Annotated in this window: 50 protein-coding genes and 3 pseudogenes (1 of these 53 only partly in view); 19 read left to right on the top strand and 34 right to left on the bottom strand. The window is 64.8% G+C overall.

From position 1 onward, the window contains the following. Window positions 1–164: 164 nt before the first annotated feature. From OKW38_RS18305 to OKW38_RS18295, 3 genes are all read left to right on the top strand, one after another. The gene (locus OKW38_RS18305; RefSeq protein WP_429335581.1) at window positions 165–389 is read left to right on the top strand and encodes a cysteine-rich CWC family protein; all 225 of its coding nucleotides are present in this window, start codon (window positions 165–167) and stop codon (window positions 387–389) included. A 335-nt stretch (window positions 390–724) separates the two neighbouring features. Then, the gene (locus OKW38_RS18300) at window positions 725–2,035 is read left to right on the top strand and encodes an ATP-binding protein (protein WP_429335582.1); all 1,311 of its coding nucleotides are present in this window, start codon (window positions 725–727) and stop codon (window positions 2,033–2,035) included. After that, the gene (locus OKW38_RS18295) at window positions 2,032–2,574 is read left to right on the top strand and encodes a response regulator transcription factor (RefSeq protein WP_429362585.1); all 543 of its coding nucleotides are present in this window, start codon (window positions 2,032–2,034) and stop codon (window positions 2,572–2,574) included. Before OKW38_RS18300 ends, OKW38_RS18295 begins: the two co-directional genes overlap by 4 nt. A 133-nt stretch (window positions 2,575–2,707) precedes the next feature. Here the strand turns inward: OKW38_RS18295 and hslU are convergent, their stop codons facing one another. The 9 genes from hslU to OKW38_RS18250 form a co-directional block, all read right to left on the bottom strand. Continuing rightward, window positions 2,708–4,054, bottom strand: a complete 1,347-nt coding sequence (gene hslU / locus OKW38_RS18290) for an ATP-dependent protease ATPase subunit HslU (protein WP_090802203.1) — start codon at window positions 4,052–4,054, stop codon at window positions 2,708–2,710. Between the two features lie 10 nt (window positions 4,055–4,064). Then, window positions 4,065–4,601 (bottom strand): ATP-dependent protease subunit HslV, encoded by a 537-nt coding sequence (gene hslV, locus OKW38_RS18285; protein ID WP_027199403.1) that lies wholly within the window; start codon window positions 4,599–4,601, stop codon window positions 4,065–4,067. A gap of 335 nt (window positions 4,602–4,936) precedes the next feature. Then, a complete protein-coding gene (gene dksA / locus OKW38_RS18280) occupies window positions 4,937–5,356 on the bottom strand; it encodes an RNA polymerase-binding protein DksA (RefSeq protein WP_090802202.1) in 420 nt (139 codons plus the stop codon). Between the two features lie 682 nt (window positions 5,357–6,038). Continuing rightward, the gene (locus tag OKW38_RS18275; RefSeq protein ID WP_429335583.1) at window positions 6,039–7,139 is read right to left on the bottom strand and encodes a CobW family GTP-binding protein; all 1,101 of its coding nucleotides are present in this window, start codon (window positions 7,137–7,139) and stop codon (window positions 6,039–6,041) included. A 230-nt stretch (window positions 7,140–7,369) separates the two neighbouring features. Continuing rightward, window positions 7,370–8,572, bottom strand: coding sequence for a class I SAM-dependent rRNA methyltransferase (locus OKW38_RS18270; protein WP_090802199.1), 1,203 nt, complete (start codon window positions 8,570–8,572; stop codon window positions 7,370–7,372). A 61-nt stretch (window positions 8,573–8,633) separates the two neighbouring features. Continuing rightward, the gene (gene xerC, locus OKW38_RS18265; protein WP_429362584.1) at window positions 8,634–9,557 is read right to left on the bottom strand and encodes a tyrosine recombinase XerC; all 924 of its coding nucleotides are present in this window, start codon (window positions 9,555–9,557) and stop codon (window positions 8,634–8,636) included. Between the two features lie 28 nt (window positions 9,558–9,585). After that, window positions 9,586–10,332 (bottom strand): DUF484 family protein, encoded by a 747-nt coding sequence (locus OKW38_RS18260; protein ID WP_184060885.1) that lies wholly within the window; start codon window positions 10,330–10,332, stop codon window positions 9,586–9,588. A 57-nt stretch (window positions 10,333–10,389) separates the two neighbouring features. Continuing rightward, on the bottom strand, window positions 10,390–11,325 hold the full coding sequence (gene dapF / locus OKW38_RS18255) for a diaminopimelate epimerase (protein ID WP_429362583.1): 936 nt from the start codon (window positions 11,323–11,325) through the stop codon (window positions 10,390–10,392). A 173-nt stretch (window positions 11,326–11,498) separates the two neighbouring features. Further along, the gene (locus OKW38_RS18250; RefSeq protein ID WP_429335586.1) at window positions 11,499–12,383 is read right to left on the bottom strand and encodes a lipid A biosynthesis lauroyl acyltransferase; all 885 of its coding nucleotides are present in this window, start codon (window positions 12,381–12,383) and stop codon (window positions 11,499–11,501) included. A gap of 285 nt (window positions 12,384–12,668) precedes the next feature. On the opposite strand from OKW38_RS18250, the gene metK reads away from it, so the two are divergent. Further along, window positions 12,669–13,859, top strand: coding sequence for a methionine adenosyltransferase (metK, locus tag OKW38_RS18245; RefSeq protein WP_187612088.1), 1,191 nt, complete (start codon window positions 12,669–12,671; stop codon window positions 13,857–13,859). 231 nt (window positions 13,860–14,090) lie between these two features. On the opposite strand, the gene OKW38_RS18240 is transcribed toward metK, so the two are convergent. Further along, window positions 14,091–14,459, bottom strand: a complete 369-nt coding sequence (locus OKW38_RS18240; protein ID WP_429335587.1) for a hypothetical protein — start codon at window positions 14,457–14,459, stop codon at window positions 14,091–14,093. 91 nt (window positions 14,460–14,550) lie between these two features. Here OKW38_RS18240 and OKW38_RS18235 point away from each other — a divergent pair, with 91 nt between their 5' ends. Continuing rightward, window positions 14,551–14,709: a hypothetical protein gene (locus OKW38_RS18235; protein WP_167368613.1), complete on the top strand. Its 159-nt coding sequence runs from the start codon at window positions 14,551–14,553 to the stop codon at window positions 14,707–14,709. 322 nt (window positions 14,710–15,031) lie between these two features. After that, window positions 15,032–15,793: a phytanoyl-CoA dioxygenase family protein gene (locus tag OKW38_RS18230; RefSeq protein ID WP_090802623.1), complete on the top strand. Its 762-nt coding sequence runs from the start codon at window positions 15,032–15,034 to the stop codon at window positions 15,791–15,793. A gap of 31 nt (window positions 15,794–15,824) precedes the next feature. On the opposite strand, the gene OKW38_RS18225 is transcribed toward OKW38_RS18230, so the two are convergent. Further along, window positions 15,825–16,031 carry a DUF3185 family protein gene (locus OKW38_RS18225; protein ID WP_429362581.1) on the bottom strand — a complete coding sequence of 69 codons (207 nt, stop codon included), beginning with the start codon at window positions 16,029–16,031 and terminating at the stop codon, window positions 15,825–15,827. A gap of 228 nt (window positions 16,032–16,259) precedes the next feature. On the opposite strand from OKW38_RS18225, the gene mgrA reads away from it, so the two are divergent. Then, the gene (gene mgrA, locus OKW38_RS18220) at window positions 16,260–17,303 is read left to right on the top strand and encodes an L-glyceraldehyde 3-phosphate reductase (protein WP_090802624.1); all 1,044 of its coding nucleotides are present in this window, start codon (window positions 16,260–16,262) and stop codon (window positions 17,301–17,303) included. A gap of 100 nt (window positions 17,304–17,403) precedes the next feature. On the opposite strand, the gene OKW38_RS18215 is transcribed toward mgrA, so the two are convergent. The 3 genes and pseudogenes from OKW38_RS18215 to OKW38_RS18205 all read right to left on the bottom strand — a co-directional run. After that, window positions 17,404–17,586, bottom strand: coding sequence for a hypothetical protein (locus OKW38_RS18215; protein ID WP_090805541.1), 183 nt, complete (start codon window positions 17,584–17,586; stop codon window positions 17,404–17,406). Between the two features lie 326 nt (window positions 17,587–17,912). Beyond that, complete coding sequence (locus OKW38_RS18210; protein ID WP_429362579.1) at window positions 17,913–19,103, bottom strand: MFS transporter; 1,191 nt, start codon at window positions 19,101–19,103, stop codon at window positions 17,913–17,915. Between the two features lie 282 nt (window positions 19,104–19,385). Then, a pseudogene (locus tag OKW38_RS18205) lies at window positions 19,386–20,730 on the bottom strand (efflux RND transporter permease subunit); the annotation flags it as partial. 418 nt (window positions 20,731–21,148) lie between these two features. On the opposite strand from OKW38_RS18205, the gene OKW38_RS18200 reads away from it, so the two are divergent. Beyond that, the gene (locus OKW38_RS18200) at window positions 21,149–21,361 is read left to right on the top strand and encodes a hypothetical protein (RefSeq protein ID WP_018419122.1); all 213 of its coding nucleotides are present in this window, start codon (window positions 21,149–21,151) and stop codon (window positions 21,359–21,361) included. 209 nt (window positions 21,362–21,570) lie between these two features. Further along, complete coding sequence (locus OKW38_RS18195; RefSeq protein ID WP_429362577.1) at window positions 21,571–22,617, top strand: serine/threonine protein kinase; 1,047 nt, start codon at window positions 21,571–21,573, stop codon at window positions 22,615–22,617. An 11-nt stretch (window positions 22,618–22,628) separates the two neighbouring features. Here OKW38_RS18195 and OKW38_RS18190 read toward each other — a convergent pair. The 12 genes and pseudogenes from OKW38_RS18190 to OKW38_RS18135 all read right to left on the bottom strand — a co-directional run bounded on the left by OKW38_RS18190 (window position 22,629) and on the right by OKW38_RS18135 (window position 37,093). Next, a pseudogene (locus OKW38_RS18190) lies at window positions 22,629–24,528 on the bottom strand (DUF3857 domain-containing transglutaminase family protein). A gap of 9 nt (window positions 24,529–24,537) precedes the next feature. Then, the gene (locus OKW38_RS18185; protein ID WP_429362575.1) at window positions 24,538–25,560 is read right to left on the bottom strand and encodes an XdhC family protein; all 1,023 of its coding nucleotides are present in this window, start codon (window positions 25,558–25,560) and stop codon (window positions 24,538–24,540) included. Further along, window positions 25,533–26,141 (bottom strand): CoxG family protein, encoded by a 609-nt coding sequence (locus OKW38_RS18180; protein ID WP_429362573.1) that lies wholly within the window; start codon window positions 26,139–26,141, stop codon window positions 25,533–25,535. The genes OKW38_RS18185 and OKW38_RS18180 overlap by 28 nt, the downstream gene beginning before the upstream one ends. After that, on the bottom strand, window positions 26,132–27,397 hold the full coding sequence (locus OKW38_RS18175; protein ID WP_187612078.1) for a vWA domain-containing protein: 1,266 nt from the start codon (window positions 27,395–27,397) through the stop codon (window positions 26,132–26,134). Before OKW38_RS18175 ends, OKW38_RS18180 begins: the two co-directional genes overlap by 10 nt. A gap of 11 nt (window positions 27,398–27,408) precedes the next feature. Continuing rightward, the gene (locus OKW38_RS18170; protein WP_090802637.1) at window positions 27,409–28,290 is read right to left on the bottom strand and encodes an AAA family ATPase; all 882 of its coding nucleotides are present in this window, start codon (window positions 28,288–28,290) and stop codon (window positions 27,409–27,411) included. A gap of 168 nt (window positions 28,291–28,458) precedes the next feature. Then, a complete protein-coding gene (locus OKW38_RS18165) occupies window positions 28,459–29,256 on the bottom strand; it encodes an FAD binding domain-containing protein (RefSeq protein WP_429347269.1) in 798 nt (265 codons plus the stop codon). Between the two features lie 28 nt (window positions 29,257–29,284). Further along, window positions 29,285–31,666 (bottom strand): xanthine dehydrogenase family protein molybdopterin-binding subunit, encoded by a 2,382-nt coding sequence (locus tag OKW38_RS18160; RefSeq protein WP_429362571.1) that lies wholly within the window; start codon window positions 31,664–31,666, stop codon window positions 29,285–29,287. Window positions 31,667–31,676: 10 nt separating this feature from the next. Then, complete coding sequence (locus tag OKW38_RS18155; RefSeq protein WP_184025999.1) at window positions 31,677–32,198, bottom strand: (2Fe-2S)-binding protein; 522 nt, start codon at window positions 32,196–32,198, stop codon at window positions 31,677–31,679. A gap of 469 nt (window positions 32,199–32,667) precedes the next feature. After that, entirely contained in the window at window positions 32,668–34,059 is a 1,392-nt protein-coding gene (locus OKW38_RS18150; protein WP_429362569.1) for an amino acid permease, read from the bottom strand. A 300-nt stretch (window positions 34,060–34,359) separates the two neighbouring features. Further along, window positions 34,360–35,016, bottom strand: a complete 657-nt coding sequence (gene rqpR, locus OKW38_RS18145; RefSeq protein WP_090802643.1) for a response regulator transcription factor RqpR — start codon at window positions 35,014–35,016, stop codon at window positions 34,360–34,362. Window positions 35,017–35,026: 10 nt separating this feature from the next. Further along, window positions 35,027–35,914, bottom strand: a complete 888-nt coding sequence (locus OKW38_RS18140) for a sensor histidine kinase (RefSeq protein WP_090802645.1) — start codon at window positions 35,912–35,914, stop codon at window positions 35,027–35,029. Window positions 35,915–36,322: 408 nt separating this feature from the next. Then, window positions 36,323–37,093, bottom strand: coding sequence for a ferredoxin--NADP reductase (locus OKW38_RS18135; protein WP_429362567.1), 771 nt, complete (start codon window positions 37,091–37,093; stop codon window positions 36,323–36,325). A gap of 589 nt (window positions 37,094–37,682) precedes the next feature. Here OKW38_RS18135 and OKW38_RS18130 point away from each other — a divergent pair. Then, window positions 37,683–38,264, top strand: a pseudogene (locus OKW38_RS18130) (hypothetical protein); the annotation flags it as partial. Window positions 38,265–38,363: 99 nt separating this feature from the next. On the opposite strand, the gene OKW38_RS18125 reads toward OKW38_RS18130, so the two are convergent. Beyond that, window positions 38,364–39,416 (bottom strand): LacI family DNA-binding transcriptional regulator, encoded by a 1,053-nt coding sequence (locus OKW38_RS18125; protein WP_090802646.1) that lies wholly within the window; start codon window positions 39,414–39,416, stop codon window positions 38,364–38,366. Between the two features lie 340 nt (window positions 39,417–39,756). Between OKW38_RS18125 and OKW38_RS18120 the strand changes: the two genes are divergently transcribed. Then, window positions 39,757–40,761, top strand: coding sequence for an aldose 1-epimerase (locus OKW38_RS18120; protein ID WP_429362565.1), 1,005 nt, complete (start codon window positions 39,757–39,759; stop codon window positions 40,759–40,761). A 46-nt stretch (window positions 40,762–40,807) separates the two neighbouring features. Here the strand turns inward: OKW38_RS18120 and OKW38_RS18115 are convergent, their stop codons facing one another. Together OKW38_RS18115 and OKW38_RS18110 are read right to left on the bottom strand one after the other, a co-directional pair. Further along, the gene (locus OKW38_RS18115; RefSeq protein WP_184060845.1) at window positions 40,808–41,605 is read right to left on the bottom strand and encodes an endonuclease/exonuclease/phosphatase family protein; all 798 of its coding nucleotides are present in this window, start codon (window positions 41,603–41,605) and stop codon (window positions 40,808–40,810) included. Between the two features lie 54 nt (window positions 41,606–41,659). After that, window positions 41,660–42,220 (bottom strand): hypothetical protein, encoded by a 561-nt coding sequence (locus OKW38_RS18110; protein ID WP_429362563.1) that lies wholly within the window; start codon window positions 42,218–42,220, stop codon window positions 41,660–41,662. Window positions 42,221–42,490: 270 nt separating this feature from the next. Between OKW38_RS18110 and OKW38_RS18105 the strand changes: the two genes are divergently transcribed. From OKW38_RS18105 to OKW38_RS18095, 3 genes are all read left to right on the top strand, one after another. After that, the gene (locus OKW38_RS18105) at window positions 42,491–43,468 is read left to right on the top strand and encodes an AAA family ATPase (protein ID WP_187612068.1); all 978 of its coding nucleotides are present in this window, start codon (window positions 42,491–42,493) and stop codon (window positions 43,466–43,468) included. A gap of 356 nt (window positions 43,469–43,824) precedes the next feature. Continuing rightward, window positions 43,825–44,931: an NAD(P)/FAD-dependent oxidoreductase gene (locus OKW38_RS18100; RefSeq protein ID WP_090802654.1), complete on the top strand. Its 1,107-nt coding sequence runs from the start codon at window positions 43,825–43,827 to the stop codon at window positions 44,929–44,931. Between the two features lie 132 nt (window positions 44,932–45,063). After that, the gene (locus tag OKW38_RS18095) at window positions 45,064–45,375 is read left to right on the top strand and encodes a high-potential iron-sulfur protein (protein ID WP_090802655.1); all 312 of its coding nucleotides are present in this window, start codon (window positions 45,064–45,066) and stop codon (window positions 45,373–45,375) included. 65 nt (window positions 45,376–45,440) lie between these two features. Here OKW38_RS18095 and OKW38_RS18090 read toward each other — a convergent pair whose 3' ends face one another. Continuing rightward, on the bottom strand, window positions 45,441–46,997 hold the full coding sequence (locus OKW38_RS18090) for an amidase (RefSeq protein WP_429362561.1): 1,557 nt from the start codon (window positions 46,995–46,997) through the stop codon (window positions 45,441–45,443). A 242-nt stretch (window positions 46,998–47,239) separates the two neighbouring features. Then, a complete protein-coding gene (locus OKW38_RS18085) occupies window positions 47,240–47,938 on the bottom strand; it encodes a dienelactone hydrolase family protein (RefSeq protein WP_090805544.1) in 699 nt (232 codons plus the stop codon). A 321-nt stretch (window positions 47,939–48,259) separates the two neighbouring features. On the opposite strand from OKW38_RS18085, the gene OKW38_RS18080 reads away from it, so the two are divergent. Further along, entirely contained in the window at window positions 48,260–49,363 is a 1,104-nt protein-coding gene (locus OKW38_RS18080; RefSeq protein ID WP_429362559.1) for an NAD(P)H-dependent flavin oxidoreductase, read from the top strand. Between the two features lie 451 nt (window positions 49,364–49,814). Then, window positions 49,815–50,960: a branched-chain amino acid ABC transporter substrate-binding protein gene (locus tag OKW38_RS18075; RefSeq protein ID WP_090802659.1), complete on the top strand. Its 1,146-nt coding sequence runs from the start codon at window positions 49,815–49,817 to the stop codon at window positions 50,958–50,960. Between the two features lie 106 nt (window positions 50,961–51,066). Here the strand turns inward: OKW38_RS18075 and OKW38_RS18070 are convergent, their stop codons facing one another. Beyond that, the gene (locus OKW38_RS18070) at window positions 51,067–52,281 is read right to left on the bottom strand and encodes an MFS transporter (RefSeq protein ID WP_090802661.1); all 1,215 of its coding nucleotides are present in this window, start codon (window positions 52,279–52,281) and stop codon (window positions 51,067–51,069) included. Between the two features lie 249 nt (window positions 52,282–52,530). Between OKW38_RS18070 and OKW38_RS18065 the strand changes: the two genes are divergently transcribed. The 3 genes from OKW38_RS18065 to OKW38_RS18055 all read left to right on the top strand — a co-directional run bounded on the left by OKW38_RS18065 (window position 52,531) and on the right by OKW38_RS18055 (window position 55,467). Continuing rightward, window positions 52,531–53,193, top strand: coding sequence for a HugZ family protein (locus OKW38_RS18065; protein WP_090802662.1), 663 nt, complete (start codon window positions 52,531–52,533; stop codon window positions 53,191–53,193). A 401-nt stretch (window positions 53,194–53,594) separates the two neighbouring features. Next, window positions 53,595–53,897 carry an H-NS family nucleoid-associated regulatory protein gene (locus tag OKW38_RS18060; RefSeq protein WP_008921239.1) on the top strand — a complete coding sequence of 101 codons (303 nt, stop codon included), beginning with the start codon at window positions 53,595–53,597 and terminating at the stop codon, window positions 53,895–53,897. Window positions 53,898–54,183: 286 nt separating this feature from the next. Then, window positions 54,184–55,467 (top strand): cation diffusion facilitator family transporter, encoded by a 1,284-nt coding sequence (locus OKW38_RS18055; protein WP_090802664.1) that lies wholly within the window; start codon window positions 54,184–54,186, stop codon window positions 55,465–55,467. 63 nt (window positions 55,468–55,530) lie between these two features. Here OKW38_RS18055 and OKW38_RS18050 read toward each other — a convergent pair whose 3' ends face one another. Continuing rightward, complete coding sequence (locus OKW38_RS18050; protein WP_012431468.1) at window positions 55,531–55,989, bottom strand: Lrp/AsnC family transcriptional regulator; 459 nt, start codon at window positions 55,987–55,989, stop codon at window positions 55,531–55,533. Between the two features lie 90 nt (window positions 55,990–56,079). Then, on the bottom strand, window positions 56,080–56,638 hold the 3' portion of the coding sequence (locus OKW38_RS18045) for an exonuclease (protein WP_090802665.1). Its footprint extends 74 nt past the window's final position; 559 of the gene's 633 nt are visible here — the last part of the coding sequence; the start codon falls outside the window, past its right edge; it ends in the stop codon at window positions 56,080–56,082.

The following is a 56,638-nucleotide window of genomic DNA, read 5'->3' as shown; positions in this document are numbered from 1 at the left end:
AGGCTTGGCGTACCGCACCATGACGGGCCGCGGGGGTGTCGAACAGCAAGCGTAACGCACTTGCGTGACGGCTGTGCATTGGCCGAACGGACGACTGCACCTGAGCGTGTCAGTCATGGCATCATGGCTTGATCAATGTCCCCGGCCCTGAGCGCCGATCTGCGATGAAATCGTCTTCCCCCCGCTCCGAACGCAGCGCACGCTGTCCGCGCTGCGGCAATGCTTTCGACTGCGGCATGCAGACTGAGCCGTCCAACTGCTGGTGCCGCGCGCTGCCGCCGCTACCGGTCGAGCGGTTAAAGCCAGGCGGCCGGTGTCTGTGCCCGGAGTGTCTGGCCGCGGAGATTGCACAGGCGACATACGAGGCGAGTGAGCATGAGCGGCCGTGATGGTCGGATTCGCCCGGGGGCCGATCAGAAACCGCCGACGCGCGGCGATGCTGCGCCACCCGCGCCCGCAGATCGCGCACAATCGCTTCCAGCGCCGACTCCCATTCGCCGAACCGCGGCTGCCGATCCGCCGCGATCGCGTCGGCGTGCCGGCAGGCCATCCGCAGCGTGTAGCCGGCGCGGAATTATGCGACGGCGTTTCCCGGGTCGAGTGGGGCAATAATGGCGGGCGTCGTCGAGCGGGTGCAGTTTGGTCGCGGCGGCGAAGCAACGGGCTTCATCTGCCGCGGCGCCACTGGCTCGGGCCGCGGCGGCGTAACGGGTAGACTAGGGTCATGCACCGTATAACCAACACCGGCCGCGTCAATCTCGGTCATCTGTTCTGGCTGCGCAGCCTCGCGATCATCGGTCAGCTGCTGACGATCGCGTTCGTGCAGATCTTCATCGGCGCCAATCTGCCGTTGCCGGCGATGCTGCTCGTGATCGGGCTCGAAGTGCTGTTCAACGCGCTCACGTGGTGGCGCGTGTCGCAGCAGCGTCCCGAGTCCAACCTCGAGCTGTTCGGGCAGATCTGGGTCGATCTCGGGGCGTTGTCGGCGCTGCTGTTCCTGTCCGGCGGCACCACCAACCCGTTCGTGTCGCTGTACCTGCCATCGCTTGCGATCGCGGCGGCCGTGCTGCCGTGGTATCTGATGGCCTGGCTCGCGGCGTTCGCAGTCGCCTGCTACGCGATGCTCAGTTTCGATTCCGTGCCGCTCAATCTCGAGAATCCCGCCAACCTGTTCGACTACTACCGTGCGGGCATGTGGGTCAACTTCATGGTCAGCGTGGGGCTGATTGCGTGGTTCGTCGCGCGCATGTCCCGAGCGCTGCGGCTACGTGACGCAGCGCTTGGAGAAGCGCAGCAGCGCTTGCTCCACGACGAACGGGCGGTCGCGCTCGGCGTGCAGGCGGCCACCGTGGCCCACGAAATCGGCACCCCTCTGTCTACAATCGCGATGTTGTCCGAAGAATTGCGCGACGCGGCGCGGACCGACGCGGGACTCGCCCCCTACCGCGCCGATCTCGAGCTGCTCGAGCAGCAGATGATGCTGTGCACCTCGGCGCTCGCGCGGTTGCGCAGCCGCGCAACGACCACGACGAACCGCCAGCCGGTCGACGAATGGCTCGAATCATTTGCCGGGCAATGGCGCCTGCGCCATCCTCACGTGAAGTTCGAGCGGCTTGGCACACCGCCCGCCGATGTCAGTCTCAACGACACGGCGGCCGTCAGCCAGATACTGACGATCCTGCTCGACAACGCCGCGCGCGCGAGCCGCGATCACGTGACACTGTCCTGCGTGCTCGCGCCACGCGGCGACCAGATCGTGTTCGAAGTGTGTGACCACGGTCCGGGCATTCCGGCCGCGCTGCGCGGCTCGCTCGGCGCGATGCCGGTGGAGAGCACACAGGGCGGTCACGGCGTCGGCCTGTATCTGGCGTTTTCGGCGGCGGCGCGTCTGAAGGGATCGATCGAGCTGACCGACGCCAACGGCGGACGGCCGCGCGGCACGCGTGCGGTGCTGCGACTACCGCTCGCCGCGCGCAAGATTTCCGGAGCGAGCCCACATGGCGCCGCGCCATCCAACACGGAGAAACAGGCATGAGCGAGAAGAATTTTCTGGTGATCGACGACGACGAAGTGTTCTCCGGCATCCTCGCGCGCGGCTTGACGCGGCGCGGCTACGCGGTGACCGAAGCACACAACGCGGACGAGGCGATCCGGCTCGCGAATCAGCAGAAGTTCAGCGAGATCACCGTGGACCTGCATCTCGGCAACGACTCCGGCCTGACGCTCGTCGCGCCGTTACGCGATCTGCAGCCCGATGCGCGCATGCTCGTGCTGACCGGCTACGCGAGCATCGCCACCGCGGTGCAGGCGGTCAAGGACGGCGCCGACAACTATCTCGCAAAGCCCGCCAACGTCGAGACGATCCTGTCGGCGCTGCAAAGCGAGGCGAGCGCGTTGCAGGCCGAGGAGGCGATCGAGCATCCGCAGCCGCTGTCGGTGGCGCGGCTCGAATGGGAGCATATCCAGCGTGTGCTCGCAGAACACAACGGCAATATCTCGGCGACCGCGCGCGCGTTGAACATGCATCGGCGCACGTTGCAGCGCAAGTTGGCGAAGCGGCCGGTGAAGCAGTAGGCGGCGATCTTCTGCCGCGGCGTTGGCTGTTCGAGGCGCCGCCGCGGGAAGGGCGGCACCAAACAAAACGGGCTGCCTATGCGAAGGCAGCCCGTTTTTCATGCATCAGCGCTTCGCGCTGTCACCGCGCATGTCAAAGCACGTAGCGCGACAGATCCTCGTCTTCGGCGATTTCGTTCAACGCGCTATCGACATACGCCGCGTCGATCTGCACTGCATGGCCCGAATGATTGCCGGCCGAGAACGACACTTCTTCGAGCAGTTTTTCAATCACCGTATAAAGACGCCGCGCGCCGATGTTCTCGGTCTTCTCGTTGACCGAGTACGCGATCTCGGCGAGACGGCGGATGCCGTCGTCGGCGAATTCGAGGTGCACGTCTTCGGTCGCGAGCAGGGCCTGGTATTGCTTGACGAGGCTCGCGTCCGTCGACACGAGGATCGATTCGAAGTCGTTGACCGACAGCGAATCGAGCTCGACGCGAATCGGGAAGCGTCCCTGCAGCTCGGGAATCAGATCGCTCGGCTTCGCGAGATGAAACGCGCCGCTCGCGATGAACAGGATGTGATCGGTCTTCACCATGCCGTACTTGGTGTTGATCGTCGTGCCTTCGACGAGCGGCAGCAGATCGCGCTGCACGCCCTGACGGGACACTTCACCGCCGCCCGCTTCGTTGCGCGACGCGATCTTGTCGATTTCGTCGAGGAACACGATGCCGTTCTGCTCGACGTTCTGCACCGCCTTGCTCTTCACCTCTTCGTCGTTCAGCATCTTGCCGGCTTCTTCGTCGGTGAGCACCTTCAGCGCTTCCTTGACCTTCATCTTGCGGCGCATCTTCTTGCCGCCGCCGATATTGGCGAACATCGAGCGGATCTGCTCGGTCATGTCTTCCATGCCCGGCGGCCCCATGATGTCCATGCCGACCTGCGGCTGCTCGACGTCGAGCTCGATTTCCTTGTCGTCGAGCTGGCCTTCGCGCAGGCGCTTGCGGAACGTTTGACGCGTCGTGCTGCCTTCATCGGCGGTGTCGGTCGAGCTCGAGCTCGAACCGAAGCCGACCGGCCGTGCGGTTGGCAGCAGGATGTCGAGGATGCGGTCTTCGGCCAGATCGCCGGCCTTGGTCCGCACTTTGCGCATTTCGGTTTCGCGGGTCTGCTTGACCGAAATTTCGATCAGGTCGCGCACGATACTGTCGACGTCGCGGCCCACGTAGCCGACTTCGGTGAATTTGGTCGCTTCGATCTTGATGAACGGCGCGTCCGCGAGCTTCGCGAGACGCCGCGCGATTTCGGTCTTGCCGACGCCGGTCGGTCCGATCATCAGGATGTTCTTCGGCGTGATTTCCTGGCGCAGCGGTTCGTCGACCTGCTGACGGCGCCAGCGGTTGCGCAGCGCGACCGCCACGGCCTTCTTCGCGCGGCCTTGGCCGATGATGTGTTTGTCGAGTTCGGAGACGATCTCGGCGGGGGTCATGGTGCTCATCGATGGGTCCTTACTCGATCGTCTCAATGACGCGGTTATGGTTCGTGTAAATGCACATGTCGCCGGCGATTTCCAGCGACTTCTCCACGATGTCGCGCGGCGACAGCTCGGTGTTGTCGGCAAGCGCCTTCGCGGCCGCCTGCGCGTACGCACCGCCCGAGCCGATCGCACAGATGCCGCCTTCGGGATCGAGCACGTCGCCGTTGCCGGTGATGACGAGCGTGGTGCTCGCGTCCGCGGCGATCAGCATCGCCTCGAGACGACGCAGCATGCGGTCGGTGCGCCAGTCTTTCGCGAGCTCCACGGCCGCGCGCGTCAGATTGCCCTGATGTTTTTCCAGCTTCGCCTCGAAGCGGTCGAGCAGCGAGAAGGCATCCGCCGTGCCGCCGGCGAAGCCGACCAGCACCTTGCCGTTGTAGATGCGCCGGACCTTCTTCGCGCCGCCTTTCATGACGATGTTGCCGAGCGTGACCTGGCCGTCGCCGCCGAGCGCCACCTTGTTGCCGCGGCGCACGGAAACGATCGTCGTGCCGTGAAATTGCTCCATATGCGTTCCTCTTTGCAAAACGGGTAGAACGCGGCAGCGCTGTGCGCTACCGCATGAATCCAGTCAGCGGACGGCGCGCCGGGCGGCGCGCTCGTGAGCGCATGTCCGATCTATTTTAGGGCGCGCGCGGTCATATCAAGATCCGCCGGAAGGCATAGGACGAAAAACTGAAAATCCGCTTAGCCTGAGAAACGAGGCGGGAAGGGACGGCGGGGCGGGACGGATGGCGGAGCATGCGCGGATGTCGCGCAAAAAGAAAAGGCGCACGATTCACCGTGCGCCTCTCGACGAAGCAGCGTTTTCAGGGCGCCAAGCCGAAGCCGCGCCGCAGATAATCAGTCGCCGAACAGCTTCTGGCGCAGTTCGCGGCGCTCCTGGGCTTCGAGCGACAGCGTAGCCGTGGGCCGCGCGAGCAGACGCGGAATGCCGATCGGCTCGCCGGTTTCCTCGCACCAGCCATAGTCGCCCGCCTCGATTCGCGCGATCGATTGCTGCACCTTCTTCAGCAGCTTGCGTTCGCGGTCGCGCGTGCGCAGTTCGAGCGCATGCTCTTCCTCGATCGTGGCGCGATCGGCCGGGTCCGGCACGATGACCGTTTCGCGCAGGTTCTCGGTCGTCTGGCCGGCGTTGCGGAGAATGTCCGCCTGCAACTGTTCGAGCCTGTTCTTGAAGAAGGCGAGCTGATCCGCATTCATGTAATCCTTGTCGCTCATCTTCAGGATTTCGGCTTCGGTCAAGAGTCGTTTCGTCGTCATCTGGCTTACTTCTTCAATGTGAGGCAAAACTCATAGGGCCCGCACTTTCGTATTGCCCGCAAACGCGTCGCGCGGACGCGCAGCGCAGGGTGGCCACGAACGTTGGACTGTCGTGACGCCGAAGCGCCAGGCGCCCACGCACCGGGCGTTGCTAGCTACGCCGCTGCGGGGCCGAACTCCTCTGGAAACCGATTCACACATGCTCCTGAGGCATCGCTCGCCGACGAGCGCGTGCCTTTTCAGGCCGTGCCCGCCGGCGTTTTCGGCGTGTCTCCGGACAAGGTTTTCCGGCGCCGTTTCAGGCCCGTCGCGGGATACGCGCGACCGGGCAATTCGTTGTCATTCTCCAGTGGGCACGTATTGTAACTGAATCACAATACGGCACCGCAACTGCTGAAAGCCAGCCTGCGGCGCTGAGATATCCCGAAAATATAACGCGCAGAAAGCCAAAAAGCGATGGTCGTGCACGCTTTAATACAGCAGGGTTTTCACGCGTTTTTCATATGGCCTGGATTCGAAAGGCCTCGGCGTGGCGGCGTCGCAGTTTCAGCAGAGGATTCACGCCCGCGCAGTCGGCGGCGGGCATCTCACCGCACTAGAAGTAGCACGGCGCATGCCGCGCTGCGCGCGGCGTGTCGTGGGCTTGCTCCGAGGCTTGCTTGCGCGACGGCGCTGCGCCCGCTCAGGCGAGGCAGGCGTCGAGACCGTCGGTGATCAGATCGCGCGGCAGCTCGATGCCGATGAACACCATCTTGTTGGTCTTCTTCTCGGCCGGTTGCCATTTCGCGGCGAGGTCACTGCCCATCATTTGATGCACGCCCTGGAACACGACCTTGCGATCGACGCCCTTCATGTACAGCACGCCCTTGTAGCGCAGCAGGTGCTCGCCATAGATCTGCAGGATGCCGCCGAGGAAGTCCTCGAGCTTGTTCGGATCGAACGGACGATCGCTGCGGTACACGAACGACTTGATCTTGTCGTCGTGATGCGCATGGTGGTGATGTCCGTGATCATGGCCTTCGTGATCGCAATGGCCATGGTCGTGATCGCAATTGGCGTGCTCGTGGTCATGGTCGCCTTGCGTGTGGCCGTGCTCGTCGTGCGCGTGCGCGTGGCTATGCGCGTGTTCGTCTTCACTCAGGAAGTCCGGATCGATTTCGAGCTTCGAGTTCAGGTTGAAGCCGCGCAGATCGAAAATTTCCTTGATGTCCGCCTCGCCGAAATTGACGACCTTGATCGCCGCCTTCGGGTTCATGTGCAGCAGACGGTGGCGCAGATCGCCCATGTGCCGCTCGTCGACGAGATCGGCCTTCGTGATGAACAGCCGGTCCGCGAAACCGACCTGGCGCTGCACCACTTCGTGCTGGTCGAGCTGATGGTTCGCGTGCTTCGCGTCGACCAGCGTGATGATCGCGTCGAGCAGGAATTCGCTCGCGATCTGGTCGTCCATGAAGAAGGTTTGCGCGACCGGGCCCGGATTCGCGAGGCCGGTGGTTTCGATCACGACGCGGTCGAAGTCCACTTCGCCCGCCTGCTTCTTCGCGGCCAGATCGTTGAGCACGCGCGACAGGTCGCCGCGAATCGTGCAGCAGATGCAGCCGTTGCTCATCTGGATGATCTGCTCGCTCGTGTCCTGCACGAGGATCTCGTTGTCGATGTTCTCTTCGCCGAACTCGTTCTCGATGACGGCGATCTTCATGCCATGCTTTTCGTTCAGGATGCGCTTGAGCAGGGTGGTTTTGCCGCTGCCGAGAAAGCCGGTCAGGATGGTGACTGGAATCATGTGGGTCGCCTGTAAGTCGTGAAACGGTGCGTGATCGGACGCTAGCGCAAGGCTAGCCAGATGCGTTAGGCGGGCCGCCGCAGCCAGATGGCGCGAGCCCCGTCCAGCCGGTCATTGAAACATATTTGCCTGGCGGGCGCAGGGGCGGCCGCGCTGCGGCCGGCTGATGGCCGCCCTGCGCGGAGGCGGGCCGCCGCCGCCACGCGCAATCACCGGGAAAATGAGGGCGATCAGGCGATTTGCAACAGCAGCCCCTTCAGATACTCGCCTTCGGGGAACGCAGTGAGCAGCGGATGATCGACGCCTGCGCCAAGGCGCTTCAGGATGCGTGCGTCGACGCGTGCGTCGGCGGCCGCGCCCGACACGATCTTCTGGAACAGCTCGGGATCGATCGCGCCCGAGCACGAGTACGTGAACAGCAAACCGCCCGGGCGCAGCAGCTTCAGGCCGGTCAGATTGATGTCCTTGTACGCGCGCGAGGCGCGGTCCACGTGCTCGCGCGATGGCGCGAATTTCGGCGGATCGAGCACGATCAGGTCGAAGCGTTCGCCTTCGTCGTAGAGGCGCCGCAATGTCTTGAACGCGTCGGCGTCGAGCCAGGTCGCGCGGTCGGCGTCGAAGCCGTTGGCCGCGACGTTCTGCTGCGCGAGCGCGAGCGCTTCACCCGACGAATCGACCGACACCACGCGCTTTGCGCCACCCCTGAGCGCCGCGAGCGAAAAGCCGCCGGTGTAGCAGAAGCAGTTCAGCACGTCGCGATCTTTCGCGAACTGCTGCACGAGCAGGCGGTTATCGCGCTGGTCGACATAGAAGCCGGTCTTGTGGCCGTTGCGCACGTCGACGTGATAGCGCACGCCGTTTTCGCTCGCGATCAGCTTCTCGGAAGGCGGCTCGCCCGCGAGCACGCCGGTGATCTGCTCGAGCCCTTCCTTCTGACGGATCGACACGTCCGAGCGCTCGTAGACGTTCGGGCAGCCGGTTGCGCCGACCAGCGCCGCGACGATCGCGTCCTTCCACGCTTCGACGCCGGCCGCCATGAACTGACAGACGATCTGGCTGCGCTGATCCGCGTCCTCGGCGACGTAGTAATCGACGATCAGGCCCGGCAGACCGTCCGCCTCGCCGAAGATCAGCCGCACGGCGCCGGTGTCGCGCACCATCGCCTGACGATGCGCGAACGCGCGCTGCACGCGGCGCTTGAAGAACGCGTGATCGATGGGCTCGGCTTCGTCGAAGCTCCAGACGCGCGCACGGATCTGCGAGTGCGGGCTGTAGGCGGCGCGGGCGAGAAAGCGGCCATCGTGCGCGCGCACGAGCACGGTCGCGCCGGGCGCGGGGCGGCCGTCGACGTGCTCGATCGCATTGGCATAAACCCACGGATGGCGGCGCAGCAGCGATTTTTCTTTCGACGGTTTGAGCGTAACGGTATTCATCAGGTGTAGGTAAGGTGCAAGCGAAGGCGGCGCGTCGTGGCGCGCGGCGTCAGTCGCGTGATCAGTTGCGTTTCTTTGCGCGAGGATGCGCGCTGTCGTAGACGTGGGCGAGGTGCTGGAAATCGAGGCCCGTATAAACCTGCGTCGCGGTGATGCTCGCGTGGCCGAGCAGTTCCTGCACGGCGCGCAGGTCGCCGCTCGACTGCAGCACGTGCGTCGCGAACGAATGGCGCAGCACGTGCGGATGCACGTTGGCCGGAATGCCGGCGGCGAGCGCCGCGCGCTTCACGCGCTCGCGCACGACGTTCGGCGACAGCCGGTTGCCGCGCGCCGACAGGAACAGCGGATGCGGATCGTGGCGGACCATCGGTTCGCGCACCGCGAGCCATGCGTTCAGCGCCGCGACCGCCTTGCTGCCCACCGGCACGACGCGCCGCCGGTTGCCTTTGCCGAGCACTTCGACTCCGCCGGAATCGAGTTTCAGCCAGCCGGCCGAGCGATAGCCGTCGACGTCGGCGAAACGCACGTCGAGGCCGACCAGTTCGGCGAGGCGCAGGCCCGACGAGTAGAACAGCTCGAGCATCGCGTGATCGCGCAGGCCTTCGGGCGAGTCGGCGGGCGGGCTGTCCATCAGGCGCGCGGTGTCGTCGACGGAAAGCGCCTTCGGCAGCATTTTCGCCTGCTTCGGCGCGCGCACCGCGGCGACCGGATTGGCCGGCAACTCGACGTGGCCCGCGAGCCAGCGATAAAACGCCCGCCATGCCGACAGCCGATGGCCGATCGACCGCGCGGTGAGACCGCCCGCATGCGCGCGCGCGACGGCGCCGCGGATGTCGACGGCGGTGAGGCTTTCGAGCGCTCGGCCTTTGGCGAGCTGCTTCAGTTCCGCGAGCTCATGCGTGTAGCCGCGCAGGGTGTGCGCCGACAGCCGCCGCTCGTGCTCGAGATGCGACAGGTAGGCGGCGATCGGGTCGGCGGCGGTCACGGTACGCGGTGACGTTGCGTGGCGCGGCTCAGCGCGGCAGCAGCCGGCTCAGCGCGGCGCTCGCGAGCGCGCCGATCTGCGTGAGGAAATCGGTGGCCATGCCTTCGTGGAAGCGCCGCGGGTCGGATGAGCCCATCACGAGCAGGCCGAACGTCGGCGCGTCTTCGACACCTTCGGGGTCGCGCAGCGCGAGCAGCGCGATCGATTCGGTGCTCTGCGCCGTCCCGTTCGACGCGACGCCGAGGTCGTCGGTCGCGCTTGCCGCCGGGTTGGTCGTCCCGTGGGACGCGACCGCAGCTTGCGCGAGCCATTGCGCGGCCTCGAAGCCGGTGTTTGCGCCGCAGTACGGCGTGCTCAGGCTGCCCGCGAAAATCCGCACTTCCTCGCTGACGTGGCGCGCGAAGTCCGCTTGCGCATACGGTTCGGCGACGTCCCACACGCGCAATGCCGCTTGCGGCACGTCGAAGATGTCGCGCAGACCGCCGGCGATCGTGCGCGGCAGCGCGTAGGGATCGCGCTCGGCCATCACACGGATGGTCCAGCGGTTGAATTTCGACGCGATGCTGTCGTTCTCGTGACCGTAGCGCAGCAGTTCGGCAAGACGCCGCTCCAGATGCTTGTTCTTGTCGCGCAGCATCTCCATCTGCCGCTCCTGCAGCGACACCGCGGCTTTGCCGTGCGGGTTCGCGAGCCGGATCGTCGCGAGCGTTTCCGCGTGTTCGACGAAGAATTCGGGATTGGCGAGCAGGTATTCGGCGACTTCGCGATCGTTCATGGTTTCGGCTAGAGGACTACGGGACGGCCGCCTCACGGCGGCGCGTCGGTCAATGAGTTAGACGGAGGGCGCCATGTCGGCCGGGCTGGACGGATTGTGCTGCGTCGAGTCCGACGAGGCGCTCGACGCCTCTTCGGCCAACTCGATCTCCCCTTCGAAGACGGTGGCTGCGGGGCCGGCCATCAGCAGCGGCGCGCCTGGGTGCGCGCTGTCCCACGTGATGGTCAGATCGCCGCCGTGCGTATGTACGAGCACCGGCGAATCCAGCAGCCCGCGCCGGATACCGGCCGCGACCGCCGCGCACGCGCCGGTGCCGCACGCGAGCGTTTCGCCTGCGCCGCGTTCGTAGACGCGCAGCCTGATCTCGTTGCGGTTGACGATCTGCATGAAGCCCGCGTTGACCCGCTGCGGGAAGCGCGTGTGCCGCTCGACGGCCGGACCTTCGGCGAGCACCGGGAACACCTCGGCATCGTCGACGACCTGCACGGCGTGCGGATTGCCCATCGACACCACCGACATCCAGCGCGTCGCGCCGTTCACGTCGAGCGGCCAGAGCGTATCCTCGCCTTCGCGGCGGCCTTGCAGACCCTTGATCGCGAACGGCACGAGTTCGGGATCGAACACGGGCGTGCCCATGTCGACGATCACTTCGCCGTTGTCCTGCATCGTCAGCGTGATCGTGCCTTTCTGGACCTGCACGCGCACGCTGCGCTGGTCGGTGAGACCGCGCTCGCGCACGAACTTGACGAAGCAGCGCGCGCCGTTGCCGCAGTGTTCGACCTCCCCGCCGTCGCAATTGAAGATGCGATATCTGAAATCGACGCCTTCGACGGTCGGCTTTTCGACCAGCAGCAACTGGTCGGCGCCGACGCCGAAATGGCGGTTCGCCAACGCGCGCACCTGCGCCGTGGTTAGATCAACCGGCTGGGTATAGCCGTCGAGTACGACGAAGTCGTTGCCCGCGCCGTGCATTTTGGTGAATTTGAGCTTCACGTTTTCCGTGTATCCGTTGCTGCGTAGGGCTTCGCGCGTGCGGGCGGAGCCGAAAATCCCGGCCTCACCGGTCGTTGGGCGAATCGCCCATTGGAGCCGTGCCCGGCCAATAGCAGATGATACACGTTGGCACATCGGAAACGGTACGGCTGGCAAGGAGCCCAGCCCCACCTTCAATACACCCCCGGCACCCCCGGCGGGCGTGTCTTGAACCGCTTGTGCACCCAGTAATACTGCTCGGGCATCAGCGGAATCTGCTCTTCGAGAAACTCGTTCATGCGTCGCGCATCAGCGTCATCGTCGCCGGTCGGATAGTCGTCCCAAGGTTTGAAGACCTTGAGCCGGTAGCCCTTGTAGTTCGGTAGCACCTCGCCGATGAACGGTACGACCTGCGCGTGCCCGACCTTGGCGAGACGGCCGACTGCGGTCAGCGTGCAGGTCGGCACGCCGAAGAACGGCACGAACGTCGAATTGCGCGCGCCGTAGTCCATGTCCGCGCCGAGCATCACCGGTTTGCGTTCGCGCAGCCAGCGCAGCACGACGCGCGCGCTGTCCGCGCGGCTCGCCATGTCCGCGCCGAAACGCGCGCGCGCTGCTTTGGCGGCTTCCTCGAACTCCTGATTCGACATCGGCTGATAGAGCGAGCCGCACTGGCGCTTCAGCGAATAGTTCAGAAAGATCGAACCGGCCTCGATGCCGACAAAATGAAAGCCGAGAAACAATGTGGGCGGCAGGTTCGGATCCGTCAGGTCGATCGCGCTGTCGAGCTGGATCAGCTTGTCGAGCTTCTTCGCCGAGCCGAACCACTGCACGCTGCGCTCGACATAGCTGCGGATCGCATGACGGAAGTGCTTTTGCGCGACGTCCTCGCGGCGCTCGTCGCTCCAGTCGGGGAAGCACAGCTTGAGATTGGTATGAACGATGCGCTTGCGAGGGCTCGGGATCTGGTAGAGCAGCCAGCCGAGCCCGTCACCGAGACGGGCGACGAATCCGTAAGGCAACAGCGCAAAGAGTTTGAGGAGCCCGATCGCCAGCTTCGCGCCGTAGCGGCTCAGCATGCAGCCTCCAGGCGCGCGGCGCCGCAGGGGGCGAAATTGTGGAAAGCGAAAAAATTGACGTGATACCGCACTCGTTTCGGCTCTGTGACATTCAAAGGAAGTCGCTATAATAAAGGCTTCGCCGAGTTAATAGACAACTTGCGGGGCGAAGCCGGCGGGTGCGGTCCATGGGTTTTCATGGGTTATGCGTCCATCGGTCAGGTAATCCGCTAAAGCGTCGCCGCTTCAGACTCCCGAAGTCGGCTACGTGGAACGCAACCGTAACCACTAACAGGAGTCTGCAACGTGGCAAACGACTATCTCTTCACTTCCGAATCCGTTTCCGAAGGCCATCCCGACAAAGTCGCGGACCAGATCTCGGACGCGATCCTCGACGCCATCCTCGCTCAAGACAAGTACTCGCGTGTCGCGGCCGAAACGCTGTGCAACACGGGTCTCGTCGTGCTGGCCGGTGAAATCACCACCACCGCGAACGTCGACTACATCCAGATCGCGCGCAACACGATCAAGCGCATCGGCTACGACAACACCGACTACGGCATCGACTACCGCGGCTGCGCGGTGCTCGTCGCCTACGACAAGCAGTCGCCGGACATCGCCCAAGGCGTGGACCGCGCGCACGACAACAACCTCGATCAAGGCGCGGGCGACCAGGGCCTGATGTTCGGTTACGCGTGCGAGGAAACGCCGGAACTGATGCCGCTGCCGATCCACCTGTCGCACCGCCTCGTCGAGCGTCAGGCGAATCTGCGCCGCGACGGCCGTCTGCCCTGGCTGCGTCCGGATGCCAAGTCGCAGGTCACCGTGCGCTACGTCGACGGCAAGCCGCATTCGATCGACACCGTCGTACTGTCCACCCAGCATTCGCCGGACATCGCGCTCGACACGCTGCGCGAAGCGGTGATCGAGGAAGTGATCAAGCCGACGCTGCCGGCCGAGCTGATCAAGGGTGACATCAAGTTCCTCGTGAACCCGACCGGTCGTTTCGTGATCGGCGGTCCGCAGGGCGATTGCGGTCTGACGGGCCGCAAGATCATCGTCGATACGTACGGCGGCGCGGCGCCGCACGGCGGCGGCGCATTCTCGGGCAAGGATCCGTCGAAGGTGGACCGCTCGGCAGCGTACGCCGGCCGTTACGTCGCCAAGAACATCGTGGCCGCGGGCCTCGCATCGCGCTGCCTGATCCAGGTGTCGTACGCGATCGGCGTCGCCCAGCCGACCTCGGTGATGGTCAACACGTTCGGCAGCGGCCGCGTGTCGGATGCGACGATCACGGAACTCGTGCGTCAGCATTTCGACCTGCGTCCGAAGGGCATCATCCAGATGCTCGACCTGCTGCGCCCGATCTACGAGAAGAGCGCGGCGTATGGTCATTTCGGCCGCGAAGAGCCGGAATTCACGTGGGAAGCCACCGACAAGGCGCTCGCACTCGCTGAAGCGGCAGGCACTGAGCCGGTCGCGGCGCTTGCCGAATAAGGTCGAGCCGATCGCCGCTTGAAAGCAAACAAACCCCGCCGGCGTGAGCCGGCGGGGTTTTTCTTTGTCTATCGATGGCGTAGCGATGCCGCCGCGCGAAGCACGTCGTCGAGGCGGCGCGCTCGAAGTCTTGCGGTGCTCGAAGTCAGCCCAGCGGTGAACGGCCAGCCGGTCGGCAGATCAGCGGTCTAGCCACTCAACGCGCAACTGCAACTCACCGGCCCAGCAATCTCACCGGCTCGCAAACGCAAACGCGAACGCGAACCACCCGCCGCTGCTCGTCGACAGGCGACGCGGTCGGCGGCTCGCAGGCGTGTGCACCGCCGGCGCGCGTTTCGCGACCGCGAGGCGCAACGGTGTCGGTTTGCGCAGCAGCGTGCGCAGCGACAGACGGCGCGTGCCGCTCTGCTGGCGTAGCGCCGAGAAGAACGTATGGAACCAGGTGCGAAAGCCGTCGACGGCCTTCGCGTCGCGCCACTGCTCGCCGAGCGCGCGGGTGCGCGCGGCATGATGGCGCAGCGCCCGCAACATATGGCGGCGCGCGGGACGCGCCGCTTTCAGCGCGGCGCGGGTAAGACGGGTGCTCAAAAGAGTATGCATGGCTTCACATTTAGGCAATGAACCGCACGTCGGCGCGTGCACCGGATGTGCACGGACAAACAGCACCATATGTGCCAATGACGGGGTTGCGATGAACGGCCTGAAAGCGGGAAATTCGGTGCGGGTCGTGGCGCGGGAGATTGCGACGCGAAACACGGCGCACAGCGCAGCGAAGGTACAACGCGGAGAAATCGACGGCACGGGCCCTGACGGCCTGCGCACAACAGAAAACTGCGTAAGCGACGATTGACATGCGAGCAGGCTACACGGGAATCATGACGTCAGAAAGTCGGTTATTACCCTGCGCGAACCAGATTTCTCCCTGGATCGAATCGTCGCGGATGCCAGTCTGCTGTCACCCCTTACGGGCGATTTGCGTGCGCGTTTGCCCAGCGAATGTGCGATGCGGGCGCTCCGCGCGCCTGAAACCGGTGCATTGGCGCGCCGCGAAAAGCGAAGGCGACCGGCGCAAAAGATCAGCAGGACGCAGGAGCCTCTCGCGGTGAACCAACGCAACCCGATCGCGCCCGTTTTACAATCGAACATCAGTCAGTCGACGGTAACGGAACGCCATGTCACTCCATTCGAAGAAAGAGCAGATTCAAACGTTGCGGGAGCAGGGTTTTGTCGTCGTGCCAGGACTCGTGTCGCCCGAGCGTTGCGACGAGCTGAAGCGGATCGCGCAGCGGCAGCTGCAGGAAGCGGCGGCGCCGATCGAATTCGAAGCGGATTTGCAGTATCCGGGCGCGCCGTCATCGAAGGATGCTCCAGGCGGACATACGGTGCGGCGCCTGCTCGACGCGTACGGTCGTCACCCCGCGTTCGCGCAATGGGCGACCGCGCCCGAAATCCGTGGCTGGATGGAGCTGTATTTTGGCGAGGAGCCGCGTCTGTCGCGCGCGCATCACAACTGCATGATGACCAAGCACCCCGCGTACGGCAGCCTGACCGGCTGGCATCGCGACGTGCGCTACTGGTCGTTCGAGCGCGACGATCTGATGTCGGTGTGGCTCGCGGTCGGCCCGGAAACCGTCGATAACGGCGCGCTGTGGTTCGTGCCGCAATCGCACGGCGCCGCGTTCACATCGGACCGTTTCGACGAAGCGAAGTTTTTCCGCACGGATCTCGCCGAGAACGACGCCGCGATCCGCACGGCGGTGTCGCCCGAGCTGAAGACTGGCGACGTGGTGTTCTTTCACTGCAACACGCTGCACTCGGCCGGCAAGAATCTGAGCGACCAGGTGAAGTTCTCGCTGGTGTTCACCTATCACGGCGCAAGCAATGTGCCGCTGCCCGGCACGCGCTCGGCCGCGAAGCCCGAGATTGCGTTCTAGATTATTTTGGTCGCGGGCCTCGCGCCGACGCTCAGCGCTTGCGCCCCGACATCGCGATTCCCGTCAGCCCGGCGAGCGTCGCCACCACGCCCGCGACGATCAGCAGGATCGCCTTGTTGCTCGGCGAGCCGGTAAAGAAGCGCGACACGTCGCTGCTCACCGAATTGAACGCCTGCCCGCCGAAATACAGCAGCACGATACCGCCGACAATCAGCGCGAGCGAAATCGCTTTCGTCATCTGCACCTCCCATCAACCTGAACCGGCCAGAGTGTAGGTGAGGCGTGCGTGCTCGTCCATCCCGCATACTGGCTGCGCTGCAAGCGCCGCGTCGATTGGCTAACATAGCGGTCCGGCCGCACCGCGGCGACACCACGACAACAAATCTCCCCAGCAGCACGCCTCCCGCAACGCGCGAATCCTCACGCCCGCCATCCTCGGGCGATCTCATCGACAAGGACACTAGCAATGGCTTACGAAGCAGCTTCAGAACGCTATTCGGACATGCAATACCGCGTCTGCGGCAAGTCGGGTCTCAAACTGCCGGCGCTGTCGCTCGGCCTGTGGCACAACTTCGGCGACACCACGCCGATCTCGACGCAGCGTGACATCCTGCGCACGGCCTTCGACCTCGGCATCACGCACTTCGATCTGGCGAACAACTACGGGCCGCCGTACGGCAGCGCGGAAACCAACTTCGGCCGTCTGTTCAAGGACGATTTCAAACCGTATCGCGACGAGTTGCTGATTTCGTCGAAGGCCGGTTGGGATATGTGGCCCGGTCCGTACGGCCAGGGCGGCGGCTCGCGCAAATACGTGCTCGCGAGTCTCGATCAGAGCCTGAAGCGCATGGGCCTCGATTACGTCGACATCTTCTATTCGCATCGCTTCGACGCGCATACGCCGCTCGAGGAAACCGCGGGCGCGCTCGCGAGCGCGGTGCAGCAGGGCAAGGCGCTGTATATCGGCATCTCGTCGTACTCGTCGGCGAAGACGCGCGAAATGGCGAAGCTGCTCGCCGAATACAAGGTGCCGCTGCTGATCCATCAGCCGTCGTACAACATGCTGAACCGCTGGATCGAACACGACCTGCTCGATACGCTCGATGAAGTCGGCGCGGGCACGATCGCGTTCACGCCGCTCGCGCAGGGATTGTTGACCGGCAAGTACCTGAACGGCGTGCCGGAAGATGCGCGCGTCAACAAGCCGGGCGGCGGTTCGCTCAAAGACGAGCATCTGAGCCCGCGGAACATCGAGCACGTGCGGAAGCTCAACGACATCGCGCAGCGCCGTGGTCAGAGCCTCGCGCAGATGGCGCTCGCGTGGGCGTTGCGCGATCCACGCGTGAGCTCGGTGCTGATCGGCGCGAGCCGCGCGGAGCAGGTGCGCGAGAACGTCGGCGCGCTGAAGAAGCTCGCATTCTCGGCCGACGAACTCGCCGAAATCGATCGCTATGCGACCGAAGGCGGGATCAATCTGTGGGAAAAGCCGTCGACCGATCAGGCGATCTGATCGCGTGAGGAGCCGTCCGCGCAACAGGCGGACGGACGCAAGGGCAAAACGAAGCCGCACGCTCAGCGTGCGGCTTTTCTGCAGGTATTTCGCCGCGCCGCTACACGAGCGCCGGCAGACCCTCGACCAGCGCCACCGCGCACATCACACCGATCAGCGCGCCCAGCACACGCAGCCCGTTGTGTCGCAACTCGGTCTTGCAGGGCAGCGCGCCGACGAATAGCGCGCCCGCCAATGCCATCGGAATGACCAGGATGAAATCGCCGATCGTAAAGTAGGTCATCTTCGTCTCCTCCCATGCGGGATGGTTGCTATGTCGTTCCAGCAGAGGCCGCGGCTTCGAAATCATGCCGCGCCATTGCACGAATCGAGTATAGGAGACCGATCGAGCGGCGCGACGGCGCCAGCCGGCGCGTCGGCGCTTATTCGTAAGCTGCTGAACCCAGGCGCGGCGCGGCCCGCGGCGATTGGCGCGGCGCAACAAAACGCGGCGGAAAATATCAAATGTTCGCTTACGCAAGCCTTTCGTTTTGCCGCCGATCCATGCGTGTTGGCTGATTGCGGCCGGCTCGCGGCGCGTGCACCGCGCAACGCGACCGATGCGCCGGGCTATTCGCGCCCGCGCAGGCGGCTCGCCGCGATCAAGCCGATCACGAGCAGCGCACCGACTAGCCCGACGACGCCGTTCCAGCCATGACCGGCCCACACATGGCCGCCATACGAACCGACCAGGCTCGAGCCGATGTAGTACGCGAGCAGATACAGCGCAGCGGCCTGGCCTTTCGCGTCTTTCGCCAGACGCCCGACCCAGCCGCTCGCGACCGAATGCCCGGCAAAGAACCCGAACGTCACGCAGGCGATACCGGTCGCGATCGCCGCGAGCGGATGCAGCATCGTCAGCGCGAGGCCGAGCACCATCAGCAGCAGGCTCCCGATCAGCACGCGTGCACGGCCGAACGTGTCGGCCATGCGCCCGGACCATGGCGACGCGACCACGCCAACCAGATAGACGATGAAAATCGCGCCGATCTCCGTCTGATTCAACCGATACGGCGGCGCGAGCAGCCGGTAGCCGATGTAGTTGTACAGCGTGACGAAGCTGCCCATCAGCACGAAGCCGAGCAGGAACAGCAGCGGCAGACCCGGTCGCGTGAACTGGCGCAACAGCAGCGTGCGGTGATGCGCGAAGCCGAGCCCGCGGCGCGGCACGAAATGGCGCGACGGTGGCAGCAGCGCGCGGAACGCGAGCATCGACAGCAGGCCGAGCACGCCGATCGTGCCGATCGCGATGCGCCACGAAAACAGATCCGCGACCACGCCGGTGATGACCCGCCCGGCCATGCCGCCGATCGCCGTGCCGCCGACGTACAGGCCCATCGCGAGGCCGAGGCCGTCGGGATGCACTTCCTCGGCGAGATAAGCCATCGCGACGGCCGGCACGCCGCCGAGCGCGAGCCCTTCGAGCGTACGCAGCACGAGCAGCTGGTGCCAGTGCGGCGCGACCGATACGCCAATCGTCAGCACCGACGACACCGTCAGCGACAGCGTCATCAGCTTGTGCCGGCTCCAACCCTCGGAGACGAAACCGGCGACGAAAATCGCGAGCGCGAGCGCGGCAGTGGATAGTGACAACGACAGACTGCTTTGCGCCGGCGTCACGTTGAACGCTTCGGAGAACGACGGCAGCAGCGGCTGCACGCAGTAGAGCAGTGAGAACGTCGCGTAGCCGGCGAACAGCAGCGCGAGGCTGGCACGCCAGTACGCGCGCGAGCCGCGTTCGAGATAAGGGATGTCCGACACGGTGGTGGTGCTTGCGCAAGCAGCTGAAGCTGCGCCGCGGGAGGGAACGGCAGATGCGGTCCGCTGGGATGGCGGCGGCAGGGTCACAACAAAACTCCTTGGGTCACACGGAAACGCGCAAAAGTGTTAAGGATACGCTGAAAACGCGTTTCAAGCCGGCGTCGCGGGCAACGTGGCGTGCCAATGGTGACCCGCAGCGCTCCATCCGCAGCACGTCGCGCGCCTGTCTCCCGGCGCTAGCCGTGCGCCCCGGCTTCACTGCCCGGCGCCGGCGCCCGCGTCGCCCCCGAAGTCGCCGTCGACGGATGCACGAGCGCGTCGTCGCCCGGCACTCGGATGATGATCAGGGTTCAGCGCGATCAGGATGTCCGAGTCGGATGTGCCGATCGTGCCCGTGTTGCTGTACGAAAGGGTTGACGCCCGACACCGGCAGACCGATGTTGTCGATGATCGAATGCAGTTCGCCGGCCGGAATCAGCTGACGGATGCGCGCATCGACACGATCGGTCAGCACCGCGGTTTCCTCGACGCGCATGCCGGTTTTCGCGCGCATGTGCAGCGCGATCGTGCCGGCATCGACGGCGGGGAAAAAGTCGCGGCCGATAAACGGCAGCAACAGCAGCGACGCGCAACAGCACGCGAGAAACAGCGTGACGAACAGTCCCGGTCGCGCGACTCGCGCTTCGAGAAATACGCGGTAGCGCTCGCGCAAACGCGAGAAACCGCGCTCGAACGCGTAGTGCATGCGCATCAACGGATTGCGCGTTTGCACCGGTGCGTGATGTAAATCCGCGGGCTTGTGGTGATAGCGCAGCAGATACTTCGCGAGCGTCGGCACGAGCGTACGCGAGAAGAAGTACGACGCGAGCATCGCGAACACCACCGCTTCGGCAAGCGGAATGAACAGATAGTGCGCGACACCGGTGAGCAGAAACATCGGCACGAACACGATACAGATCGACAGCGTCGACACCAGCGTCGGAATCGCGATCTGATGCGCGCCGTCGAGAATCGCCTGTTCTAGCGTCTTGCCCTGTTCGAGCTGATGGCTGATGTTTTCGATCGCGACGGTCGCATCGTCGACGCGAATCCCGACCGCGAGCGCGAGGCCGCCGAGCGTCATGATGTTGATCGTCTGACCGAGAGAGGACAACGCGATGATCATCGATGATCAGCGTCGTGCGCCAGTTGCCGAGGAACAGCAGAATCATCAGGCCCGTCAGGCACGCGGCGATCAGCGCTTCACGCAATACGCCCTGCACGGATGCACGCACGAACAGCGATTGGTCGGCGACGGGGTCGATATTCAGCGACGGCGGCACCAGATTGCGCAGCGTCGGCATCATCGTCTTGATGCGGTCGACGATATCGAGCGTGGACATTCCGTGTGTTCGATATCGTTGACCGCCACCGACAAGCCGCGCTCGTAGTTCAGCGCGATGCGCCGCTCCATTTCGTCGGCGGGCAGGCCGTTATACGACCCGATGACCGAGAGCACCGGAATATCGATGTTCGGAAAGATGTCGGTGGGCGTGCGCAGAATGGTCAACGGTCCGACGATCAGCAACAGCAGCGCCAGCACGACGAACGTATAGGGGCGCCGTAGCGCGAGACGAACGATCCACATGACTAGCGCAGACGGATGAAATGAGCGGCGAGCGCGCCGCGCGGATCGGAAACGAGGCGCGCACCTCGGCGCGAAGGCAGGTGCGAAGCCGCGCGGCGCCCGCATCTGGCAGATCGTTCCGGCCGTGCACGTTTTTGATGTCTCCCCCCGCAGGGTTTATGATGGTCTGCATTACGACGTCTGACGCCGAGATAATCGGCCGTGCGCAGCGTAATGGGAATAGGGCGAAACGACGGGTGAAAGCCTTCTATTCGCCTTCCCAAAGCCCCGCAAAGCGGGAACAATGACTCGAACCTCTTACGCGCCATGCGCGCGACAGATTAAGTGCGCACGCAACGTCAAATGCGAAGCGGCGTTTTTATCATCACCTCGACCGGCGTGAAATCATAAAGCCGGCTAAGGGAAGCGGGGAATTATCATGGAAGTCGGTTCCATTGTCCGATCGGTACATATCGCCGTGCCGCAAGGCGCGCGCGGAATCGTCATGCGCATTCTTGGCGACATGGCGATGGTGGCGTGGTACGCCGGCGAGCCCGGCGCCTCGCAGCAACTCAATACCGAACCCTTTTTCCTGGAAGATCTGATCGATACCGGCGACCTGATACGTCCGGCCGGCGCGCAGACGCATTGAACGAGAGGCTTACCGGTTGCTCATTGCCGTTGTGTGACCCGCAGGTGCGGGCTGTAGTGATGCTGTAAGGTCAGATCGGCTCGCCAGCATCGCCGTGGGCCGATGCGCGCGTCGATTCACGGCGCGTCCCAAATCAGCCCGTATTTCTAGCGATGCCACCCACGCATTGTGAGTCGTCGCCCTCGTCTTTACCCGCGGCGCGGCGCACAATGCGGGGCATGAACGACACCATTCCCGACAATTCCTATCCCGAGGCCGGCGCCGATGGCGCCGTGCCATTCGCGCGGCTCAGGCCGGAAACCGTGCTCGACGCGATCGACGGCGTGCTCGCAACGACCGGCGTGCGTACCGACGGCCGTCTGCTGCCGCTCAACAGCTACGAAAATCGCGTGTATCAGGTCGGCGTCGAAGACGGTCCGCCCGTGGTCGCGAAGTTCTATCGTCCCGAGCGCTGGAGCGACGCGGGGATTCTCGAAGAGCACGCGTTCGTCGCCGAACTCGCCGCACGCGAGATCCCAGCCGTGCCCGCGCGCGTGCTCGATGGCCGCACGCTGCACAGCTTCGACGGCTTCCGCTTCTCGGTCTTCGAGCGACGCGGCGGTCGCGCGCCGGATCTCGACCGGCGCGACACGCTGGAATGGCTGGGGCGTTTCATCGGACGGATTCATGCGATCGGGCAGACCCAGGACTACGTAGAGCGTCCCACGCTAAACATCGACACGTTCGGCTACGAGCCGCGCGACTTCCTGCTCGCGCACCGTTTCGTGCCCGACGATCTGCGCACCGCGTGGGAAACCGTCGTGAATCTCGCGCTCGAAGGCGTCGAGCGTGCGTTCGAGCGGGCTGGCGAGATTCGCAGGCTGCGTCTGCACGGCGACTGTCATCCGAGCAACGTGCTGTGGACCGACGCGGGCCCGCATTTCGTCGATTTCGACGACAGCCGCATGGGGCCCGCGATTCAGGATCTGTGGCTGCTGTTGCCGGGCGAGCGTGCGGAGGCGTCGCGCGCGCTGGCCGATCTGCTCGCCGGTTACGAGGATTTCTGCGAATTCGATCCGCGCGAGCTGTATCTGATCGAAGCGCTGCGCACGTTGCGGCTGATTCACTATCAGGCATGGCTCGCGCGCCGCTGGAACGATCCGGCGTTTCCGGCTGCGTTTCCGTGGTTCAACACACAGCGCTACTGGGAAGATCGCATCCTCGAGATGCGCGAGCAGATCGGCGCGATGCAGGAAGGGCCGTTGTGGCCGGTTTGACGTGTTGACGGTCAAGGCGCCTGCGACGCCACATTCGACGACTCCACCAACGTCGATCTGACGATTACCTCCGCGCGCACGTCCCGCCCAATCGCTTCGATCGCGGGACGCATGCGCGTGAAATCGTCGGGCGTGCAGACGTCGCTGTCGAAATGGGTGGCGCCGTCGCGCGTCATCGTAACCACGTTGCTGCGCGGGTCGAACGCGTACTGCGACGTGAAATCGACGAAGCGGTCCTGCGTGCGTTGCGCCTCCGGCATGTCGAGCACGCGGAAATTGGCCGGCAGTTCGATGCGCGCGCGTTCGTGGATCGCGAGGTTGTGGCACACGAACGGCTGCGTGCGCTTGCGTTCGCCGAGCCAGTAGCGCGTGTCGGCTTCGACGCCACCGCCGAGGCTCGTCAAGGCCGGAATCGAGGCCGTCATGCCGGTCACCACGAGACTCTCGAGCGTGCCTTTCATCGTCAGCGTGAGCGGGCCGTCGGCCGCGCTGAGGTCGCTCGTCGTCAGCGTCGCGGTGCCGCGCAGATTCGCGTTGCGTAACTCGGCCTGAATCGATTCCTCGCGTTGCGCGGGCGATTGCGTGCGCAGCCGCGCGCGGGCCTGCTCGGCGTACGGCCCGGCATCCTGCAGCCGATACGTGAAGCTCGCCGAGCCATCCGGTTCGATCTTGATCGCGAGATCGGTGCTGCGCGACATCTGCGCGGTGGCCGGCGTTTGCGCGAGCACGCCGTCGCCGATCAGCACGGTAGGACGGTCCATGTCGGACGAAGGCAGAAAACCGAATTCGACGTTCGACGCGGTCGAATCCGCGTACATCTGCAAATCGGGCAGCCACGTGATCGCATGATTGATGACGCCGTAGCCCGGGACGCTCGGCAGCGTGTAGATCGTGCCGCTGCTGATCAACGCCGGCTCGTTGCGCACGCCGAGCGCGTCGAGCAGCGCGCCGTAGAGCGCGACGTGGTCCTTGCAGTCGCCATAGCGGTTCGCGAGGATCGCGCTCGCGCTGTGCGGCACGACGGCGCCACGTCCGACGTAGATCGCGACATAGCGGATATTGCGGCGAACCCAGTCGTACAGCGTTTTGGCTTTGTCGTGTGGGGTGTGATCGTGCGCGGTCAACTGCTGCGCGAGCTGGGTGATCGCGACGTCGTGCGCGCCCGGGTCGGCCGCGGGAGCTGCGATAGGAGGCGGCGAACGCGGCATAGCTCGGGAAGGTCGACACCATCAGCCGATCACCGTACGACACGTACGCGACCGAGCCGCGTTCGAGCCGGTCGAAGTGTGCCTTGTCATAGCGGAATTCGTAACGCGTGCGGCCGTCGCGCGTGACCGGTGTCACTGCGCTGAAGCCGCGCGCGTCCGCATACAGCGGCTTGTCGGCGGGCAGGTCGTAGATCAGGCGGAAGTTGCGGGTCGGCGCGAGATCGGGTGGCGTGAAGTCGCTGAATTCGCCCGGCACTATCGGCTGACGCTGCGTCTTGCGGTACGTCAGATGCACGCGCGCGCCGGGTTCGACCGCGGGGAACACGATCACCTTTTCCTGGATGTCCTGGAACATCGGCGCGTCGAACGAGCGGACTTCCTGCACGTCGCGGATCTGCTCGGGCGCAACGTCGTGACGCTTGCCGTCGGCGGTGACCGTGTAGGCCTCGAGGATCTGCACGTCGGCCATGTTGCGGTTGAACCAGACGTATTGCTGAGCGACCCGCTCGACGCCGGCTTCGTTGTTCACGCGCAGCGTCATCGAATCGAGCTTCGCATACGAGCCGTCAGCGTTGACGGTGAAGGTCTGCGTCTCGCCTTCGTTGGTGTAGGGATCGTCCAGGTTGAGCGGCGCGCTCGCGCTCGCGGCGTGAACGCCGGCCAGCCAGCCGGCGGAGGCAAGGACCACGAGGCAGAGTCGCATGACGGCGGGCTACACGCTGTAAGCGGCGCCACCCGACGCCGCAATCTCCCGCGCGGCCTTCGCGCCTTCGACCTGCACTAGCGTCGGCAGCGACACGCCATTTTTCGCCGCCGTCACCTCCGCCAGAATCGACACCGCGATCTCGGGCGGCGTCCTGCTGCCGATATAAATGCCGACAGGTCCATGCAAGCGGGCCAGTTCGGCTTCGTTCAGATCGAACTCCTTCAGGCGCTCGCGTCGCGCGTGATTGTTCCTGCGCGAGCCGAGCGCGCCGACATAAAACGCCGGCGTCTTCAATGCTTCCATCAGCGCGAGATCGTCGAGCTTCGGATCGTGCGTGAGCGCGATTACCGCGCAGCGCTCGTCGAGCTTCATGTCGATCACGGTATCGTCCGGCATCGTGCGTACGATCTTCGTGCCCGGCACGTCCCATTCCTCGGTGTATTCCTCGCGCGGATCGCAGACCGTCACCTGATAATCGAGCCCCACCGCGATATGGCACAGGTAGCGAGACAACTGCCCGGCGCCGATCACTAGCATCCGGTAGCGCGGGCCGTGGATCGTCGACAGACGCTCACCGTCGAAATGCACGCCGTCGGTCGCCTGTGCGTCGTCGAGCCGCACCGCGCCCGTCGTCATGTCGAGTTCGCGCGCGACGAGCCGGCCATTTTCGACCGCGTGACACAGCTCGGCGATGCCGCTTTGCCGCGTCAACGGTTCGAGCACGAGCTGGATCGTGCCGCCGCACGGCAGGCCGAAGCGATGCGCTTCCTCGGCCGTGATGCCGTACTTCACCGCCTCCGGATGTGTCTGCTCGATGCCCCGTTGCCGCACGCGATCGATCAGATCGTCTTCGATGCAGCCGCCCGACACCGAGCCCACCACGAGGCCGTCGTCGCGCACCGCGAGCATCGCGCCCTCGGGACGCGGCGACGAGCCCCACGTCTTCACGACCGTCACGAGGAGCGCGCGATGTCCGTCCGCCAGCCAGCGGGCGCTGGTTTTCAGAACTTCGAGATCCACGCTGTCCATGATTTCTTCCCTTTCTTTGCTTCGCCGCCGGACTCGCCGTCCGCGGCCTCGTTCGATTCCGTTTGCTCGGAGGCGGATGCGGCTTCGGCTTCGGTATCCACCGAGGCGTCGCCTTCCGCTGTTTCATGAGCGCTATTGTCTCCCGAGAGCTGGGCGCCGAGGCGCTTGAAAAACTCCCCCGCAATCTTGCGCGCCGCACCGTCGACGAGCCGCGAGCCGATCTGCGCGAGCTTGCCGCCGACCTGCGCATTGGCGGTGTAGGAGAGCTTCGTCGCGGCATCGCCGTCGGCTTCGAGCGTGACATGCGTGTTGCCCTTGGCAAAACCCGCTGCGCCGCCCTGGCCTTCGAACACAATGGTGTAGGTGTTCGGCGCGTCGATATCGGTCAGTTGCATGCGCCCCTTGAAGCGCGCCTTGACCGGGCCGACCGCCGCGCTCAGCGTGACTAGGTACGCGTTTTCGCCGTCCGGGTCGATGCTTTCGCAGCCGGGAATGCAAGCGCGCAGAATCTCGGTGTCGTTCAACGCGTCCCAGGTTTGCTGCTGCGCGACCGGCAGCGTATGAATTTCGCTCAATTCCATGACGTTGCTCCTGCGAATGTCGTCGCGGCGACGGCGTGGCGAGGCGCGCGCGTCAGTTGCGCGAGATCGTGGCCGAACGCTGCGAGACTGTCTAGATTATGAACCGGACGATGCGCGTCGACATACGGCAGGATCGCCTGCACGCCGCGCGCCTTCGGAGTAAAGCCGCTGAACCGCAGCAGCGGATTGAGCCACACGATGCGATGCGCGAAGCGTGCGAGCCGCGCCATTTCGGTATCGAGCACGTCGATCGCTTCGTGATCGAGACCGTCGGTGACGAGCAGCACCGTCGCACGACCTGTGAGCACGCGGCGCGCCCAGCGTCGGTTGAACTCGGCGAGCGCCGCGCCGATGCGCGTGCCGCCCGACCAGTCGACCACCTGATCGCTGAGCGTCGCGATCGCGACGTCCGGATCGCGTTCGCGCAATGCGCGCGTCGCGTTCGTGAGCCGCGTGCCGAACAGAAACACCTGCAGACGTTCGCGCGACTGCAACAACGCGTGGCAAAAGTAGAGCACCGCGCGCGAGTAGTTGCTCATCGAGCCGGAAATGTCGAGCAGCAGCACGAGCGGCGGCTTGCGCTCGACCCTCGCGCGATACTTCCACACGGTCCAGTCGCCACCGGCGCGCACCGCATGCCGCGCGCTCGCGCGCAAGTCCGCATGCGTGCCGTGCGATGCCGCCTTCAGGCGCCGCGTCGATTCGGTTGCGAGCGGCAGCCGCTGGCCGCGAATCAGATGCCGCAGCGTGCGCCATTCGTCGGCGTTCAGCGTGTCGAAATCGCGATGACGCAGCCGCTCTTCTGCGCTGAACGTCAACTGCGCATGCAACTCGTGCTGCTCGGTTTCCTGCGGCGCATTCAGATGCGGCGACGGTGGCATGCGCACCGCGAGCGCGTCGGCGAGACGGTTGTTGCGCTTAGGCGGTGGCAGCCCGTCGCGCACTTTCGGCAGCAGCAGCGCGCGCAGCTTGCCTTCCCAATCGGGGTCGCGCCAGAACAGATCGAACGCGGCATTGAAGAGTTCGCGTTCATCAGGCGCGGTGACGAGCAGCGCGGCAAGCGCGGCGTGCACGTCGTCGCGGCGGCCGAGGTCGATCCACTGCAACGCGGCGAGTGCGTCGACTGCCTGTGCGGGCGACATCGGCAAGCCGGCGCCGCGCAGCACTCGCACGAAATGGACGACGTTGCGCGCGAGCGTGGGCGCAGTGTGCTGGTTCGTGTCGTCGAGCCTGCCCGAGCCGGTTCCGTTCGTCATGCCAACGACCCTCACCCGGACAGACACTGCGCGATCTGCGCGGCATCCACACGCGCGAGATCGTCCTGATACTTGAGCAGCACGCCGAGCGTGTTCTGCACCGATTGCGGATCGAGCTCCGTGACCGACAGCGCTTCGAGCGCGCGGCACCAGTCGATCGTCTCGGCAATGCCGGGCGCCTTGAACAGATCCATGCCGCGCAGCCGATGCACGAAGTCGACCGCGCGCCGCTGCAACTGCGCCGACGTTTGCGGCGCGCGCGCGGCGACGATCTCCAGTTCGCGATCGCGGTCCGGATAGCCGATCCATTGATACAGACAGCGGCGCTTCAACGCGTCGTGAACTTCGCGCGTGCGGTTCGACGTCATGATGACGAGCGGCGGCTGCGTCGCGCGCACGGTGCCGTATTCGGGAATCGATACCTGGAAGTCGGACAGGAGTTCGAGCAGGAATGCCTCGAACGGTTCGTCGGCGCGGTCGATTTCGTCGATCAGCAGCACGCGCCGCGCGCCGGGATGGTTTTCGTCGGGCATCAACGCCTGCAGAAGCGGACGCTTCAGCAGGAATTCGCCACGATATAGCGTGTCGTTGTCGGGGCGCTCGCCGCTCGCTTCGGCAAGCCGCAGCGCCATGATCTGGCGCGGGTAGTCCCATTCGTAAAGCGCGCTCGCGGTGTCGAGGCCTTCATAGCATTGCAGCCGCAGCAGCGTGGTGCCGAGCATGCCCGCCGCGGCTTTCGCGAGCTCGGTTTTGCCGACACCCGGCTCGCCTTCGACGAACAACGGCCGCTCCATGCGCAGCGCGAGATACAGTGCGGTCGCGAGCTCGCGGCTCGCGAAATAGCGTTGGGCGGCGAGTTGGGCGAGGGTGTCGTCGATCGAAGCCGGCTGCATGGTGATCCTGAATCTGCGCGACAGGCCATGGCAAAGCGTGGCGCGAGTGAAGAACGCAATGGCCGCGAGCCCGGCGTCGAACTGTCGCGCCGGCTCGCGAAGTGAACGGAGCCGGCTTGCGCGCACCGTGGTGAAGGCGCGGCAAGCCGGGGCGCCTAGCGAGGATCGCTAGGCATTGGCCTTCGTGACCGCGCGCGCGGCGAGCACCGGAATCAGATGCGCGCGATACGCGGCGCTCGCGTGCATGTCGTCGTTCAGCTCGTCGGGCGACACGCTCACTGCACGTGCCGCCTCGGGCGTGAAGTTCGTCGACAGCGCGCTTTCGAGCTCGGCCACGCGAAACACCGATGACGCCGCCCCCGTTACCGCGACGCGCACGCCGCTCGCGACCTTCGCGACGAACACGCCGACCAGCGCAAAGTGCGAGGCCGGATTGCGGAATTTCTCGTATGCGGCACGCTCGGGCACCGGAAACTCGACGGCGACGATCAGCTCGTCGGGCGCGAGCGCGGTCTCGTACATGCCGACGAAGAAATCGGCCGAAGCGATGCGCCGCCGGTCCGTGACGATCGTCGCATCGAGGCCCATCGCCGCCGCCGGGTAGCACGCGGCCGGGTCGTTGTTCGCGAGCGAGCCGCCGATCGTGCCGAGCGCGCGCACCTGGCGATCACCGATATTCGCGGCCAGCTCCGCGAGCGCGGGCAACACGCGCCGCACGTCCGCGTGTTCGGCGACGTCCGCGTGACAGACGGCTGCGCCGATCGTCACCGTGCTGGCGTCGACGGTGATCGTCCTGAGCGCGGGAATGCGCGTCACGTCGATCAGTTGCGACGGCTGCGCGAGACGCAGGCGCATCGTCGGCAGAAGGCTCTGGCCGCCGGCGAGGAACTTCGCGTCGCTGTCGGCGGTGAGGGCTGCGGCGGCCGCCTGCGGATCCGTCGCGCGTTGATACTCGAATGAATACATGTCGAATGCTCCGCTCAGGATCGTTGGGTCAGGCTTGCTTCGCCGCTTGAATCGCGGACCAGACGCGATGCGGCGTGGCCGGCATCTGCAGATTGGTCACGCCAAGCGGCGCGAGCGCGTCGATGATCGCGTTGATCACGGCCGGCGGTGAGCCGATCGCGCCCGCTTCGCCGCAGCCCTTGACGCCGAGCGGATTGTGCGTGCACGGCGTGCCCTTCGACGTTTCGACCGTGAAGTCGGGCAGGTCGGACGCATGCGGCATCGCGTAGTCCATGTAAGAGCCGGACAGCAGCTGGCCGCTGTCGTTGTCGTACACGCAGCGCTCGAGCATCGCCTGACCGATGCCTTGCCCGAGCCCGCCATGCACCTGACCTTCGACGATCATCGGATTGATCACGTTGCCAAAGTCGTCGACCGCGGTGAACTGCTGGATGCGGGAGACGCCGGTGTCCGGATCGACTTCGATCTCGCAGATATACGCACCCGACGGATACGTGAAGTTGGTCGGATCGTAGAACGCGCTTTCTTCGAGCCCCGGTTCGAGCACGTCGAGCGGATAGTTGTGCGGCACGTACGCGGCGAGCGAGATCTCCGCGAACGCCTTGGTGCGGTCGGTGCCCGCGACGCGGAACACACCGTTCCTGAACTCGATGTCTTCAGCCGACGCTTCGAGCAGATGCGCGGCGATCTTCTTCGCCTTTGCTTCGATCTTGTCGAGCGCCTTCGAGATGGCCGAGCCGCCGACCGCGATCGAACGCGAACCATACGTGCCCATGCCGAACGCGATGCGGCCGGTGTCGCCGTGCACGATCTCGACGCTTTCGAGGGCAATGCCGAGGCGGTCCGCGACGACTTGCGCGAAGGTCGTCTCATGCCCCTGGCCGTGACTGTGCGAGCCCGTGAACACGGTGACCGAGCCGGTCGGATGTACGCGAATCTGGCCGACTTCGAACAGGCCCGCGCGCGCGCCGAGCGCGCCCGCGATGTTCGACGGCGCGAGACCGCATGCCTCGATGTAGCACGAGTAGCCGAGGCCGCGGCGCTTGCCGTTCTTTTCGGATTCCTGCCGGCGTGCGGCGAAGCCCTCGACGTCCGCGAGTGTGAGCGCGCGCGCGAGGATCGCGTTGTAGTCGCCGGTGTCGTAGGTGAGGCCGACCGGCGTCGCGTACGGGAATTGCGTGATGAAATTGCGGCGGCGGATTTCCGCGGGGGCGATTTTCATCTCGCGCGCCGCGGCTTCCACCAGGCGCTCGACCACGAACGTCGCTTCCGGCCGGCCCGCGCCGCGATACGCATCGACGGGAACGGTGTTGGTGAAGACCGCCTTCACTTCGGCGTAGATCGCGGGCGTTGCGTATTGCCCGGCGAGCAGCGTCGCGTACAGGATCGTCGGCACGCTCGACGCGAACGTCGACAGATACGCGCCCATGTTCGCGATCGTATGCACGCGCATCGCGAGGAACTTGCCGTCGGCGTCCAGCGCAAGCTCGGCTTTGGTCACGTGATCGCGGCCGTGCGCATCGGAGAGGAAGGCCTCGGAGCGCTCGGCGGTCCATTTGACCGGCCGGCCGATCTTCTTCGACGCCCAGGTGAGCGCGACGTCTTCGGCGTACAGGAAGATCTTCGAGCCGAAGCCGCCGCCGACATCCGGCGCGATCACGCGCAGCTTCGATTCCGGCAGCGACAGCACGAACGCGGCCATCAGCAGCCGCTCGACGTGCGGGTTCTGATTCGCGACGTACAGCGTGTAGCTCTCGTCCTGCGCCGAAAAGTTCGCGTTGACCGCGCGCGGTTCGATCGCGTTCGGCACGAGGCGGTTGTTGACGATGTCGAGCGTGGTTACGTGCGCGGCTTTCGCGAACGCGGCGTCGGTCGCGGCCTTGTCGCCGTGGCCCCAGTTGTAGCAGACGTTGTCGGGCACTTCGTCGTGCACGGCCGCTTGACCAGGGTCGGCCGCATGCGCGGTATCGACGACGGCCGGCAGTTCTTCGTAATCGACGTCGATCAGTTCGGCCGCATCTTTCGCCGCCTTGATCGATTCAGCGATCACGAGCGCGACCTGATCGCCCACGTGCCGTGCTTTCGTATGCGCGATCACCGGATGCGGCGGCTCGTTCATCGGCTTGCCGTCGGTGCTATGGATCAGCCAGCCGCACGGCAGTCCGCCGACGTTGTCGGCGGCGAGATCCGCGCCGGTGAAGATCGCGATCACGCCCGGCGACTGTTTGGCCGCGCTCGTGTCGATGCTTCTGATCTTCGCGTGCGCGTGCGGTGAGCGCAGGAACACCGCGTAGGTTTGCTGCGGCAGCACGATGTCGTCGGTGTACTGGCCTTTGCCGGTCAGGAAGCGATAGTCTTCCTTGCGTTCGACGGCGGCGCCAATCAGGCTCTGTGTATCGGGTGCGTTCATCGTCGGCTCCTCAGGCGGCGGTGGCGCCAGCGGCATTCGCGCCGGCAGATGCGCTCGATGCGGCGGACTTCATACCCGCGGCGCCCTCGAGCACGGCCTTGACGATGTTGTGATAGCCAGTACAGCGGCACAGATTGCCGTCGAGCTGCTCGCGCACCTCGTCGCCGGTCAGATCGGGTTGACGCTGCACCAGCGACACCGCGTTCATCACCATGCCCGGCGTGCAGAAGCCGCATTGCAGACCGTGACAGTGTTTGAACGCGGCCTGCATCGGATGCAGCGCGCCGTTGTGCGCGAGCCCTTCGATGGTCGTGACTTCCGCGCCATCGGCTTGCACGGCGAGGATGTTGCAGGACTTGATCGCGCGGCCGTTCAGATGCACGGTGCAGGCGCCGCATTGCGCCGTATCGCAGCCGACATGGGTGCCGGTCAGACGGAGTTGATCGCGCAGGAACTGGACAAGCAGGGTGCCAGGGTCGACTGAGGCGCTCACGGGCGCGCCATTGACCGTCAGACTGATGCTGATCGCCATGAAGCTGTCTCCTTTGTCGACCGCAGTTAGCGCTTCAGCGCTTACTGCGGTCCCATGCGTTTATCGCGGTCGATCGGAGCGAGCGCGTTGGCGTATCGAACCCTGCCTCGGCGCAGACCACGATCCCATGCAAGATAGTTGCTGTGGGTGAGACCGGACCTGTGATTGTTATTGCTCCCTGCTTTGCTTCGACTGCGTGCTGACTTCGATTCGCCAGGTCCGATGAGGGTGCTACGGGTTTTACAAATCTGCCGAAAAGTAAAGCACAAATCGCGCGGGCGCGCTATGAGGGGAAGTGTGTTCGGCGCGCGCGAGCGCACGACGAGAACACGGCGGCCACGGAATGGGACGCCGCAAAGACAAGCGCCCCGTCTGCGGAGCATGACGGGGCGCATCGATAGATCAGCGGAAAGCGAGGCCACGCTCGCGAGCATTCAGCTCATTGGCGTGGCTTCATCGAAACGGCGCATTACTTTGCCAGTTTCGAATGACGGCGCGAGTAGCCGAAATAGATGACCATGCCGATCAGCAGCCAGATCACGAACGCGCCCCACGTGATGCCTTGCAGATTCAGCATCAGGAACAGGCACGATGCGACCGCGAGCACCGGCACGACAGGCACGCCAGGGCAACGGAACGCGCGCGGCAGCTCTGGGTGCGTCTTGCGCAGCACGAGCACCGCGATCGACACCATCGAGAACGCCGCGAGCGTGCCGATATTGATCAGCTCAGCCAACACATTGAGCGGCACCAGCGCGCCGATCAGGCCGAAGAAGATGCCGACGAGCCACGTCGTGAAGAACGGCGTCGCGAAACGCGGATGCACTTTCGACAGCTTCGCGGGCAGCAGGCCGTCGCGCGACATCGCGAAGATCACCCGCGTCTGACCGTAGGCCATCACGAGAATCACGGTCAGCATGCCCAGCACGGCGCCGAGGTCGATGAAGCCCGCGACCCAATTCTGCCCCGCGAGTTGCAGCGCGTACGACACCGGGTGCGAAATGCCCATGAACTTCCCGGACGGCACGATGCCGGTGACGACCGCGGCCACGGCCACATACAGCACCGCGCACACGCCGAGCGACGCGATGATGCCGATCGGGAGGTCGCGCTTCGGATTCTTCACTTCTTCGGCCGCCGACGACACCGAGTCGAAGCCGATGAACGCGAAGAACATCACCGCGGCCGCGCCGAACACGCCGCTCCAGCCGTGAGGCATGAACGGGTGCCAGTTGGCCGGCGTGACGTGAAACACGCCGACGCCGATCACGAGCAGCACGACGACGACCTTGATCGCAACCATGATGTTGTTGATTCGCGCGGATTCGCGCACGCCGAGCGACAGCAGCGTGGTGATCGCCATCATCACGAGGAAGGCGGGCAGGTTGAACAGCGTTTCGTGTCCGGGCACGGCGCCCGGGGCTGCGCTCAGCGCCATCGGCAGCGATACGCCGAAGCCCGACAGCAACGACTGCAGATAGCCGGACCAGCCGACCGACACCGCCGAGGTCGCGAGCCCGTACTCGAGCATCAGGTCCCAGCCGATGATCCACGCGGCCAGCTCGCCGAGCGTCGCATACGAGTACGTGTAGATCGAACCGGCGACCGGAATCGTCGATGCGAATTCAGCGTAGGCGAGCGCGGCGAAGCCGCAGGCGATCGCCGCGATCAGGAACGAGATCATCAGCGCGGGACCGGCCTGTAAGGCGCCCGTGCCGGTCAGCACGAAGATGCCGGTGCCGATGATGGCGCCGACGCCGAGGAAAGTCAGGTCGAGCGCGCCCAGCGCCTTTTTCAGGCCGGCGGTCTGGGCGTTCGCCGCAAGCATGTGCTCGACGCTCTTTTTGCGAAACAGGGACATTGGCGTGGGTCTCCAGTGGTGCACGCGTGTTGCGCGCCGAATGTCGGGAAAACCCGCGATTCTAGCGGATGCGTGTCGCCGGGCTGGTTCGCGCGCGGCGCTTTCTGGGCCAAGGCGATGGGCGGAAACTCCCGCCAGGAGGTGATTTCGAGGAGGTCTTGCGGTGCCGGAAGCGGGGCGGCGGTGAAGCTATTTACTGAATAGTCAATTGATGAGGATGGAATCTCTCCGATTGCGCCGGCGCCACGATCGGACGACAGCGGCGCAACGCCGCGGGCACGGCTAGCGGCGCCTGCTGGGCTAGCCCGCCATCGCGGGATTCAGATCGACGAGGCGGTTGCTCATTACATAGAAGGTCAGCTCGGCGTTGTTGCGCAGCTTCATCTTGTCGAGCAGCCGCGTGCGGTACACGCTGACCGTCTTCACCGACAGCGACAGCGCGGCCGCGATATCGGTGAGACGTTTGCCGGACGCGAGCATGCACAGCGTCTGGTACTCCCGATCGGACAGCTTTTCGTGCGGCAACTGCTCGCCGTCGAACGACACGTAGTCGGCGAGCGCCTCGGCCATCTCGGGGCTCACGTACTTGCGGCCCGCCGCGACCTGCTGGATCGCGCCGATCATCTGTGCGGCATCGACCGTCTTCGACAGATAGCCGGACGCGCCGGCTTTGAGCGCGCGCACCGCGTACTGGTCCTCGCGGTACATCGAGAACATCAGCACCGCGACGCGCGGCGCCTTGCGCTTCAGACGCTTGAGCACCTCGACGCCATTCATGTCGGGCAGCGAAATGTCGAGCAGCACGACGTCGAAGCTCTGATGGACGACCAGGTCGAGCGCTTCGGAGCCGCTTTGCGCCTCGGCGACCTCGCGCGCGACGCCGCGATCGAGCAGCAGATGGCGAACGCCCTGGCGGACCACCGCGTGATCTTCGACGATCAGGATGCGCAGGCTCATGGTCGCGGGCTCACGATTGCAGCGCGCGCCGGGCGGCGCGCGGCGTTGGGGCGGCCGTGAGCAGCGCGTGCCACGCGAAGCGGGCCTGGATCAGGGTGCCGCGCGGGGTGATGGCGCCGTTGTTGCCAGCGCCGCTGTCCTCGCCACGACCGACGCTCGTGCGCCTCGCGCTGATTCGCAGCGTGCCGTCGAATGCGGCGCAGCGCGCCTGCATGCCGGCGAGGCCGAAATGATCGCGCGGTTTTTTCTGGCCACCGCGTTCGCGCGCGCCGCGCGGCAGGCCGATGCCATCGTCGCTGACGAGGAGCCTCAGATGACGCGCACCGGTTTCGACGCGCAGGTCGGCGCAGGTCGCGCGCGCGTGCTTCGCGATGTTGTTCAGCGCTTCCTGCGCGACGCGGAACACGGCGAGCGCGGCATCGGCGGGCAGGCGCGCGAGCCGCGCGTCGCCGCTGCAGGTGAAGGTGGTGCGCAAGCCGGTGCGCATGGAGAAGTCGCGGGCCCAGCACTGCAGCGCGCCGGCGAGGCCTGTCTCGAACGACGGCGCGTGCAGTTGCGCGATGGCGTCGCGATTTGCCGCCTGCACGGCGTCGAGCGAACGATTCGCGACCGCGAGCGCGGCCGCGCATTGCGGGGGCGCGTCGGCGGGCAGCCAGGTTTCGATGCCGGCGAGCGCGAAGCGCGTCGCAGTCAGCTCGGCGCCGACGTCGTCGTGCAGCTCGCGCGCGACGTGACGGCGCACGCTTTCCTGCGCGTCGACCAATTCGGCCGACAGCTCGCGTACCCGCGCGCGCAGCCGCTCGATCTCGCGCGCGGCGAGCGATGGCATGTCGAAGCCATCACGCTGCGCGGACGAAGCCAGCGCAGCGTTGAACGGGACGGCAGTCGACGTATCCATGAATTTCCCTCTCAGGAGGCGGAGTGGACGGCGAAGCGGGCACGCGCAGACGGAATCAAAGCCCGCGAATCACGAGGTTTCGCGTCGGACGAAACACGATGGCCCAACGTAACGAAATTTACATTCAGTAACAACTCGGATTGACGACGATCGGTGCATGAGTTCGTCTGATCTCGCGGCGCGATGATATCTCAAAAAGATTAAAAAAGCAGTCGTACCAAGGCTTAGCGCAGAGTCTTCAGAGATTACATGATGTTTACCGCGGACTCGTGCTGTCAGAGGAATTCTGACAGCGAAGGTGACGCAACGCGCTCCGATTTGTAACGGAGCAACAAAAAAAGGAGCCCGGAGACTCCTTTTTTTCGGGAATTCGCGGCGCGCGGGCCGCGAAGAAGAATGCCGGCCGGCTTAGCCGACGAAGGCCTTTTCGACCACGTAATGGCCCGGCTCGTTGTTGCTGCCTTCCTTGAAGCCCGCGTCTTCGAGCAGCTTGCGCGTGTCGCGCAGCATGTGCGGGCTTCCGCACAGCATGACGCGGTCGTCCTCGAGCGAGAAACCCGGCACACCGAGGTCGGCGAACAGCTTTTCGGTTTCGATCAGCTCGGTGATGCGGCCGCGGTTCTGGAACGCTTCGCGCGTGACAGTCGGGTAGTACAGCAGCTTTTCCTGTACGAACTCGCCGAGGTGTTCATGCGCCGGCAGGTGCTCGGTGATGTATTCCTTGTACGCGAGTTCGTCGACGAAACGGCAGGTATGCGTGAGGACCACGCGCTCGTAGCGGTCGTAAATGTCCGGATCCTTGATGATCGACATGAACGGCGCGAGGCCCGTGCCGGTGGACAACAGCCACAGCGTCTTGCCCGGCAGCAGGTTGTCGGCCACCAGCGTGCCGACCGGCTTCTTGCCGATCAGCACTTCGTCGCCGACCTTCAGGTGCTGCAGACGCGATGTGAGCGGGCCGTCCTGCACCTTGATGCTGAGGAATTCGAGATGTTCTTCGTAGTTCGCACTGGCGAGGCTGTATGCGCGCAGCAGCGGCTTGTCCTCGACCTGCAGGCCCACCATCGTGAACTGGCCGTTTTCGAAACGGAACGACGGATCGCGCGTGCAGGTGAAGCTGAAAAGCGTATCGGTCCAGTGATGGACGCTCAGGACGGTTTGTGAATTCAGGTTGCTCATGGCTTCTTGGATAGTGCGAAAACAAAGGCGGCCAGTCGTCTGAGCCGGCCGGCACGGCAAGGGCGATGCTGCGCTGACCCGTGGTCGGGACTCCCGCGCAATCCGTCATTTTACCGTGCCCGCCAGGGCGGCGCCGCGGCGCGGCGCTCGAGCGTGGTAAAGCGGGTTGCCAAACCGGGAAGCGGCGGCGCCGGCTTGCTGGCGCCGCGAAGTACGTTGGCGTGAGTGCGGCCGTGCTTCAGCGGGGTACGGCGATTCGGCGAACGCCGCGAAGGGCGGCTGCCATTGGTTGCCCGGCAGGCGCGAAAGCGACGCGCCGCAAGGGCAACATTTTCAGGATGATACCGAAAGGCGGCGTGCGCTGCAGCATTGACCCTGCTGATAAAACTGGCTAATGGGGAGGAACCCTGCCGGCGCCATCGAGATCGCTTCGCTTTCGACTATCGTTTGCGCGCCGCGATTTTTTGGGGAATACGCCCGACGTTGCCTCGTTTACGCAGGACGCGAGTCGCGCGACGCCAGGCAGTGCGGTGGGTGCGCGACACTCGTCCTGGCGGCTGCGGCCGCCCATGCGAGTAGGAGGTGTCAAATGGAGGCTTCTCGTGCGATATCTGCATCCGGTTCATACACTGGCTTCGACGGGTTGGTGATACGCGCACGCGCATCGCGCCGCGTGCGTCGCGCGCTGTGTCGAGCCGGTCTGCTGGTTTTAGCGTTGGGGACGGTCGGGGCCGAGGCGCAGGAGGCGATTTTGCCGCCGCAGTCGGTGACCTCATCGACCGTTCCGGCCAACGGCGATGTCAATCCGTACGGCATGGCGTTCGTGCCGGCCGGCGTGCCGTCCTGGAGCATGCTCGAACCCGGCGATGTGGTGGTGTCGAATTTCAAGGCGAAGTCGAATCTGCAGGGAACCGGTGCGACGATCGTCAAGCTCGTGTCCAACAGCGATCCGGTGACGTTCTTCCAGGGAAGCAATCTCGGTCTCACGACGGCGCTCGCCGTGCTGAGAAGCGGCTTCGTGCTGATGGGCAATGTGCCGACCACGGATGGCAAGAACGTCGTCGCGCCGGGCTCGCTGCTCGTCACCAATCCTCAGGGCGGGCTCGTCAAGGAACTGAAAGATCCCAACCTGCTGGACGGCCCCTGGGATCTCACCGTGATCGACGGGGGGGCGACGTTGGTTCGCCGGCGAGCGCGCGATTGGCTATGACCCACCGGCGCTGTCTTCCCGACCCGACGTGCCGATTATTCCACTTGAAATTATTATCTATCAATCACTAATAATATTAGTTGTCGCCGCTTTTGCCTCGGTAATTACCCGGACCGAGGTGCGTTCCACCAGCGGTCCGTCGAGCTTGACCGTGCGATGGCGCACCGGCGCGCCGGCTGCGCGGTTGTGCTCTTCCTGCAGCAGCGTTTCGACGGCCCAGCGGCCGAGTTCGTAGTTGGGCAGCACCACCGTCGACAGCGGCGGATGGGTGTGGCGCGCGATTTCCTGGTCGTCGTAGCCGAGCACCGACACGTCCTCGGGCACGCGCAGGCCGAGCTGCTTGAGCGCCTCGATCGCGCCGATCGCGGTCAGGTCGTTGGCGCAGAAGATCGCGGTGGGCGGATTGGCCTCGCGCATCAGCGACAGCGTCAGCTCGAAGCCGAGGCCGGGGCTCCAGTCGCCGTCGCGCACGAGTTCGGCCGCGAAAGGCAGATCGGCGGTCGCGAGCGCGGTGCGGTAGCCCTTCAGGCGGTCTTTCGCGGCGTCCTGCCACGGCTCGCCGTTGATGTAGCCGATGCGCCGGTGGCCGGCCTGCAGCAGGTACTCGGTCGCCAGATGGCCGCCCGCGACCTCGGCCGGCACCACGGACGAGAACGTGCTGTCGCCGGTGTAGCAGTTCAGTAGCACGGTCGGCACCTGCGACAGCGCGCTCGGCGGCGCGACCTTGCGCGTGTAGACGGTCGCATAGATCACACCGAACACGTGCGGATTGGTGAGGACCGTGTCGAGTACCTGTTTTTCGATGTCGGCGTTGCCGTGCGTCGAGTAGACCGCGAGCATCTTGCCGCTCGCGTACGCGGCGTCGCGCGCGCCGTCGATGTTGACGACCGGGTGCGGGCTCGTCGAGATTTCGTCAGCCAGATAGACGATCAGGTTGCGCTCGTCGCTCGATGCCGCTACGGGCGCGCGCAGCGACTGCCGGTAGCCGAGGTCGTGCGCGGCCTTCAGCACCTTGTTGCGGGTCGCATCGGAGAATTTCGCGCCGGCCGCGTTGTTGAGCACGAGCGAAACGGTGGATTGCGACACGCCGGTGAGCTTGGCGATGTCGGTCATGGTGGGACGGCGTTGAGTCGATTTTTTCATTGTGCGGGCCGCGCCGAGGCGGCGCTGAAGCGGGGCAATGCCAGCGGCATCATGCTGCTGACGGTACCACTAATAATATGCGCGCGGCAACGCGCGCTAACCCGCCATTTGGGAATGGAGCGTACGGTCCGTTACCGGCCCTTTTTGAACTAATTTATTACTAGTAATATTGATCAATGGCGCGGTGTCGTGCGATCCTCGCTCGGGGCGGACTGAGGTGGTCCGCCGGCCGCGGGGTGCGCGGCACGTCAAAGGAGATATGAATGCACGTTGATGCCGCTTTCCGCTCGCGGTTTCGCCTCGTCTGACCATGCGCGACGTTTCCCTGAATCCTGCCCGGCCGCGCGAGGCACATGACGTGACTCGATCGGCGACTCAACGCTCATGGCTCGACGATCCCGTGATCGCCGCGCGCCTCGTCACGTTGTCGGCCGGTGCGTTGCGAGCGGTGCTCGCGCCGGACGTTGGCGGCGCGCTCGCGGCGTTCTACGAAGTCACGCCGGAAGGTCCGTTGCACTGGCTGCGGCCAGCGCTGCCGGAAGCGTTCGAAGCGCGCGATCCGCTGCGCATGGCGAGCTTTCCGCTGTTCCCATACTGCAACCGGATTCGCAATGCGCGCTTCGCGTTCGACGGCGCGACGATCGATCTCGCCGGCAACGACCCGCGTTTCGCCCACGCGCTGCATGGCAACGCGTGGCGGCATCCGTGGCGCGTCGGCGCGCGCAGCGAAAGCGCGGTGGACTTGCACTTCGAGCACGAACCGGATGCGAGCGCGACTGGCGACTGGCCGTTTCGCTATCGCGCGCGGCAGCGTATCGAGTTGCGCGGTGGCGCGCTCCACATCACGATGTCCGCGCGGAATCTCGCCGGCCGGCCGATGCCGTTCGGCATGGGCCATCATCCGTACTATCCGCGTACCGCGTCGACGCGCATCCATGCCGACGTTCAGGCCATGTGGCACGCGGACACCGACGTGCTGCCGACGCATCTCGGCCCGCATCCCGCCGTCGACGCATTGCGCGCGGGCATGTCGCCCGATGCGTTCGATCTCGACAACAACTTTTCAAACTGGTCGCGCGTGGCGACGATCGCGTGGCCCGACGAGCGCCGCAATCTGACGATGCGTGCCGACGCGCCGTTCGATCACCTGGTCGTGTTCGCGCCGGTCAACGATCCGCAGCTATGCGTGGAACCGGTCACGAATACGACCGATTGCTTCAACGCGGTTGGTACACAAGAACACGTCGGTGGCTGCGTATTGCAGCCGGGGGAGGAGATCGAAGCGGCGTTGAGCTGGACGCCGCTTCGCGAGTGAGGGTGGACGCGCTTTCCGTTGGCGAAAGCTCAACCAGCAGAAGCGCTCACTCCAGCCGCAACTTCGCCATATACGGCAAATGATCGGACAGCCACGCGGTCTCCTGCGTCGGCTGGATCCATTCGACCGGCTGCATGTCGCGCACGAACATCTTGTCGAGCGACAGCGCCGGCGAGAACGCCGGGAACGTGCGCGCCGGTTCGCCGAGCAGCGTCGCGACTTCCTGCAAGCCATGCTCGCGAAAGAGCGGCACCGAGTCGTTGCGCCAATCGTTGAAATCGCCGGCCAGCACGAGCGGACCGTCGGGGGCTTCCTTCGCGATCCAGTGCGCGATCCAGTCCATCTGCCGCAACCGCGCCGGACGCGTCAGCGCGAGATGCGCACAGAGCAACGTGACGAGTCGTCCGCCGAAGGTCGCACGCGCGACCAGCAGGCCGCGCTTTTCGAAGCGGTGCGCGGAGATGTCCCAGCGGCCGCCGAGATCGAGCGGATGCGGCGACAGGATCGCATTGCCGTGCCGCCATGATGGCTTGAACACGTTCGGGCCGAGCGCGACTTCGAGTTCGAGCGCGCGCGCGATTTCGGTTGCCTGACAGTGCCATACGTCGGTCAGTGGATCGCCCATCGGCGTGCCGAAACTGCTCGCCAATACCGGCGACGGCATACGCCGCGCCATCGCTTCCTGCAGGAAGTATGCGTCCGCGTGGGTCGATTGAACCCAGCGCTGCATCGCCTGCCAGGCCTGAAAACCGAGCGGTGTGCGGCCCTTGTGCAGGTTCCAGCTCACCGCGACAAAATCGTTCGGCGCGAGGCTCTCGCGGATCAGTTCTTCTGGGTTTCGCATGCCGCGTTATCCACGTGTTCTGTTTGAGCGCGTCGGTAAGGCGCGCGGTTCCTGTCAGTTCCGATTGCTGCTGCCGGTCGGGGCGCCATTGCCGCTCATGCCGCCGTTCGTGCCGTTGCCGTTCGCACCGTTGCTCACGACGTTCGCATGCACGCGGTACACGAGGTTCGGATTGTGATCGACGATCGTCCAGCTCGCCCATTGATCCGGCGGCACCACGAGACCCGGGTGGCTCGCGCTCACCTGGCGCGGCTGCGGCGGCAGCTTGCAGCCGATGTCGGTGCGCCGCGCATTGTCGTCCTCGAGCGTTTCCTGCGTGTCGATCGAAAACATCACGCCCTCGGGATCGACGCGCAGCGGCGACACCGTGATCGTGCGTGACAGATCGATGCTGCCGGCCGGCTGGTCCTTGCAGCCGACCTCGTGTTGCACGACCTGGTGATGCGTATCCGTGCGCGCCTGGCCGACGGTCGTGGTGCCGTCGAACGAATCGATCTGCTGGCCATCTTTCACCACCTGCAACTGCCATTGCACGACCTGCTGCGCTGGCTGTTGTTGCGCGTGGGCGAGCAACGAAGCGCCAAGCAGCATGGCCCCGATACTGGTTTTCCACATAAAAAGGATCTCCGCTTACGCGTCGCTTGCGTAGGTGCCTCGTAGCAATTAGAGAGCCATCTTACCCCCGATGGCCGCAACAATTTCTGACACGGTCGACGAGGGCCGGTTCAGCAACACTCCATTCCAGATAAGGATGGGATGCCAGCGATCGTTAGCAGCAGAGCCACATGACTGCTGGCTTGCACGCGTTTGTGTCCTCGCTACACTGGACTCGAACCGGCGCTCACAAGGCGCCGCCGCTGCAGAATCAGCCAAACGGGGTGAGCGATGACGACAGCAATGGTCAAACAGGAAATCGCCGTGGCCTCGTTCAGCCGGGTGTATGACCTCGACGAGGTCGAAAGCGCGCTGAACGGTCTCGGCGAGGGCGCGAACGAGGCGCTGCGCGCGACCTACGAAAAGATGCTGAAAACCGGCAATCTGCGATTCTGCGTGAAGCCGAACCGGATGCCGTCGATCGACGATCTGATCGGCGCGCTGCCCAATTTTTCCGCCCCGCTCGACGACATCCGCAAGCAGGTCGCGCTGTGCCTCGAAACCGAGGACCGGCTCGAACTGATGCCGATCCTGTTGCTCGGCGAGCCCGGCATCGGCAAGACGCATTTCGCGAAGCACCTCGCGCGCCTGCTCGGCACCGCGTACCAATACGTCGCGATGAGTTCGCTGACGGCGGGCTGGATTCTGTCGGGCGCGTCGTCGCAATGGAAGAACGCGAAGCCGGGCAAGGTGTTCGATGCACTCGTGAACGGCAGCTACGCGAACCCGGTGATCGCCGTCGACGAAATCGACAAGGCGAGCGGCGATTCGCAATACGATCCGCTCGGCGCGCTGTACGCGCTACTCGAACACGACACCGCCCAGAGCTTCATCGACGAGTTCGCCGAGATACCGATCAACGCGGGCAACGTGATCTGGATCGCGACCGCCAACGACGAACGCGCGATCCCCGAGCCGATCCTGAACCGCATGAACGTCTACGAGATCTCGCCGCCGGACCACGCCGGCGCGCGACGCATCGCGCAGTCGATCTACGACGAGATCCGCGGCGCGCACAACTGGGGTCTGCGCTTTCCGGGCACGCTTGGCGAAGCGACGCTCGATGTGCTCAAGCGGGCGTCGCCGCGCGAGATGCGCCGCGCGATCCTGAACGGCTTCGGCGCGGCGCGCATCGCGGGACGCGACCAGATCGAGCCCGCCGATATCCGCCTCGATTACGGAAACCGGCGAAAACCGATCGGTTTTTGAGGTTTTCGGTCGGTTTTTTGCACCAAAACGCCGCTTCTCTGGAATTTGGGGAGCTGTCTCGGGAAATTCGTACAGCCTGCGTGGTGAATGCTGCGGCAATTATTGCTATTTTCGATGTGGAGCGCAGAATCGAGCGCAGCTTGCGCCGCCATCGCCTGGTCGGCGCGCACGAACGTTTGTCACTTCTGTCTGTACCGAGTCGTACAATTTCCCGTGGCGGTGATAAAAAGACATAAGCAGACCAGCGGACAGATGCGTTCGACAACAAACGGAACGCGGCGGCGAGGTGCCGTACTTGTCTTCCTTCCATCGGCTGAACGAGGCAGCGCGCGGCCCAATGCGCCGCGTCAACGGATATGGATCAGATCGAATGTGTAGTGATCGGCGCCGGCGTGATCGGCCTCGCGACGGCGCGCGCGCTGGCGGCGCGCGGGCGCGAGGTGATCGTGCTGGAGGCCGCCGACGCCATCGGCGTGGGCACGAGCTCACGCAACAGCGAAGTGATTCACGCGGGCATCTACTATCCGCGCGGATCGCTGAAGGCCACGCTGTGCGTGCGCGGCCGCGAAATGCTGTATGACTATTGCGCCGAGCGCAACGTGCCGCATTCGCGCTGCGGCAAGCTGCTCGTCGCTACGTCGCGCAACCAGATTCCGCAGCTCGAAAGCATCATGGCCAAAGGGCGCGACAACGGCGTGCTCGACCTGATGCGCGTCACCGGCGATCAGGCGCAGGCGCTCGAACCGGCGCTCGAATGCGTGGAGGCGGTGTTTTCGCCGCAGACGGGGATCGTCGATAGTCATCAGTACATGCTCGCGCTGCAAGGCGATGCCGAGCGCGACGGCGCCGTGTACGCGTTCCATGCGCCGGTCGAGGCGATCGAGGCTCACAACGGCCGTTTCACCATCGCGGTCGGCGGTGCGGCGCCCGCCACGATCAGCGCTGCCTGCGTGATCAACAGCGCGGGTCTGCATGCGAACGCACTCGCGCGCAAGATTCGCGGACTCGACTCGCGCCACGTGCCGCCGCTCTACTTCGCGCGCGGCAATTACTTCAGCATCTCGGGGCGCGCGCCGTTCAGCCGCCTGATCTATCCGATGCCGAACGAAGCCGGCCTCGGCGTGCATCTGACGCTCGACCTGGGCGGCCAGGTGCGCTTCGGCCCCGACGTCGAATGGGTCGATGCGATCAATTACGACGTCGATCCGCGTCGCGCGGAGTCGTTTTATGCGGCGATTCGCGCGTACTGGCCGGCCTTGCCCGATGGCGCGTTGCAGCCGGCGTACGCCGGTATTCGTCCGAAGTTGTCCGGCCCGGGCGAGCCCGCCGCGGACTTCATGATCCAGGGGCCGGCCGCGCATGGCGTGCGCGGGCTCGTCAATCTGTTCGGCATCGAGTCACCGGGGTTGACGGCATCGCTTGCGATTGCGCAGCGGGTCTGCGAGCTGAGCGGGCGTCCTTGAGGCCGCGTTTGCACCGTACCGATCCGCTTATCTTTAGCATTTGGAATATCACGGGCGACGGCTACGTTGCTATGCTTGGCGAACGCTGTCATCAGAACGGCGTTGATTCCCATATAAATGGAGTGAGTCCCCATGAGTTCTTCCCGTCGTACGTTTTTGATCGCCAGCATCGGTGTGGCATCGACGCTCGCGCTGTCGCGCCAGGCGTTCGCCGACGCGCCGAAAGTCTCCGAAACCGATCCGACTGCGCAGGCGCTTGGCTACAAGGCGGACGCGAGCAAGGTCGACAAGGCGAAATTCGCCAAATACACGCCTGGCGAGCAATGCAGCAACTGCAGCTTCTTCCAGGGCAAGGCGGGCGACGCCTACGGCGGCTGCCCGATGTTCGCGGGCAAGCAGGTCGCGGCCACGGGATGGTGCAGCGCCTATAACAAGAAGGCCTGATCAAGCCTGCGCGGCGCAAGCCGGGCCGGTTTTTCAAAGCTTCATTGCAGCGGGCCGCTGGACTATTAGCGGCGCGCATTCATCAATGGCGGCCGCTTGTCGAACCACGGCCGTGCCGCCTCGAGTTGCGCGGCGAGTCTGAACAGAGTCGCCTCGCCGCCGGTACGCGCCGCGAACTGCACGCCGATCGGCAGCCCGCGCGCATTCCAGTACAAAGGCACCGACATCGCCGGCTGGCCGCTCAGGTTGAACAACTCCGTGCATCCGGCCCACGCGAACGCCTTGTTCGACGCTTCGAACAGCAGTTTCTTCATCAATCGTTCTAGCGGTATCGTGGCGACCGCGCGCATCTGCATGCGCTCGACCGAGCTTGGTCGCATCTCGCCGATCTTGATCGGCGCGGACGCGAGCGTTGCGCACAACAGCACGTCGTAGCGGTTCAGCAGGTCGGTCAGACGCGCGGTGATGCGGCGCTGTTCGTCGAGCGCGGCCGGCAAGCCCTGCTCGCCGAGCTTGCGGCCGACGTGCGCCATCGCCCATGTCGAAATTTCGAACTCGCCGCGCGTTGGCTTGTGGCCGGTGATGCGCTCCGCGTTCAGCACGAGGTCCTCGGCGGTCACCGACCACAGCGTCAGGAACGCATGACGGACCGCCGCGAAATCGACGCCGAGCGACACCGGCTCCAGACGATGGCCGAGTGAGCTCGCGAGTTGCGCGGCGTCGTCGAGCGCGGCGCGCGCATCGGCCGATAACGACGGCGCGAGCATCGGCTCGGTCACGTAGGCGATCGTCAGCGGTTTGCACGGCTCGCGCGTCGCGCCGAGAAAGGTGCCGGGCGCGCCGCTCGGCCGCTCGGCGTTGCCGGCCAGCAGATCGAGCAGCAACGCGCTGTCGCGCACGCTGCGCGACACGGCGTGATCGATGCCGAGTTCGCCGGCGCTGGCCTGCGCCGCGCGCGGCACGCGACCGCGCGAGGGTTTCAGGCCGAACAGTCCGCAGCACGACGCCGGAATCCGGATCGAGCCGCCGCCGTCCGACGCATGCGCGAGCGGTACGATGCCGGCAGCGACCGCCGCCGCCGCGCCGCCGCTCGAACCGCCCGGCGTGTGATCGATATTCCACGGATTACGGCACGCGCCAAATAGTTCGGGCTCCGTATAAGGCATCTGGCCCAGCTCGGACGTGCTGGTCTTCGCGAAGATATTCAAGCCCGCCGCTTTCGCGAGCGCGACGACCGGCGCATCCTGCGTCGGAATGAAGTGCCGGTAGTGTCGGCTGCCCATTGCCATGGGCAGTCCCGCAACGGGCGCGCCGAGATCCTTGATCAGGAACGGCACGCCGGCGAGCGCGGCGTGGGCGGGGGAGTTGTCCGTTCCGTTCGCGCCGTCGACGGTATTCGCGCGATTCGCGTCTTCGCGCGACGCACGTTGGCGGGCCGCATCGTAGTCCTTCAGAACGACCGCGTTGATCGCGGGATTGACGGCCTCGGTGCGCGAGATCGCGACGTCGATCAATTCGCGCGCGCTGACCTGGCGCGTGCGCACGAGTTCGGCGAGGCCGATGGCGTCATGAGCGAGATAGTCTGATTGCACGTCGGTTGAGCCCTCGCGGTCGGTTGGCATGCTGCGTCGAATTCGTGGCCGGCCATGCACGCGCGACTGGGGCGTTTCGCTCGGCATCGCGTTGCCCCGCCCGGGCGTCGCACATGTGAAAAGACGGCGTGTCGGCCGACACGCCGTCTTGCACAGAGTACCCGAGTTGAGCGCCGACGTGACTCGTGTGAATCCGAGTGCGCACTTCAAATGCGCGAGCGTGCGATCACATGCGCAAGGCGGCGGGGCCGGCTGAATACCGGAACCACGGATTACATCCGCTCGCCGAGGAACGTCAGCGTGCGGCCATGCGCCAATGCCGACGCGTGCTGGTTGTACGACGCACGCTCCGAGCAGTTGAAACCGTGGTCGGCGTTCGGGTAGATGTTGAATTGCACGTCGCCGCGACCCGCGAAGCGCTCCTGAATCTGGCCGATGTCCGACGGCAGAATATGCGCGTCGAGCTCGCCGTAGTGGAACTGCATCGGCACCTTGATGTTCGCGGCTTTGTCGAGATGGTTATGGATGCCGCCGCCGTAGTAGGCGACAGCGGCGTCGACCGAACCGGCCGCCGCGGCCAGATAGGCGAGACGGCCGCCGAAGCAGTAGCCGATCGCCGCGATCTTGCCGGTCACTTCCGGCAGCGCGCGCAAGGCGGCCGCAGCGGCGCCGAGGTCGGCGACCGCGTCGTCGACCTTGGTTTTCTGCATCAGCTCGATGCCCTTTTCGCGATCCTTGCCGTCATACGTCAATTCGACGCGCGGCTGCACGCGCCAGAACACGTCCGGGGCGAGCGCGACATAGCCGTCCTGCGCGTACTGATCCGCGACCGAGCGGATATGGCCGTTCACGCCGAAGATTTCCTGAATGATGATGACGGCCGGTCCCTTGCCGCCCTTCGGCAGCGCGAGGTAGCCGCCGAAACTGTCGTTGCCGGCGGGGATGTCGATCCATCGGGAAGTCGTGCTCATGCTGTTCTCCATTGACTCGCGCGACCGCCGCGCGAGGTCGGTGTGTACGAAACGCTCAAGGCCATGAGGCCCTGCAACGGGCGGTTAGTTTGCCATCAAAAGAATCGCCTTGCAGGGGGGCGGGACGGGGCCTCGCGGGTGATGCGGCGTGCTTCGATTCTCGTCAGGCGATTGAAACGATCTCGATAATTCATTTCTCCGCGATGGCGCGTGTCGGTAAAGTCAGCGCGTGATGGCTCGCGCGTGTCAGCGCATCTCGCGAACATGTTGGCGAGCGCATGAATCAGCACATCGACGGCTTTGCGCCGCAAGGAAACGAACATGAATGAAGGCAGTTTCGTGACGCCGTTCGCCGAGCACTTCCAGATGCGGGTACCCGTCGTGCAGGCGCCGATGGCCGGCGGCGCGACGACGCCGGCGCTCGTCGCGGCGGTATCCAATGCGGGCGGACTTGGTTTTCTCGCGGGAGCGGCGCTCGCGCCCGAGAAGATCGCGAGCGAGGTCGCGGCGATTCGCGCGCTGACCGATCGCCCGTTCGGCGTGAATCTGTTCGTGCTCGATCCGGTCTCGCCCGATGAAGCCACCGTGCGCCGCGCGCTCGACGCAATCGATCCGCTGCGCGCCGATCTCGGCTTGCCGCCGGGACAGCCGCTCGCACGCTATGCGCCTGACTTTCGCGCGCAACTGGAAACGTTGATCGAATTGCGGGTGCCGGTCGCCGGCTTTACGTTCGGACTGCTAGCAGCGGACGAGGTCGAGCGTTTGCACGCGAGCGGCAGCTATGTAGTTGGGACTGCGACGCATGTTGCCGAAGGCATCGCGTGGCGCGATGCGGGCGCCGATGCCGTCGCCGCGCAAGGCGCGGAGGCGGGCGCGCATCGCGGCACGTTCATCGGCGCATTCGAAGATGCGCTGGTCGGCACGATGGCGCTCGTGCCGCAACTGGTCGACGCGACCGGGCTGCCGGTGCTCGCGGCCGGCGGCATCATGGACGGTCGCGGCATCGTCGCGGCACTCGCGCTCGGTGCGCAAGCCGCGGTGATGGACACCGCGTTTCTGACCACCCGCGAGAGCGCGATCCCCGAGGCATGGAAAACCCGCGTGCGCGGCATGTCAGATACCTCGACCACGGTGACGCGCGCGATCACGGGCCGCCACGCGCGCGGCATCCGCAATCCGTTGATACAACGTTTGCGCGAATCGGCGGACAGCATCGCGCCGTATCCGGTGCAAAACGCGTTGACGCAGGAGCTGCGGCAAAACGCGGCGCGTGCGCAGAACGGCGATTACCTGTCGTTGTGGGCGGGGCAGGGTGCGCCGCTTGGCCACACGCGCGCCGAAGCAATTGGCGCGATCGAACTGATGGCGCAGCTCGAGCAGGAATGGCAGGCGGCCTCCGTGCGAATCGCCGCGTTCTTGCGTTGATTGCATGGCCGATTTAAGGCTGATTTAAGTTTTTTACCGCACTCACAATCCTGTGCGGCACGCCACATTTTTGAGTTGAAAAACCCTTCGAATCATATGTGACAGAAGCCGGAAAATGGCTAAATCCGCGCCCGCGGAGAAACTTCCTAATTAGCGGAAACCCGCATGGGCTGGGGCTTTCCGGTTTGCTCGCCCAAGCCACAAGCGGTTCGCCCGGGAACTGCGCTATTAGTGTAGTTCCCACTTTCTCAAAAAATTCCCGCAAATTAATTTGATGGCCTACACTTGCGCGCAAGTACGGTTTGCCAACTGTCACAAACAGTCCGGTAAACGTACTGGCCAAGTGCATGAACGATGCAACCGGCGTGGTCGTCCACGGGACTGAGCGACACGTGTAGGGGAAGCGGGGCACAGGGCGATTACGTTGTTTTGACCGAAACTGGAGACTTACATGAACATCAAGATTCAAAAGCTGTTGCCGATCAGCGCTGCGGCGGTGCTGTTCGCGACGTTGGCAACATCGGCCGCGGCCGACACGGTCGTGAAGATCGGTCACGTCGCGCCGTTGACTGGCGGTATCGCTCACCTGGGTAAAGACAACGAAAACGGCGCACGCCTCGCCATTGAGGAAATCAACGCGAAGGGTCTGACGATCGGCGGCCAGAAGATCACGCTGCAACTCGACGCGCAGGACGACGCGGCCGACCCCCGCACGGCCACGCAGGTTGCGCAGAAGCTCGTCGACGACAAGGTCGTCGCCGTGGTCGGCCACCTGAACTCGGGCACCTCGATCCCGGCATCGAAGATCTATAGCGATGCGGGCATCGTGCAGATCTCGCCGTCGGCAACGAACCCGGCCTACACGCAGCAAGGCTTCAAGACGACCTACCGCGTCGTCGCGACCGATGCTCAGCAAGGCCCGGCTCTCGCGAACTACGCGGCGAAGGGCATGAAGGTGAAGAGCGTCGCGATCGTCGACGACTCGACCGCTTACGGCCAGGGTCTCGCGAACGAATTCGAGAAGACGGCGAAGTCGCTCGGTATGAAGGTCGTGTCGCACGACGCGACGAACGACAAGGCCGTCGACTTCCGCGCGATTCTGACGAAGATCAAGGGTGAAAATCCCGACGCGATCATGTACGGCGGCATGGACGCGACCGGCGGCCCGTTCGCCAAGCAGGCGAAGCAGCTCGGCCTGCGCGCGAAGGTGCTGGCAGGTGACGGCGTGTGTACCGACAAGCTGTCGGACCTGGCCGGCGACGCAACCGACAACATCGTCTGCTCGGAAGCCGGCATGGCGCTCGAAAAGATGGCGGGCGGCAAGGCGTTCGAAACGAAGTACGAGAAGCGCTTCGGCCAGCCGATCCAGATTTACGCGCCGTTCACGTATGACGCGGTGTACATCATCGTCGACGCGATGAAGCGCGCTAACTCGACCGATCCGGCGAAGATCCTGGCAGCGATGCCGACGACCGACTACAAGGGCGTGATCGGCGAAACGACGTTCGACTCGAAGGGCGACCTGCAGCACGGCGTGATCTCGCTGTACGACTACAAGCAAGGCAAGAAGACGCTGCTCGACGTCGTGAAGATGTAAATTCGGTGTGGTCGAAGGCGGCGTCGGGCCGCACTTCGATTTGCCGCCAAAGAGGCACGTGGGCCGTCAGGCTTGCGTGCCTCTTCTTTTTGGCGTTGCGTTTGCGTCAGATCTTCAAACGCCGCAGCACCTTCGGCCCGACGAGCGCGATCATCGCGGCGCACACGGCGACGACCGACAGCCCGATCGTCAGATTGGTCACCTGCGCGACCGCACCGATGATCACCGGTCCGAGCAGCAACCCGAAATAGGCCAGCCCCGCGACGTGCGCGAGCCCCTCGGCCGCGTGGATGCCTTTCACGCTCGCGGCCGCCGCGAACAGCACCGGCATCATGTTCGCGAGGCCCAGGCCGATCAGCGCAAAGCCGGCGAGCGCGGCCACCGGATTCGGCAGCAGCAGCGCGTCGACCATCCCGGCGCAGGCGAGCGCCGCACTGATCATCACGAGTTGCGGCGCGCCGAAGCGGGCGCGCACCGCGTCGCCGGCAAAACGCGCTGCTGCCATGCCGCCGGAAAACGCCGCGTAGGCGGCGCTGGCGAGCGCGGGCGTCGAGAGCACGACATCGCGCATATAGACCGTGGCCCAGTCGTACATCGCGCCTTCGGCGATCAGCGCGACCAGCGCCATCGTGCCGAGCGCCCACAACGCCGGCGAGCGCCAGCGGCTCGCGCGCGGCGTCGCGGCATCGGGATGCTCGGCGTGCGGCACGTGCGGGAGCACCGACGGGCACGCGAGCACCAGCACGAGCGCGCTGGCCGCCGCGGCGAGCGCGAGGTGCACAGCCGGCGCCATGCCGCGCGACAGCAGCGCCCCGCCCACCGCCGCGCCGAACATGCCGCCAAGGCTGAACATCCCATGCAGCGACGACATGATCGGCTTGCCGAGCGCCTTTTCGACGGCGCTCGCTTCGGCGTTCATCGCGACGTCGAGCGTGGCCATGCCCGCGCCGAAGACGGCCAGCACGATCAGCACGATCCAGTACGCCGGCACGACGAGGATCAGCGCGGCGCAGGCGGCCATCGCGAGGCCGCCGGTCAGGCAGGCGCGGCGCGTGCCGACCCGCGCGATCCACGACGCATTGGTCACCATCGCGCCGATCGATCCGCCCGCCACCGCGAACAACGCGAACGACAGCATCGCCGGATTCAGATGGAAGCGGTCGCGCACCGTCGGCACGTGCACGCCCCACGACGCGTACATCATGCCGGCGATGAAAAATACCGCCATCGTGGCAATGCGTGCGCGTTGCCGTGCGGTGACGGACAGATTGCGATGCGCGGCGGGCAGGACGGCGAATTCGGAGGCTTGGTGATCGGGCACGGAGGTCTCGAAGCGAAGTGCGCGAGAAAGCGCATTGAAAGCGGATCTTCGATTCTATCGAAGCGTGGTGGCGAATGCTTGGAGCCGTGGGATCGGGCGCATACGATTGATAGGCTGGGGGATGCAACCTGGCGGTATTGCCGGCTTTCATGCCGTGGCACGCCGCAGTTGGTTTTTGCATTGCCGCGCGGCGGCTTTTCTGCCGCTCACCGCTTTCCGTTCATTCCTAATTCACCGAGGAACGCTCAGTTGAACATTCCGGCTCACGCTCCGCTGCATCTGCTGCACACGGCCACGGTCGGCACGCTCGCCACCCATGCTCGCCAGCCCGAGGGCTTTCCGTATCCGTCGGTGCTGCCGTTCGCGCCGGACGCGCGGCATCGTCCGACGATCCTCGTAAGCCGGCTCGCGGAGCACACGCACAACCTGCACACCGATCCGCGCGCCGGTTTTCTGGCCGTCGACGCACCCGACGGCGACGTGCTGGGCGGCCAGCGCGTCACGCTGCTTGGCCGCTTCGAGCCGGTCGGCTCGAGCCCGGAACTGGCGCGGCGCTACCTGCGCTATCACCCGGACGCGGAGCGCTACCTGATGCTGGGCGATTTCACGTTCTGGATCATGGAGGTCGAGCGGCTGCGCTACATCGGCGGCTTTGGCGCGATGGGCTGGCTCGATGGCGCCGAACTCGATCCGCTGCCGCCGCTTGCAGTCAGCGAGGAGGACGCGCTGATCGCGGAATTCGGTCGCCGGCTGAGTGGCGCGGGCGGCGTCGAATTGCTGGGTGTCGACCGTTATGGCGCCGATCTGAAACGCAACGGCGTGCGCCACCGTTTCGCATTCGATGGCGCCCGGTCCGATACCGGGACATTGCACGCCGCGCTCGAAGTCTGCATCGAGCGGCATGCGGATTAAAGTATTTATCATTTATCGAGAAAACGCGCATGCGCCAGTCGCGACGAACGGGGTCTTTGTCTCAATAGTGCGCGGCTTATCCAAGCCAAAGCTTTCATGCCGTGAAATGTTCGATGTGCAATGGACCGCTCAAGTCTCATTTCTTGATAGTCAAATCGTGTAAATATGCAGATGAGTGGACTTTTTTAGCGACATGCGAAATCAGCGATTAGAAAGGCCGTAGTCCGACCCAAAAGCAGCGCAGGAAACTTTTTGAAACGAATTTAAATTAATTTTTTCCGGTTGCTTATCCAGCCTTTCTATTTTGTGTTAATCTCGCCGTCAAATTCCGAGGCATGAAACCTTCAAAGGCGAGTCGGCAAAAGACCGGCGGTCATTTATCCATACCACAAGGGAAACCTATGTCTTCTTACAAGGAACTGCTCGCGCAGCGCGAGAAGCTCGAAAAGCAGATTGAAGAAGCGAAGTCGCGCGAATACGCGGAAGTCTTGAATGAAATCAAGCAGAAGATGGCGGATTACGGCATTTCGCTGAGCGAACTCGGCGGCGGCCGCGCACCGAAAGGCGCTAAAGCGAGCCGGCCGCGCGCAGGCGTCGCGCCTAAATATCGCGATCCGGAAAGCGGCAGCACGTGGTCGGGTCGCGGCAAGCCGCCGCGCTGGATTGCGGGTCTTGATCGCGAAAAGTTTCTGATCCAGAAGTAATCACGATCAGGCGGGCAGTGAGGGTTGGCCGCACGTAGTACGAATAGCGGCAATCCACCGCGTTTATAGCCTACTGCAGAATCTGAAAAAGCCGCGCACCGTTCAGGGCGCGGTTTTCGTCATTTGCGGCGCCGAGTTTTTTGTCGCATGCGCTTCAGGCAACTGGAACGCGAATGCTTTTCGTTTAGATAAGCGATTGATTTAAAAAGGTTTTTCCCCGATTTTCCCTGCGTGCGCGATTCGCGGCGGGTACAATAACAATAATTGACCTTTCCGCCTCTTCAGCATGCAGTCCGCCGCGATCGCCCAAACCACCGAGAAACAACGCGTTGCGCGCAAAAGTACTTTTGCGAGTATTGCGCTCAATAGCGTGTTGATGACGCTGCAAATCGCCATCGGCACGATCGCGCACTCGCAGGCGCTAGTTGCCGACGGTATCCATTCCCTTGCCGATCTTATTTCCGATTTTGTCGTGCTGATTGCCAATCGGCACAGCGGGGCCAAGCCCGACGCGGATCACAATTACGGGCATAGCCGTTATGAGACGGTGGCGTCGTTATTTCTCGGCGCGCTGCTGATCTCGGTCGGCGTCGGCATGTTGTGGCGCGCCGGTACGCGGCTCGCCGACCTGCAAAATATTCCCCCCGTGCACATGAGCGCGCTCGCGGTCGCGGCGCTCGTGCTGGTCTGCAAGGAAGCGCTGTTTCGCTACATGCTGCGCGAGGCGAAGCGCGTGCGTTCCGCGATGCTGATCGCGAACGCATGGCACGCGCGCTCTGACGCGGCATCGTCGCTGGTGGTGGGGATCGGCGTGATCGGCAGTCTCGCCGGCTTGCGGTTGCTCGACCCGATCGCGGCGGCCATCGTCGGTTTCATGGTCGCGCGCATGGGCTGGACCTTCGGTTGGGACGCGCTGCAGGATCTGTCGGACCGCGCGCTCGACGAAACCGCCGCGGCCGACATGCGCGCATTGCTGATGTCCACCCCCGGCGTGCGTGACGTGCACGAAATGCGTACGCGCAAGATGGGCGATTTCGCGCTCGTCGACGCGCACATTCTGGTCGATCCGATGATTTCGGTATCGGAAGGGCATTACATCGCGGAGTCGGCGCGTCTGCGTGTGCTGACCGACAAGCGCGTGCTCGACGCGCTGATCCACGTCGATCCGGAAAACGATGCGCTCGCGCATCCACCGGTCGATCTGCCGCCGCGGGAGCGCGTGACCGCCGAGGTCGACGCGGCGCTGGCGGCCTGGGGCTTGCAGGCCGCTGGGATAAATCTGCACTACCTGAGCACCGGGCTCGACGTGGAGGTGGTGTTACCGGCGGTGGCGTCCGTTGAAGGGCGCGCTGCGGACGGCCCCGAGGCCGCGCGTCTGCTGGAAAGCGAGGCGCAGTCGCTTGGGCGCGTCGATCTGGAGGCGCTCAAGCGTCGTCTCGGCGCGCGCAAGCTAGACGTGCTGCTGCAACGGGATATCTCGGCCGCGCAAGGCGGTCCGGCGGCGGAACTCCAGACCGGCGTCGCCCCCGGCGCTCGGTCAACTGCCACGGAGCCTCACAACGCCGCCTGAGTCCGACGAGTTTCGGGCATCCGATGCCGCGAACCTTCATGCCGCCCGCGGCGGCGGCATCCGTCACAACGGCAACTGCGTATCGAACTTGATTTCGCGCAGCACGACGCTCGTCCGCACCTGCGCGACGGCTGGAATCTTGAAAATGCGTTCGTGCAGGAAGCTGTCGTACGCCTTGATGTCCGGCGCGACGATCTTCAGGATGTAATCGGATTCACCGGTCGTGCTGTAGCACTCGGTCACTTCGGGGCAGGTGGCGATTTCCCGCTCGAACTGCTCGACGCCGCCTTCGGTGTGGCGCGTCAGATGGATATGCGCGAGCGCGCACACGTGCAAGCCGAGTTTTTCGCGATCGAGCAGCGCCGTGTAGCGCTGGATCACGCCCGACTGTTCCATGTCCTTGATGCGCCGCCAGCACGGCGTGCTCGACAGCCCGACCTGGTCGGAGATTTCCTGCACGGAACGACGTGCGTCGAGCTGCAGTAGGCGCAGGATCTTCTGTGAGAACGTATCGAGTGTCAACTGCGCCTCCGTTAGCGTCGCCGTATCAACGCATGGTAGAGGGCGCGAAAACGAAACGCAATGTAAAACGGCTCTCGCGAGCGAGATTGCCTAATTTACCGGGTCGGGAGCGGCGTTTTGCCCTGAGCCGTCCCCATCATCCTTGCCGTCCCCCGGCAGCTCGGGCTGACGCGCGCGCAAGTCCTTCAGCATGTTGCAAAAGAGGGCACCCTGCTCGATCGCGTCGTCGAGCGCGACGTGCGTGTGCGGATGCTCGTCGAACCAGTGCTTCGGAAAGCGCGGCTTGATGTTCTTGCGGTACGGCAGACCGGTCATCGCGAACGCGAGCGTCTTGATGTCGAGCGCCGACCACGAAAACGGGCAGCGGCCGACGAAGCGCATCATGTACCAGAACATATAGGTGAAGTCGAAGCCGGCGGGCATCGCGACGAACACCGGCTTGCCCGGCAGCGCCTCGACCCATTCGACGTAGGCGGTCAGGGCGGCCTCGGGTTTCTGCAAGTCCTGGCGGCAGGCCGCCCATGCTTCCGGCTGGGTCTTCCACCACGCTTCCTGAACCGGATGCGGCGCTGCGCCTTCGAGCAGTTCGAGATTCGCCGAGAACGTCGCGATCAGCTGCTTGTCTTCGGTGTATGCGGCGGATGCGAAG

It is taken from the genome of Paraburkholderia sp. MM5496-R1 (genome assembly GCF_050436205.1).
In the GTDB taxonomy this organism is placed as follows: Bacteria; Pseudomonadota; Gammaproteobacteria; order Burkholderiales; family Burkholderiaceae; genus Paraburkholderia; species Paraburkholderia tuberum.
The sequence above is the reverse complement of the archived record's forward strand: the minus strand, read 5'-3'. Positions and strand labels throughout refer to the sequence as shown.

Bases quoted from the DNA above. Each gene is read 5' to 3' on its own strand.
- OKW38_RS18270 (WP_090802199.1), bottom strand. From the start codon at position 8,572: ATGAATACCGTTACGCTCAAACCGTCGAAAGAAAAATCGCTGCTGCGC.
- OKW38_RS18105 (WP_187612068.1), top strand. From the start codon at position 42,491: ATGACGACAGCAATGGTCAAACAGGAAATCGCCGTGGCCTCGTTCAGC.
- OKW38_RS18100 (WP_090802654.1), top strand. From the start codon at position 43,825: ATGGATCAGATCGAATGTGTAGTGATCGGCGCCGGCGTGATCGGCCTC.
- OKW38_RS18095 (WP_090802655.1), top strand. From the start codon at position 45,064: ATGAGTTCTTCCCGTCGTACGTTTTTGATCGCCAGCATCGGTGTGGCA.
- OKW38_RS18090 (WP_429362561.1), bottom strand. From the start codon at position 46,997: ATGCCAACCGACCGCGAGGGCTCAACCGACGTGCAATCAGACTATCTC.
- OKW38_RS18195 (WP_429362577.1), top strand. From the start codon at position 21,571: ATGCGGGGCATGAACGACACCATTCCCGACAATTCCTATCCCGAGGCC.
- OKW38_RS18150 (WP_429362569.1), bottom strand. From the start codon at position 34,059: ATGTCCCTGTTTCGCAAAAAGAGCGTCGAGCACATGCTTGCGGCGAAC.
- OKW38_RS18080 (WP_429362559.1), top strand. From the start codon at position 48,260: ATGAATGAAGGCAGTTTCGTGACGCCGTTCGCCGAGCACTTCCAGATG.
- OKW38_RS18185 (WP_429362575.1), bottom strand. From the start codon at position 25,560: ATGGACAGCGTGGATCTCGAAGTTCTGAAAACCAGCGCCCGCTGGCTG.
- OKW38_RS18305 (WP_429335581.1), top strand. From the start codon at position 165: ATGAAATCGTCTTCCCCCCGCTCCGAACGCAGCGCACGCTGTCCGCGC.
- OKW38_RS18215 (WP_090805541.1), bottom strand. From the start codon at position 17,586: ATGACCTACTTTACGATCGGCGATTTCATCCTGGTCATTCCGATGGCA.
- OKW38_RS18155 (WP_184025999.1), bottom strand. From the start codon at position 32,198: ATGGCGATCAGCATCAGTCTGACGGTCAATGGCGCGCCCGTGAGCGCC.
- OKW38_RS18060 (WP_008921239.1), top strand. From the start codon at position 53,595: ATGTCTTCTTACAAGGAACTGCTCGCGCAGCGCGAGAAGCTCGAAAAG.
- OKW38_RS18230 (WP_090802623.1), top strand. From the start codon at position 15,032: ATGTCACTCCATTCGAAGAAAGAGCAGATTCAAACGTTGCGGGAGCAG.
- OKW38_RS18295 (WP_429362585.1), top strand. From the start codon at position 2,032: ATGAGCGAGAAGAATTTTCTGGTGATCGACGACGACGAAGTGTTCTCC.
- OKW38_RS18275 (WP_429335583.1), bottom strand. From the start codon at position 7,139: ATGATTCCAGTCACCATCCTGACCGGCTTTCTCGGCAGCGGCAAAACC.
- OKW38_RS18160 (WP_429362571.1), bottom strand. From the start codon at position 31,666: ATGAACGCACCCGATACACAGAGCCTGATTGGCGCCGCCGTCGAACGC.
- OKW38_RS18135 (WP_429362567.1), bottom strand. From the start codon at position 37,093: ATGAGCAACCTGAATTCACAAACCGTCCTGAGCGTCCATCACTGGACC.
- hslV (WP_027199403.1), bottom strand. From the start codon at position 4,601: ATGGAGCAATTTCACGGCACGACGATCGTTTCCGTGCGCCGCGGCAAC.
- OKW38_RS18250 (WP_429335586.1), bottom strand. From the start codon at position 12,383: ATGCTGAGCCGCTACGGCGCGAAGCTGGCGATCGGGCTCCTCAAACTC.
- OKW38_RS18085 (WP_090805544.1), bottom strand. From the start codon at position 47,938: ATGAGCACGACTTCCCGATGGATCGACATCCCCGCCGGCAACGACAGT.
- OKW38_RS18125 (WP_090802646.1), bottom strand. From the start codon at position 39,416: ATGACCGACATCGCCAAGCTCACCGGCGTGTCGCAATCCACCGTTTCG.
- OKW38_RS18110 (WP_429362563.1), bottom strand. From the start codon at position 42,220: ATGTGGAAAACCAGTATCGGGGCCATGCTGCTTGGCGCTTCGTTGCTC.
- OKW38_RS18225 (WP_429362581.1), bottom strand. From the start codon at position 16,031: ATGACGAAAGCGATTTCGCTCGCGCTGATTGTCGGCGGTATCGTGCTG.
- OKW38_RS18200 (WP_018419122.1), top strand. From the start codon at position 21,149: ATGGAAGTCGGTTCCATTGTCCGATCGGTACATATCGCCGTGCCGCAA.
- OKW38_RS18260 (WP_184060885.1), bottom strand. From the start codon at position 10,332: ATGAACGATCGCGAAGTCGCCGAATACCTGCTCGCCAATCCCGAATTC.
- OKW38_RS18180 (WP_429362573.1), bottom strand. From the start codon at position 26,141: ATGGAATTGAGCGAAATTCATACGCTGCCGGTCGCGCAGCAGCAAACC.
- OKW38_RS18170 (WP_090802637.1), bottom strand. From the start codon at position 28,290: ATGCAGCCGGCTTCGATCGACGACACCCTCGCCCAACTCGCCGCCCAA.
- OKW38_RS18300 (WP_429335582.1), top strand. From the start codon at position 725: ATGCACCGTATAACCAACACCGGCCGCGTCAATCTCGGTCATCTGTTC.
- dksA (WP_090802202.1), bottom strand. From the start codon at position 5,356: ATGACGACGAAACGACTCTTGACCGAAGCCGAAATCCTGAAGATGAGC.
- OKW38_RS18120 (WP_429362565.1), top strand. From the start codon at position 39,757: ATGCGCGACGTTTCCCTGAATCCTGCCCGGCCGCGCGAGGCACATGAC.
- OKW38_RS18055 (WP_090802664.1), top strand. From the start codon at position 54,184: ATGCAGTCCGCCGCGATCGCCCAAACCACCGAGAAACAACGCGTTGCG.
- OKW38_RS18165 (WP_429347269.1), bottom strand. From the start codon at position 29,256: ATGTATTCATTCGAGTATCAACGCGCGACGGATCCGCAGGCGGCCGCC.
- rqpR (WP_090802643.1), bottom strand. From the start codon at position 35,016: ATGAGCCTGCGCATCCTGATCGTCGAAGATCACGCGGTGGTCCGCCAG.
- OKW38_RS18175 (WP_187612078.1), bottom strand. From the start codon at position 27,397: ATGACGAACGGAACCGGCTCGGGCAGGCTCGACGACACGAACCAGCAC.
- OKW38_RS18240 (WP_429335587.1), bottom strand. From the start codon at position 14,459: ATGCATACTCTTTTGAGCACCCGTCTTACCCGCGCCGCGCTGAAAGCG.
- OKW38_RS18075 (WP_090802659.1), top strand. From the start codon at position 49,815: ATGAACATCAAGATTCAAAAGCTGTTGCCGATCAGCGCTGCGGCGGTG.
- OKW38_RS18115 (WP_184060845.1), bottom strand. From the start codon at position 41,605: ATGCGAAACCCAGAAGAACTGATCCGCGAGAGCCTCGCGCCGAACGAT.
- OKW38_RS18140 (WP_090802645.1), bottom strand. From the start codon at position 35,914: ATGGATACGTCGACTGCCGTCCCGTTCAACGCTGCGCTGGCTTCGTCC.
- mgrA (WP_090802624.1), top strand. From the start codon at position 16,260: ATGGCTTACGAAGCAGCTTCAGAACGCTATTCGGACATGCAATACCGC.
- OKW38_RS18235 (WP_167368613.1), top strand. From the start codon at position 14,551: ATGAACGGCCTGAAAGCGGGAAATTCGGTGCGGGTCGTGGCGCGGGAG.
- hslU (WP_090802203.1), bottom strand. From the start codon at position 4,054: ATGAGCACCATGACCCCCGCCGAGATCGTCTCCGAACTCGACAAACAC.